This window comes from Pseudescherichia sp., assembly GCF_031998825.1.
Taxonomy (GTDB): domain Bacteria; phylum Pseudomonadota; class Gammaproteobacteria; order Enterobacterales; family Enterobacteriaceae; genus Pseudescherichia.
In genome coordinates this window covers 1-57671 of the sequence record NZ_DAMACX010000019.1, presented here as the reverse complement: position 1 = coordinate 57671, position 57671 = coordinate 1, and the positions used below count along the sequence as shown (strand labels likewise).

General features: G+C 58.7%; 52 protein-coding genes and 1 riboswitch (1 of these 53 running past the window's edge). Of the genes, 33 read left to right on the top strand and 19 right to left on the bottom strand.

Translation table 11 applies throughout. The features are described from left to right. Window positions 1-163 carry the end of a murein hydrolase activator NlpD gene (gene nlpD, locus RTP97_RS10890; protein WP_312413528.1) on the top strand. Its footprint begins 941 nt before the window's first position, so only the last 163 of its 1104 coding nucleotides appear in the window; its start codon lies beyond the left edge, outside the window; the stop codon is at window positions 161-163. Between the two features lie 121 nt (window positions 164-284). Further along, a complete protein-coding gene (gene rpoS, locus RTP97_RS10885) occupies window positions 285-1277 on the top strand; it encodes an RNA polymerase sigma factor RpoS (RefSeq protein ID WP_312213682.1) in 993 nt (330 codons plus the stop codon). 159 nt (window positions 1278-1436) lie between these two features. Here the strand turns inward: rpoS and RTP97_RS10880 are convergent, their stop codons facing one another. Further along, window positions 1437-1865, bottom strand: a complete 429-nt coding sequence (locus RTP97_RS10880; protein WP_312269429.1) for an OsmC family protein — start codon at window positions 1863-1865, stop codon at window positions 1437-1439. Window positions 1866-1927: 62 nt separating this feature from the next. After that, window positions 1928-4489, bottom strand: a complete 2562-nt coding sequence (gene mutS / locus RTP97_RS10875; RefSeq protein ID WP_312413498.1) for a DNA mismatch repair protein MutS — start codon at window positions 4487-4489, stop codon at window positions 1928-1930. Between the two features lie 254 nt (window positions 4490-4743). On the opposite strand from mutS, the gene RTP97_RS10870 reads away from it, so the two are divergent. Continuing rightward, window positions 4744-5484, top strand: coding sequence for an ankyrin repeat domain-containing protein (locus RTP97_RS10870; protein ID WP_312413526.1), 741 nt, complete (start codon window positions 4744-4746; stop codon window positions 5482-5484). Window positions 5485-5612: 128 nt separating this feature from the next. Here the strand turns inward: RTP97_RS10870 and RTP97_RS10865 are convergent, their stop codons facing one another. After that, the gene (locus RTP97_RS10865) at window positions 5613-6695 is read right to left on the bottom strand and encodes an aldo/keto reductase (protein WP_312413496.1); all 1083 of its coding nucleotides are present in this window, start codon (window positions 6693-6695) and stop codon (window positions 5613-5615) included. 159 nt (window positions 6696-6854) lie between these two features. On the opposite strand from RTP97_RS10865, the gene aroD reads away from it, so the two are divergent. Next, complete coding sequence (gene aroD / locus RTP97_RS10860; RefSeq protein ID WP_312413494.1) at window positions 6855-7703, top strand: type I 3-dehydroquinate dehydratase; 849 nt, start codon at window positions 6855-6857, stop codon at window positions 7701-7703. A 42-nt stretch (window positions 7704-7745) separates the two neighbouring features. Here the strand turns inward: aroD and RTP97_RS10855 are convergent, their stop codons facing one another. The 3 genes from RTP97_RS10855 to RTP97_RS10845 form a co-directional block, all read right to left on the bottom strand. Continuing rightward, window positions 7746-9119 (bottom strand): hypothetical protein, encoded by a 1374-nt coding sequence (locus RTP97_RS10855; protein ID WP_312413492.1) that lies wholly within the window; start codon window positions 9117-9119, stop codon window positions 7746-7748. Between the two features lie 159 nt (window positions 9120-9278). Next, window positions 9279-10289 (bottom strand): type I glyceraldehyde-3-phosphate dehydrogenase, encoded by a 1011-nt coding sequence (gene gap, locus RTP97_RS10850; protein ID WP_312413491.1) that lies wholly within the window; start codon window positions 10287-10289, stop codon window positions 9279-9281. A gap of 117 nt (window positions 10290-10406) precedes the next feature. Then, complete coding sequence (locus RTP97_RS10845; protein WP_312413489.1) at window positions 10407-11387, bottom strand: helix-turn-helix domain-containing protein; 981 nt, start codon at window positions 11385-11387, stop codon at window positions 10407-10409. Window positions 11388-11784: 397 nt separating this feature from the next. Here RTP97_RS10845 and pgaA point away from each other — a divergent pair, with 397 nt between their 5' ends. From pgaA to RTP97_RS10820, 5 genes are all read left to right on the top strand, one after another. Further along, window positions 11785-14247: a poly-beta-1,6 N-acetyl-D-glucosamine export porin PgaA gene (gene pgaA / locus RTP97_RS10840; RefSeq protein ID WP_312413486.1), complete on the top strand. Its 2463-nt coding sequence runs from the start codon at window positions 11785-11787 to the stop codon at window positions 14245-14247. Between the two features lie 9 nt (window positions 14248-14256). Continuing rightward, window positions 14257-16272, top strand: a complete 2016-nt coding sequence (gene pgaB / locus RTP97_RS10835; RefSeq protein WP_312413483.1) for a poly-beta-1,6-N-acetyl-D-glucosamine N-deacetylase PgaB — start codon at window positions 14257-14259, stop codon at window positions 16270-16272. Continuing rightward, window positions 16269-17603 carry a poly-beta-1,6-N-acetyl-D-glucosamine synthase gene (gene pgaC, locus RTP97_RS10830; RefSeq protein WP_312413481.1) on the top strand — a complete coding sequence of 445 codons (1335 nt, stop codon included), beginning with the start codon at window positions 16269-16271 and terminating at the stop codon, window positions 17601-17603. Before pgaB ends, pgaC begins: the two co-directional genes overlap by 4 nt. Further along, entirely contained in the window at window positions 17600-18034 is a 435-nt protein-coding gene (pgaD, locus tag RTP97_RS10825) for a poly-beta-1,6-N-acetyl-D-glucosamine biosynthesis protein PgaD (RefSeq protein WP_312213663.1), read from the top strand. Before pgaC ends, pgaD begins: the two co-directional genes overlap by 4 nt. Before the next feature lie 127 nt (window positions 18035-18161). Then, entirely contained in the window at window positions 18162-18332 is a 171-nt protein-coding gene (locus RTP97_RS10820; protein WP_312413479.1) for a hypothetical protein, read from the top strand. Here the strand turns inward: RTP97_RS10820 and RTP97_RS10815 are convergent. Next, a complete protein-coding gene (locus tag RTP97_RS10815) occupies window positions 18329-18943 on the bottom strand; it encodes a Fic/DOC family protein (RefSeq protein ID WP_312413477.1) in 615 nt (204 codons plus the stop codon). The two genes, RTP97_RS10820 and RTP97_RS10815, sit on opposite strands and share 4 nt — an antisense overlap. A 131-nt stretch (window positions 18944-19074) precedes the next feature. Here RTP97_RS10815 and RTP97_RS10810 point away from each other — a divergent pair, with 131 nt between their 5' ends. Continuing rightward, window positions 19075-20034 carry a sensor domain-containing diguanylate cyclase gene (locus tag RTP97_RS10810; RefSeq protein WP_312413475.1) on the top strand — a complete coding sequence of 320 codons (960 nt, stop codon included), beginning with the start codon at window positions 19075-19077 and terminating at the stop codon, window positions 20032-20034. Window positions 20035-20092: 58 nt separating this feature from the next. On the opposite strand, the gene RTP97_RS10805 is transcribed toward RTP97_RS10810, so the two are convergent. Both RTP97_RS10805 and RTP97_RS10800 read right to left on the bottom strand, forming a co-directional pair. Beyond that, window positions 20093-20320: a YgdI/YgdR family lipoprotein gene (locus tag RTP97_RS10805; RefSeq protein WP_222888661.1), complete on the bottom strand. Its 228-nt coding sequence runs from the start codon at window positions 20318-20320 to the stop codon at window positions 20093-20095. 113 nt (window positions 20321-20433) lie between these two features. After that, complete coding sequence (locus RTP97_RS10800; protein ID WP_312413473.1) at window positions 20434-21369, bottom strand: LysR family transcriptional regulator; 936 nt, start codon at window positions 21367-21369, stop codon at window positions 20434-20436. A gap of 100 nt (window positions 21370-21469) precedes the next feature. Between RTP97_RS10800 and RTP97_RS10795 the strand changes: the two genes are divergently transcribed. The 8 genes from RTP97_RS10795 to uca all read left to right on the top strand — a co-directional run bounded on the left by RTP97_RS10795 (window position 21470) and on the right by uca (window position 30485). Then, entirely contained in the window at window positions 21470-21904 is a 435-nt protein-coding gene (locus RTP97_RS10795) for a DMT family transporter (RefSeq protein ID WP_103818244.1), read from the top strand. A gap of 6 nt (window positions 21905-21910) precedes the next feature. After that, window positions 21911-22366 (top strand): DMT family transporter, encoded by a 456-nt coding sequence (locus RTP97_RS10790; protein WP_312413470.1) that lies wholly within the window; start codon window positions 21911-21913, stop codon window positions 22364-22366. A gap of 149 nt (window positions 22367-22515) precedes the next feature. Further along, window positions 22516-22614, top strand: a riboswitch (guanidine-I (ykkC/yxkD leader). A 58-nt stretch (window positions 22615-22672) separates the two neighbouring features. Continuing rightward, on the top strand, window positions 22673-23731 hold the full coding sequence (locus RTP97_RS10785; RefSeq protein WP_312413468.1) for a putative urea ABC transporter substrate-binding protein: 1059 nt from the start codon (window positions 22673-22675) through the stop codon (window positions 23729-23731). Between the two features lie 18 nt (window positions 23732-23749). Further along, on the top strand, window positions 23750-24565 hold the full coding sequence (locus RTP97_RS10780) for an ABC transporter permease (RefSeq protein WP_042387713.1): 816 nt from the start codon (window positions 23750-23752) through the stop codon (window positions 24563-24565). Continuing rightward, on the top strand, window positions 24562-25338 hold the full coding sequence (locus RTP97_RS10775; protein WP_312413466.1) for an ABC transporter ATP-binding protein: 777 nt from the start codon (window positions 24562-24564) through the stop codon (window positions 25336-25338). Before RTP97_RS10780 ends, RTP97_RS10775 begins: the two co-directional genes overlap by 4 nt. Before the next feature lie 4 nt (window positions 25339-25342). Continuing rightward, window positions 25343-26071 carry an urea amidolyase associated protein UAAP1 gene (locus tag RTP97_RS10770; RefSeq protein WP_312413465.1) on the top strand — a complete coding sequence of 243 codons (729 nt, stop codon included), beginning with the start codon at window positions 25343-25345 and terminating at the stop codon, window positions 26069-26071. 10 nt (window positions 26072-26081) lie between these two features. Continuing rightward, on the top strand, window positions 26082-26717 hold the full coding sequence (locus RTP97_RS10765; RefSeq protein ID WP_312413463.1) for an urea amidolyase associated protein UAAP2: 636 nt from the start codon (window positions 26082-26084) through the stop codon (window positions 26715-26717). Window positions 26718-26873: 156 nt separating this feature from the next. Next, window positions 26874-30485, top strand: a complete 3612-nt coding sequence (gene uca / locus RTP97_RS10760) for an urea carboxylase (protein ID WP_312413461.1) — start codon at window positions 26874-26876, stop codon at window positions 30483-30485. Here the strand turns inward: uca and RTP97_RS10755 are convergent. Both RTP97_RS10755 and RTP97_RS10750 read right to left on the bottom strand, forming a co-directional pair. Continuing rightward, window positions 30482-31753 carry an HDOD domain-containing protein gene (locus RTP97_RS10755; RefSeq protein ID WP_312413459.1) on the bottom strand — a complete coding sequence of 424 codons (1272 nt, stop codon included), beginning with the start codon at window positions 31751-31753 and terminating at the stop codon, window positions 30482-30484. The two genes, uca and RTP97_RS10755, sit on opposite strands and share 4 nt — an antisense overlap. A gap of 234 nt (window positions 31754-31987) precedes the next feature. Beyond that, entirely contained in the window at window positions 31988-32224 is a 237-nt protein-coding gene (locus RTP97_RS10750; protein WP_042387703.1) for a DUF2171 domain-containing protein, read from the bottom strand. Between the two features lie 138 nt (window positions 32225-32362). On the opposite strand from RTP97_RS10750, the gene RTP97_RS10745 reads away from it, so the two are divergent. Continuing rightward, window positions 32363-32707, top strand: a complete 345-nt coding sequence (locus RTP97_RS10745) for a nitrous oxide-stimulated promoter family protein (RefSeq protein WP_312413457.1) — start codon at window positions 32363-32365, stop codon at window positions 32705-32707. A 395-nt stretch (window positions 32708-33102) separates the two neighbouring features. Here RTP97_RS10745 and flhA read toward each other — a convergent pair whose 3' ends face one another. From flhA to hypA, 6 genes are all read right to left on the bottom strand, one after another. After that, the gene (gene flhA, locus RTP97_RS10740) at window positions 33103-35169 is read right to left on the bottom strand and encodes a formate hydrogenlyase transcriptional activator FlhA (RefSeq protein ID WP_312413455.1); all 2067 of its coding nucleotides are present in this window, start codon (window positions 35167-35169) and stop codon (window positions 33103-33105) included. A 63-nt stretch (window positions 35170-35232) separates the two neighbouring features. Beyond that, window positions 35233-36243, bottom strand: coding sequence for a hydrogenase expression/formation protein HypE (gene hypE / locus RTP97_RS10735; RefSeq protein WP_312413454.1), 1011 nt, complete (start codon window positions 36241-36243; stop codon window positions 35233-35235). Next, entirely contained in the window at window positions 36240-37361 is a 1122-nt protein-coding gene (gene hypD, locus RTP97_RS10730) for a hydrogenase formation protein HypD (RefSeq protein ID WP_312413453.1), read from the bottom strand. The genes hypE and hypD overlap by 4 nt, the downstream gene beginning before the upstream one ends. Then, window positions 37361-37633, bottom strand: coding sequence for a HypC/HybG/HupF family hydrogenase formation chaperone (locus RTP97_RS10725; protein ID WP_312413451.1), 273 nt, complete (start codon window positions 37631-37633; stop codon window positions 37361-37363). The genes hypD and RTP97_RS10725 overlap by 1 nt, the downstream gene beginning before the upstream one ends. Further along, a complete protein-coding gene (hypB, locus tag RTP97_RS10720; RefSeq protein WP_312413448.1) occupies window positions 37624-38442 on the bottom strand; it encodes a hydrogenase nickel incorporation protein HypB in 819 nt (272 codons plus the stop codon). Before hypB ends, RTP97_RS10725 begins: the two co-directional genes overlap by 10 nt. Before the next feature lie 3 nt (window positions 38443-38445). Then, complete coding sequence (gene hypA / locus RTP97_RS10715; protein WP_312413445.1) at window positions 38446-38796, bottom strand: hydrogenase maturation nickel metallochaperone HypA; 351 nt, start codon at window positions 38794-38796, stop codon at window positions 38446-38448. 188 nt (window positions 38797-38984) lie between these two features. On the opposite strand from hypA, the gene hycA reads away from it, so the two are divergent. The 10 genes from hycA to RTP97_RS10665 all read left to right on the top strand — a co-directional run bounded on the left by hycA (window position 38985) and on the right by RTP97_RS10665 (window position 49977). After that, entirely contained in the window at window positions 38985-39452 is a 468-nt protein-coding gene (gene hycA / locus RTP97_RS10710) for a formate hydrogenlyase regulator HycA (RefSeq protein WP_312413442.1), read from the top strand. An 80-nt stretch (window positions 39453-39532) separates the two neighbouring features. Then, on the top strand, window positions 39533-40138 hold the full coding sequence (locus RTP97_RS10705) for a 4Fe-4S dicluster domain-containing protein (RefSeq protein ID WP_312413439.1): 606 nt from the start codon (window positions 39533-39535) through the stop codon (window positions 40136-40138). After that, window positions 40135-41961 (top strand): formate hydrogenlyase subunit 3, encoded by a 1827-nt coding sequence (gene hycC, locus RTP97_RS10700; protein WP_312413434.1) that lies wholly within the window; start codon window positions 40135-40137, stop codon window positions 41959-41961. Before RTP97_RS10705 ends, hycC begins: the two co-directional genes overlap by 4 nt. A gap of 2 nt (window positions 41962-41963) precedes the next feature. Then, window positions 41964-42887, top strand: coding sequence for a respiratory chain complex I subunit 1 family protein (locus tag RTP97_RS10695; RefSeq protein WP_312413431.1), 924 nt, complete (start codon window positions 41964-41966; stop codon window positions 42885-42887). Between the two features lie 17 nt (window positions 42888-42904). Then, the gene (gene hycE / locus RTP97_RS10690) at window positions 42905-44614 is read left to right on the top strand and encodes a formate hydrogenlyase subunit HycE (RefSeq protein ID WP_312413428.1); all 1710 of its coding nucleotides are present in this window, start codon (window positions 42905-42907) and stop codon (window positions 44612-44614) included. 9 nt (window positions 44615-44623) lie between these two features. Then, window positions 44624-45166, top strand: coding sequence for a formate hydrogenlyase complex iron-sulfur subunit (locus RTP97_RS10685; protein ID WP_312413425.1), 543 nt, complete (start codon window positions 44624-44626; stop codon window positions 45164-45166). Beyond that, the gene (locus RTP97_RS10680) at window positions 45166-45933 is read left to right on the top strand and encodes an NADH-quinone oxidoreductase subunit B family protein (RefSeq protein ID WP_312413422.1); all 768 of its coding nucleotides are present in this window, start codon (window positions 45166-45168) and stop codon (window positions 45931-45933) included. Before RTP97_RS10685 ends, RTP97_RS10680 begins: the two co-directional genes overlap by 1 nt. Continuing rightward, complete coding sequence (locus tag RTP97_RS10675; protein WP_312413420.1) at window positions 45930-46340, top strand: formate hydrogenlyase maturation HycH family protein; 411 nt, start codon at window positions 45930-45932, stop codon at window positions 46338-46340. The genes RTP97_RS10680 and RTP97_RS10675 overlap by 4 nt, the downstream gene beginning before the upstream one ends. Then, entirely contained in the window at window positions 46333-46797 is a 465-nt protein-coding gene (gene hycI, locus RTP97_RS10670) for a hydrogenase maturation peptidase HycI (RefSeq protein WP_312413417.1), read from the top strand. Before RTP97_RS10675 ends, hycI begins: the two co-directional genes overlap by 8 nt. A 180-nt stretch (window positions 46798-46977) precedes the next feature. After that, on the top strand, window positions 46978-49977 hold the full coding sequence (locus RTP97_RS10665) for an RHS repeat-associated core domain-containing protein (protein WP_312413415.1): 3000 nt from the start codon (window positions 46978-46980) through the stop codon (window positions 49975-49977). A gap of 83 nt (window positions 49978-50060) precedes the next feature. Here the strand turns inward: RTP97_RS10665 and RTP97_RS10660 are convergent, their stop codons facing one another. Continuing rightward, a complete protein-coding gene (locus RTP97_RS10660; protein ID WP_312413414.1) occupies window positions 50061-51485 on the bottom strand; it encodes a 6-phospho-beta-glucosidase in 1425 nt (474 codons plus the stop codon). Window positions 51486-51503: 18 nt separating this feature from the next. Further along, on the bottom strand, window positions 51504-52952 hold the full coding sequence (gene ascF / locus RTP97_RS10655; protein WP_312213614.1) for a PTS cellobiose/arbutin/salicin transporter subunit IIBC: 1449 nt from the start codon (window positions 52950-52952) through the stop codon (window positions 51504-51506). A gap of 223 nt (window positions 52953-53175) precedes the next feature. Here ascF and RTP97_RS10650 point away from each other — a divergent pair, with 223 nt between their 5' ends. From RTP97_RS10650 to RTP97_RS10635, 4 genes are all read left to right on the top strand, one after another. Further along, the gene (locus RTP97_RS10650) at window positions 53176-54189 is read left to right on the top strand and encodes a LacI family DNA-binding transcriptional regulator (RefSeq protein ID WP_312413412.1); all 1014 of its coding nucleotides are present in this window, start codon (window positions 53176-53178) and stop codon (window positions 54187-54189) included. Window positions 54190-54322: 133 nt separating this feature from the next. Continuing rightward, the gene (gene hydN, locus RTP97_RS10645) at window positions 54323-54868 is read left to right on the top strand and encodes an electron transport protein HydN (RefSeq protein ID WP_312413410.1); all 546 of its coding nucleotides are present in this window, start codon (window positions 54323-54325) and stop codon (window positions 54866-54868) included. A gap of 37 nt (window positions 54869-54905) precedes the next feature. Then, a complete protein-coding gene (gene fdhF, locus RTP97_RS10640; protein WP_312413407.1) occupies window positions 54906-57053 on the top strand; it encodes a formate dehydrogenase subunit alpha in 2148 nt (715 codons plus the stop codon). A 4-nt stretch (window positions 57054-57057) separates the two neighbouring features. Continuing rightward, on the top strand, window positions 57058-57671 hold a 614-nt coding region (locus RTP97_RS10635; RefSeq protein ID WP_312413404.1), incomplete at its 3' end, for an acylphosphatase.

Sequence of the window (57671 nt, the reverse complement as noted above, 5' to 3'; positions counted from 1 at the left end):
CGCCCATAACGACACAATGCTGGTCCGGGAACAACAAGACATCAAGGCGGGGCAGAAGATAGCTACCATGGGTAGCACCGGCACCAGTTCGACACGTTTGCATTTTGAAATTCGTTACAAGGGGAAATCCGTCAACCCGCTGCGTTATTTGCCGCAGCGATAATTTGGCAAAGTCGTTATACTCACCTTTGCTTTGCCGTGGCAGCATGCGCAAAAGCCGCTGCCACCAATAAGAAAAGGGTGTATGGAGATTTTGTTCAGGGATCACGGGTAGGAGCCACCTTATGAGTCAGAATACGCTGAAAGTTCATGATCTAAATGAAGACGCGGAATTTGATGAGAACGGAGTTGAGGCTTTCGATGAGAAAGTCCTGAATGAAGAGGAACCCAGTGATAACGAGTTAGCTGAAGAGGAGCTGTTATCTCAGGGAGCAACACAGCGTGTGCTGGACGCGACTCAGCTGTACTTAGGAGAGATTGGTTATTCTCCTCTGTTAACGGCTGAAGAAGAAGTTTACTTCGCGCGTCGCGCACTGCGTGGGGATGTTGCATCACGCCGTCGCATGATTGAAAGTAACCTGCGTCTGGTCGTGAAGATTGCCCGTCGTTACAGCAATCGTGGTCTGGCTCTGCTGGATCTGATTGAAGAAGGTAACCTGGGGCTGATCCGCGCCGTTGAGAAGTTTGACCCAGAACGTGGGTTCCGTTTCTCGACTTACGCAACCTGGTGGATTCGTCAGACCATCGAACGGGCAATCATGAACCAGACCCGGACGATCCGTCTGCCAATTCACATCGTTAAAGAGCTGAATGTCTATCTGCGTACCGCACGTGAACTGTCCCATAAACTGGACCACGAGCCAAGTGCAGAAGAGATTGCCGAACAGCTTGATAAACCGGTTGATGACGTAAGCCGTATGCTGCGTCTCAACGAGCGCATTACCTCGGTAGACACCCCGCTGGGTGGCGATTCCGAAAAAGCGCTGCTGGACATCCTGGCCGATGAGAAAGAGAACGGTCCGGAAGACACCACGCAGGACGATGACATGAAACAGAGCATCGTCAAATGGCTGTTCGAACTGAACGCCAAACAACGCGAGGTGCTGGCACGTCGTTTCGGTCTGCTGGGTTATGAAGCTGCAACGCTTGAGGATGTGGGCCGTGAGATTGGCCTGACTCGTGAACGCGTTCGTCAGATTCAGGTTGAAGGTCTGCGTCGTCTGCGTGAAATTCTGCAGACGCAGGGGCTGAATATCGAAGCGCTGTTCCGCGAATAAGCGACACCATTCCAAAAAAGGCCAGTCATCTGACTGGCCTTTTTCTTTTGTGATTTTGAACTGAAAACGCCTGATGGCGCTGCGCTTATCAGGCCTACAAAACCGCACCATGCCTACTGTAGGCCGGGCAAGGCGACGCCGCCGCCCGGCGTGTCCCTGTTAATTCAGGGTATAGTCGAGGGTGATCTCGGCCTTAAGCAGCTGAGAGACCGGGCAGCCTGCTTTGGCTTTGTTGATGATTTTATCGAAAGTCTCTTTTTCGATATTCGGCACTTTCACCGTGCTGGTCAGCGCGACTTTAGTGATCGCGAAGCCACCGTCCACCTTATCCAGCGATACGTCAGCCGTGGTATCAATGCTTTCCGGGGTATAACCCTCTTCACCCAGCATCAATGACAGCGCCATAGAGAAGCAGCCCGCGTGCGCAGCACCGATCAGCTCTTCCGGATTGGTCCCGGCTGCGCCTTCGAAGCGGGTATTAAAACCGTAAGGCTGCTGCTTTAACGCGCCGCTCTCGGTAGAGATGGTGCCTTTGCCGCCTTTAATGTCGCCTTCCCAGTGTGCCTGACCTTTCTTATGGATCGTCATGTATTCGCTCCTTTTTTGGATGAAAACCTAAGTATAGAAGCTCAGGTCAGGCCCGCAGAAAACTACAGCATATTCTTAAGGCGGTAGATCCACTCCAGCGCCTGGCGCGGGGTGAGGGTATCGGGATCGAGATTCTCCAGCGCCTCAACCGCCGGGCTGGCCTCCTCAGGAGGGGCGAGCAGTGACATCTGGGTACCGTCGACCTGGGTCGCCGCCGCGTTTGGCGTAATGCTCTCCAGCTCGCGCAGCTTCTGCCGGGCGCGCTTGATCACCTCTTTCGGCACGCCCGCCAGCGCCGCTACCGCCAGGCCATAGCTTTTGCTGGCTGCGCCATCCTGCACGCTGTGCATAAAGGCGATAGTATCCCCATGCTCCAGCGCATCGAGATGCACGTTGGCAACGCCCTCCATCTTCTCTGGCAGCTGGGTCAGCTCAAAGTAGTGGGTAGCAAACAGGGTCAGCGCCTTAATGCGGTTCGCCAGGTTCTCGGCGCAGGCCCATGCCAGCGACAGGCCGTCGTAGGTCGAGGTGCCGCGGCCGATCTCATCCATCAGCACCAGACTATTTTCCGTAGCGTTATGCAGGATGTTGGCGGTTTCGGTCATCTCTACCATAAAGGTTGAGCGGCCGCTGGCCAGATCGTCCGCTGCGCCAACGCGAGTAAAGATGCGGTCAATAGGGCCGATCTCGACCTTTTGCGCCGGGACATAGCTGCCGATATAGGCCAGCAGCGCTATTAGCGCAGTCTGGCGCATATAGGTACTTTTACCGCCCATGTTTGGCCCGGTGATGATCAGCATCCGCCGCTGAGGAGAGAGGTTCAGCGGATTGGCGATAAACGGCTCGTTCAGCACCTGCTCAACCACCGGATGACGCCCTTCGCTGATGCGAATGCCTGGCTTATCGCTGAAGGTCGGGCAGCAGTAGTTAAGGGTCCAGGCGCGTTCGGCCAGGTTCACCAGCACGTCAAGCTCCGCCAGGGCGCTGGCGCTCTGCTGGAGATCGGCCAGGTGCGGCATCAGCAGGTCAAAGAGCTCATCATAGAGCTGCTTCTCCAGCGCCAGCGCCTTGCCTTTTGAGGTCAGTACCTTGTCTTCGTACTCTTTCAGCTCGGGAATGATATAGCGCTCGGCGTTCTTCAGCGTCTGGCGGCGTACGTAGTGGATGGGCGCGTGATGACTCTGGCCGCGGCTGATCTGAATAAAGTAGCCGTGCACCGCGTTATAGCCGACCTTCAGCGTGTCGAGGCCCAGCTTCTCGCGCTCGCGGATCTCCAGCTTATCGAGATAATCCGTTGCGCCATCTGCCAGCGCACGCCACTCGTCCAGCTCGGCGTTGTAGCCAGGGGCAATCACGCCGCCGTCGCGCACCAACACCGGTGGGGCATCGATGATTGCCCGCTCCAGCAGCTCGCGCAGCTCGCTAAATTCGCCCATCGTCTCCCGCAGCCGCTGTACCGGCGCGCTGTCGACCTCGGCCAGCATCTCCCGCAGCGCTGGCAGCTGCTGGAAGGTGTGACGCATACGGGCCAGATCGCGCGGGCGAGCGGTGCGCAGCGCCAGACGCGCCAGAATACGCTCCAGATCGCCCACCTGGCGCAGCACCGGCTGTAGCTCGGTCGTGGCATCCTGTAGCGCGGCGATGGTCTGCTGGCGCTCGGTCAGGGTTTTGGTATCGCGCACCGGCATATGCAGCCAGCGCTTGAGCATCCGGCTGCCCATCGGCGTGACCGTGCAGTCGAGCACCGAGGCCAGAGTATTTTCAATGCCGCCAGCCAGGTTCTGGGTGATCTCCAGGTTGCGGCGGGTGGCAGCATCCATGATGATGCTGTCCTGCTGGCGCTCCATGGTGATCGCCCGGATGTGGGGCAGGGAGGTACGCTGGGTATCCTTCACGTACTGTAGCAGGCAGCCTGCGGCGCAGAGGCCCCGCGTTGCGTTCTCCACGCCAAAGCCCACCAGATCGCGCGTGCCGAACTGAAGGTTCAGCTGCTGGCGGGCGGTGTCAATCTCAAACTCCCACAGCGGACGACGGCGCAGACCGCGACGCCCTTCAATCAGCGCAGTTTCGGCAAAGTCTTCGGCGTAGAGCAGCTCTGCCGGGTTGGTACGCTGTAGCTCGGCGGCCATGGTTTCGCGATCGGCAGGCTCGCTCAGGCGAAAACGCCCCGAGCTGATGTCCAGCGTGGCATAGCCAAAGCCTTTGCTGTCCTGCCAGAGGGCGGCCAGCAGGTTATCCTGACGCTCGTGCAGCAGCGCTTCGTCGCTGATGGTGCCGGGGGTTACGATGCGTACCACCTTACGCTCAACCGGCCCCTTGCTGGTGGCCGGATCGCCAATCTGCTCGCAGATTGCCACCGACTCGCCGAGGCTAACCAGCTTCGCCAGATAGTTCTCTACTGCATGGTGCGGCACGCCCGCCATCGGAATAGGCTCCCCCGCCGAGGCCCCGCGTTTGGTCAGGGAGATGTCCATCAGCTGCGAGGCACGTTTCGCATCGTCATAGAACAGCTCATAAAAATCGCCCATCCGGTAGAAGAGCAGGATGTCCGGATGCTGGGCTTTCAGCTTCAGGTACTGCTGCATCATGGGCGTGTGGGCGTCGAAATTCTCAAGTGTACTCATGAAGTTATGTCCAGTTCCCTGATTTTAAATGAGGCAAGGGTCGTTTCGTTGACTTAAATATCTGATAGGGAGATATGATAACGGAGATGAGCATTCACTGGAAAGCAACGATAGAGAACTTCACGAGCCCCCTTCAAGTTTTGAAAAAGCGGAGGCGCATCATACGCGCTGGGAATTTAGCAGGAGTAATGGAAAATCAGGAGTCGTGTGTGAAGACGTTTTTTTCATTCAGCCTTGCGCTGTTGTTTACGTTTATGATTCAGGGATGTAAGCAAACCGGGGATTTGGATCCGCAAGATTACTTCAGCGGCCAGCAGCTCGTTATGGCAAAAGCAATCGAGCGCGGCGAAGTTGACGAGGTAAAAAAATTCGCGCCAGAAACCGATCTTAACAAACCCGGACAGCAAGATATGACGCTGCTGTTCTGGGCGCTTAGCAATGCCATAAACGCTAAAAAAACAGCACCCCAGTTAGAAATCATTACTGAACTGGTGAAGGCGGGGGCGGATCCGCTTCAGCCTCGCCCGGCCGGTGGAAGCAGCCCGGCTGAATTTGTTCTGCAAGGTGACAGTGGAGACTGGATTAGCGCGCTGCTTGACGGAGGCTTATCGCCTGATGCAAAAGATAAAGTGCATCACGATCCCATCATACTGGAAACGCTTAAGGCAAAAAATACCGAGACGCTGAAAGTGATGCTAGATCGCGGGGCCAATATTAACGTTACCGACTCGGCAGGAAATACGCTGCTGATCTATGCATTGGATTATGGCAAGCATGACCATGTCCTGTTATTGCTGGATCGCGGAGCCAATCCTGAGATCCGTAGCGACGTCGGCTGGACGATGGGTAACCAACTACAGCGCCTTTTGCATGGTGCGAAAGAAGGCAGTAAACACTATCAAGATTTGATCAAAATAAAAGAGAAGCTGATCCAACATGGTGGAAAGTGGCCACCTTCGCCTCCTGTTCGACCAACCGAGTCACTCTCTCATTAGTTTTATAGATACTGTGATAACAGGAAGCGGTTAATGAGTATGAGTAGAAAAGATAAAGTCCTCTTTTGGTGCGCTATGGATGTGATCTGTATTGCCTCTGCCGATCCATGGCGGGGCTGATATTAAATTTACCTTTCTAAATCCTTTCTCGCATCCAGCGTCTGCTGGTACTCATTAAGGAAAGGCTTTTCCGCCGGGTCGAGGCGGTCCATGCCGCTGGTGAAGCGGTGCCAGTAGGGGTAGCGCGGCGCCGGGCGCGTGGCCTGCTCAATACGCTGGCGCTGCTCGTCGCTAAGCGAAAGCTCCACGGCATCCAGGTTCTCCCGCAGGTGCTCCTCGGTGCGGTTGCCGACGATTAACGACGTGATGCCCGGACGGGATGAGAGCCAGGCCAGGCACACCTGCGCCACGGAAGCATTTAGCTCCTTGCCAACGTCGGCCAGCACATCAATGACGTCATAGGCGTGCTCCATATCGTGCACGTAGGGTTCCGGCCAGCCGTTGCCCTGGCGCGAGGTCTCTGGCGTTTTGACGCCTCTGCGCACCGTGCCGGTGAGCAGCCCCTCACCCATTGGTCCCCAAATCAGGGTGCCGATATCCTGATCCAGCGCCATCGGCAGCAGCTCGAACTCTGCCTCGCGGGACTCTGGCGTGTAGTAGATCTGCTGGCTAATAGGGCGGATAAGCTTGTTTACCTCGGCGGTACCGAGGGTTTTCATCATCTGCCAGGCGGTATAGTTGGAGGTACCGAAGTAGCGGATCTTACCGCTCTTGACCAACTCCTCAAGCGCACGCAGCGTCTCTTCCGGTGGGGTGATACCATCCCAGTTATGGATCTGATAGAGATCGATATGATCCGTTTTCAACCGGCGCAGGCTATCTTCACAGGCTTTGATCAGATGGAACCGGCTGGCCCCGCTGTCGTTTGGGCCGTCACCCATTGGGCTGCGGGCCTTGGTTGCCAGCACCACCCGGTTGCGGTTCTCGCCCAGCGCTTCGCCTACCACCTCTTCAGCCCCACCCGCCGAGTAGAGATCGGCCGTATCGATGATATTCACCCCGCGATCGAGGGCGATATCGATGAACCGGCGCGCCTGTGCGACACCGACGTTGCCCGTTTTTTCAAAGCCAGCCTTGCCGGCAAAGGTGAGCGTGCCCAGCGCGATCTCAGATACCATTAGGCCTGAATGTCCCAGTTTCCTGTACTGCATGATATCTCCTCTTGTTTTCAACGTTACAAGTAACAAAAGGTAGAAGCCGCTGGGTCGATGTGCAAACTGACCAGGATTAATCCGCATCTGCCGTTTGCCTCATACAAAAGTGTGAACTAGATCTTAAAACTCACTTCTGTTCACCGTAGCGAGGGTTTGATGTTGAAAGCACCGATGGCGTTAATCATGGCGATGGCCGTGTCTGTTTGCTCTGGCAGCGTAAATGCGGAGGAGCGCGTTCACTCTTTACAGGTAGGTAAGTTGACCATTGGACAAGGCCAGCCGGCGATTATTGTCTCAACCTCGGGTGAGGATGAAGCGACGGTGCTAAAAGAAGCTGAACAGGTTGCGCAGACGCCTGAAGCCGACATTCTCGAGCTGCGCGTTGATAAGTTAGCTTTCGCCACCGATGCGGCAAAGGTCACGGCGCTGGGTCAGGCCGTGCATAAGGCGCTTAACGGCAAACCGCTGCTGCTGACGTTCCGCACCCAGTCCGAAGGGGGCGAGAAAGCGCCTGATGAGTCTCGCTACAGCGAACTTTATCAGCAGTGGCTAAAGGCCGGTTTTGCCGACCTGATCGACATTGAGATGCGCATTGGCGAGGCAGAAGTACGCAAGCTGATTGACCTGGCGCATCAGCACCGTGTGGCGACCATTGTGTCCTATCACGACTTCCACGGCACCCCGACCAATGAAGCGATGCTGCAACGCCTGGCGCAGCAGGCGCAGTACGGCGCGGACGTGCTCAAGCTGGCGGTGATGCCCAAAACGCCAGAGGATGTTAACCGGCTGACCAGCATCACATGGCAGATGCGCCAGCGCAGCGATAAGCCGCTATTGACGATGGCAATGGGCGGGCAGGGGACGGTAACCCGCCTGTCTGGTGAAATCTATGGCAGCAACCTGACTTTTGGCAGCATGGGCAGTGCCTCCGCGCCGGGTCAGATTGATGTGAAGGTACTGCACCAGACGATGGCGGCGCTGCATAAAGCAAATACTGGCGGCTAAAGAGGGCCAGGGAGCCTGAGCGGGCTCCCTGGTGCTTAACGCTTAAGACGCCGTACCGGTAATGTCTACATACCAGCCATCTTCGCCTCTGGTCACTGACGTAATCTCCCAGCCTGCAGGCGCATCCTCTGCAAGCGATACAATTAAATTATCGGCTGCGCCATACTCAATATTCATCGCTGTCTCGCCGCTCCATGTCACCGTTGCACCATCGGCGCTTAAGGTACCGTAGCGTAGGGTACAGGAGTCAAAATCAGTATAGAAGTTATTCTGGCTGATAATACACATAACGCTTTCCTGCAGAGCGTCAGGATTGTTAGAGCAAAACAAATTATAAGTGGTTGGTGTATGCATATGAATAAGGAGATGCGAGGAATATGAGCTTTCAATTACGAAAGATTTCCAGTCATCCGCTGACTCAGCATTAATTGGGCGAAGAAATACGGGTAATATATCTGTATTGAAGGCACATGTCACTTGAGGAGAACTATCGCCATCAAAAATAGCGGGCAATACCGGTAACGACGTAGTTGAGACATGGCTTCTATACTGGTTGAAATCATAGCCTATACCTTCTTCAGGATACTCCGTCCATAGCATAGCTAAATTGTAATGATAATTGCTTATTATTTCGAGAGATGTGTACTGCCAGTTACCCTCAGCATCTCTGGGAGAGATAGAAATGCCGTTCGCTAACATTATATTTAGATCGCCATAATCTTCTTTTGTATGTAAAAAGACATGGGCGTAATTTTCGGTCACAAGTGTAAAGTGGATGAGGAAATGTTGCTTATCTATTTTTTCAACTGTGTATGTTACTGGGTTTAATAGAGGATTGGAAGTGACAGTCACGTCAAGCGTACTATTTTCCGATGAATATGAAAGAGCGACTTGAGCATTATTAATATACTCTATGGTTGTTTTGTCTACAAAAAGTAGTGCTGTTGACTCAACAATCAAAGGGACCTCAACGTCAGGGTATGCCGGGTCGATAATTGCTAGCGTCGCCCGAATAGAATCTAAAGTATAATTTTCATAGCTTTCACCATAAACGTAACTATCTTTTTCGGTAACGGCACTTGTCGCCAGGGTCATCAAACCACGCATGTAATTATGAACATCCATGCTTACAATAATATCCTCCTTACTTATAGGATGTATCAAGACACGATGTAAATCGTCGCGCAGATGGACGAGTTCTGCCAAGTTAGGGACATCTTCACTGACGTACGTCTCTTCTTTAGCAATAGGTTTGAATTCTGAGAAGTTTGCTCCTACCCTTAACTTATTACCGTTAAGCTTTGCCGAACTAAATAACCACACGGAATCAACATAAACCTCTATAAACGTGTGGAGCGGTACTGTAAGGCTTTCGCCTTGGTAATCTGTTTCAGTGTATAACGTAATATTAGCCATAATAAACCTCACGTTTTGTTGAGTAGATTAAAAAACTAATGCTACGCACAAAAAGTGAAGCGACTCTCTCTTTATTGACTGACAGCAATCAGTAATAAGCACTTCTAATAAGGAGCGGCCCTAATAAAACAGGGCCGCTTTTGCATTTATAAACAACGACTATAAACCGCGCTGCGCCATCAGCTTCGCAAGGTCGACCAGACGGTTGGAGAAGCCCCACTCGTTGTCGTACCAGGCGAGGATCTTGACCAGGTTCCCGCCGATAACCAGCGTAGAGAGGCCGTCGATAATCGAGGAGCGCGGATCGCCCTGGTAGTCGCTGGAGACCAGCGGCTCGTCGCTGTAGCCAAGAATGCCTTTCAGCGGACCCTCGGCGGCGGCCTGACGGAAGGCATCGTTGACCTCATCCACGGTCACGTCACGCTTCAGGGTCACGGTCAGGTCGACAATCGATACCACCGGCACCGGCACACGCAGCGAGTAGCCGGTAAGACGGCCTTCGAGTTCAGGGATCACGCGCCCCAGCGCCTTCGCCGCGCCGCTGGAGTAGGGAACGATGGAGAGGGCCGCAGCACGTGCCCCGCGCAGATCTTTCTCCGGCTGATCGTGCAGCGCCTGGCTGTTGGTGTAGGCGTGGGTAGTATTCATCAGGCCATGCTCAATGCCGAAGCGCTGATGCAGCACCTGGGCGGCGGGGGCCAGCCCGTTGGTGGTGCAGCTGCCGTTGCTCACGACAATGTGTTTCTGCGGATCGTAGCTGTCGTGGTTGACCCCCAGCACGATGGTGAGATCGTCGTTTTTGCCAGGGGCAGAGATGATCACCCGCTTCGCGCCGCCGCTGGTGATATGCACCGACGCCTTTTCGCGATCGGTAAAGAAGCCGGTGGCCTCAATCACAATCTCGACGCCAACGCTGGCCCAGGGAATATTCGCCGGATCGCGCTCGGAAAAGACCCTTACGGATTTACCGTCAACCTTCAGTTCACCTTCCGCCGCCTCGACCGGCACGGAGAGCGTGCCCAGCAGCGAGTCATGCTTTAACAGATGCGCCAGGGTTTTGCTGTCCGTTAGATCGTTAATTGCCACGATCTCAATTTCTGCATTACCTAACGCGGCACGTAACACGTTGCGACCGATCCTGCCGAAGCCATTAATACCGACCTTAACCATGATGTACTCCTGTTATGCTGTAACTGGAATCAGAACCTGGAATCAGAACCTGGAATCAGAACCTGGAATCAGAGTAGGCTGCGTCCGTTATGGCGTAAATGACAAAAAAGGATCACTTTACGCCATCTTACGGCTGTGGAAGCGCTGGCGATACTCGCCTGGGGTGAGCTTGAGCTGCTTTTCAAAAATTCTGCGTAGATTGATGCTGCTACCAAACCCGGTTGCGACCGCCACGCGCTCCAGCGTATCCATGGTCTGCTCAAGACGGTTTCTGGCGGCGGCCAGACGCGCCTCTGCCACATAGCGTGCAGGTGTTGTTCCCGTTTCACGGGTAAAGACGCGAGTAAAGTTGCGGGGACTCATCGCCGCCCGATCCGCCAGCGCCTCTACCGACAGATCGGCGGTCAGGTTCTGCTGGATCCAGCGCTGCACCTCGCCAATGGGACCGGGACCGTCGGCATCAAGCAGCTGGAAACGGCTGAACTGCATCTGTCCGCCGGGACGGCGCAGATACATCACCAGATCCTGAGCAACGTCGCGGGCAAGCGTAAAGCCATAGTCCTCTTCCACCAGCGCCAGCGTGAGGTCAAAGCCGGAGCTAACCCCCGCAGAGGTCCAGACATGGCCATCCTGGATATAGAGCGGCCCACCCTCCACCCTGACCAGCGGATAGCGGGACTGCATCTCCTCCAGCCGCCGCCAGTGGGTTGTCGCCCGGCGACCATCCAGCAGGCCTGCCTGAGCCAGCAGGAGCGCGCCGCCGCAAATAGAGACCACCCGGCGCGCGTGGGGCGCTGCCAGGCGTAGCCAGTCCACTACCGCGCTATTCTCCTGTTCGTTCATGCCTTTGCCAGTGACCATAATGGTATCCCGCGGCTCGGCATAATCGAGATCAACCAGCCTGAAGTCCGCCAGCAGATTTAAGCCCGACTGACCATGTATAACCTGATGAGGCTGGGTAGTCGCGATGTCTATCCGATAGCGGGCAGTGGAAAACCCTTCCAGATGCAGGCGGTTAGCGTGCATCAGAATATCGGCTATACCTGCGGCCTCAAATAACATCCCGCCATCAGGGACAATAATAAGGAATGATTTCATGTCCTGAAAAGTACCCTTTTTATGAAATAAGTCAACTTTTACCTGCACAGATAGAAGTAGCGCACTTTACCTATTTCATGCTTGATGGAAGAATTAAACGCCAAAAGTATTAGAAAAAGCGGTGTTAAAATGTTTTTTTTAACGTGACCTGTTTAACAGTGATGGCAAAAAAAATATTCCGCTGCTAACGTTTGCACACATCGAAATCTTATTATTGAACCGTGCCTTAATACACTCTGGAAATCATTGAAATACGAAGAAAGTATTAACTTAAATTAATTTTATGTGAAAGCTAATAAATTACCGTGATGTGCGGGGATGCCCCTCGCTTATTGCAGCAGCATATTAATGATAATGCTTATTTATTCCGGCATAAGGAAATAAGGACAGCACAGCTATGTTCAGCATTCACCGACGTAACAATTTAGTAAAACGCTTTCGTTCCGGAACGTGCTTATTTACTGCAAGCATTATTCTGCCGACGCTGGCGTACGGAGCCTCTCCTGAATACGATGCCCTGATTGTACAGGCGCGTGATGGAGAGCGAGCGCCGCTGCTGAATTACTTAAAAGCTCAGGAACAGCAGACGCCGCTCACGCCCGATCAGGTGGCTGACTGGCTGCAGGTTACCGCCTGGGCAGATGACAATGCCGAGACAATCCGCATCTGGCAGCGCTATCAGGATCGCCTCCAGGTTCCGGCTCGCGGGCGGATTGCGGTTGCCCGGGCGCTGCGTAACCAGAAAAACTGGAATGCGTCGCTGGCCGTCTGGGAGAACGTCCTCAAGGAAGATCCAAAGAATGCTGACGCGCGCACCGGCTGGATCATGACCCTCGCCGATGCCCGCCGTAACGAGCAGGCGATCACCGAAGCCAATAAATGGGCGGCGGAAGAGCCGGGAGCCGAGCGTGATGCGCTGGTGGCCTACGTCTACCACTCGCAGGGTAAAAACTGGGATGCGCTGCTGGCGACCAGCCGGGCTGAGGCTCTGGATCCGCAGAACAAAAGTGCCCGGGACACCAAGCTGGCGGTGCTGTCTGCTAACCGCATCGCCGGTCCGGCACTGGACCTGACGCCGCCGTCAGCGGCTTCCGGCCCGCTTGAACGACGCCTTGAGCTGGACGCGGTCGCGCAGACCGTGCGCTCGGCGTTTACCCCTACCCGTAACGAAGAGGAGCGCTTCCTCGTCGCGGATAAAGCCATTGCCCGCTACGACGCGCTGCTTGCCGCCTGGAAGGACGATCCTTCGGCGCAGGCCGACGTGCGTCGCGCCCGTATCGACCGGCTGGGGGCACTCGTGATCCGCAAGCGCACTAAAGAGACCGTCCGGGAGTATGAGTCACTCTCCGCCGACGGCCAGCCGATCCCGAACTATGCCAAGCGCTGGGTGGCCTCGGCTTACCTGGCAGAAAAAGATCCGCAGAAAGCCGAAGAGATGCTGATGGCGATCTACTATCCCAACGGCCCAATTCCGGCGACGCCGCTTACCGAAGACGATCAGCAGGACCTCTTCTACGCTCATATCGACAGCGGCAACTACCCGGCGGCGAAACGCCAGGTTGACGATCTGATCAAACAAAGCCCCTACCTGACCCGGGTTTTGGGTTCCCCCGTGCCGCAGCCTAACGATAGCTGGCTGCTGGGCCAGACCCTGCTCACCCAGTATGAGATCGAGACCAATAACCTGCCGGAGGCGCAGAAACGCGCCGAGTGGCTGGCACGTACCGGCTCCGGTAACCAGGCGCTGCGCGTCACCTACGCCTCGGTGCTGCTCGCCCGTGGCCTGCCGCGCCAGGCCGAACACGAGCTGAAGCTGGCGGAGGTTATCGAACCGAGCAACCTGGAGCTGGAGAAACAGCAGGCCTGGAACGCCCTTGAGCTGCAGGAGTGGCGGCAGGCCGACGAGCTGACCAACGATGTGATAAAGCGCAGCCCGGATGACGAATCCTCCCTGCGTCTCGCCCGCGCCCGCGACGTACACAAGAAGACCGAACTGCGGATCAACGGCTCGCAGGGGATCTCCTCTGACAGCCCGGTGAGCGGCCAGCACGATTTCATCTTCAACTCGGCGCTCTACAGCCCGCCGATCGGCGATAACTGGCGGCTCTTCACAGCCTACAACTTCGCCAGCGGTGAATTTGAAGAGGGCAAGGGGATCAACCGCGATCTCGGCGTTGGTGCCGAATGGACGGCGCGTGACTACTGGGCCGAGATGGAAGTATCGACGCGTAACTACGGTGACGGGCAGAAGACGGGCGGACGCCTGTCGGCCTGGCATGACTTCAATGACAACTGGCGGCTGGGCGGTAATGTGGAGCGGCTGTCGCGCAATACGCCGCTGCGCGCCCTGCGTAACAACGTTTACGCCAACGGCGGCGATCTCTTTCTGCGCTGGCACCAGACCGAGCGTCGTGAGTACCAGCTTACCTTCGCCGCCTCACACTTCTCTGATGATAACGATCGCATTGAATACGGTTTGAGCGGTAAAGAGCGGCTGTGGACAACCCCGCGCTTTACCCTCGACTTCACGCCGGGCATTAGCGGCAGCACCAACACCAAGGAGGATGTCTTCTACTACAACCCGAAACGCGATCTCTCTGTCGTACCGGCGCTGACCGGCGAGCACGTGATGTATCAGCACTACGACACGGTATGGAAACAGGAGATTGCTGTTGGGGCCGGTGCTTACTGGCAGAAGGGCCACAGCGTCGGGGCAATAAACCAATTTGGGTATGGACAACGGGTTCAGTGGAACAACGTCGTGGACGGCGGATTGATGCTGACCTGGGATAAACGTCCCTATGACGGTAAGCGTGAGCGGAATATCTCCCTCGCATTTGATTTGAATGTCAGGTTCTGAGGACAGGTCATGTTTAATAAATGGCTGCGAGCCGCAACACTCATCGCCGGATGGATGCTCATCACCGCCTGTAGCAGTGCTGAGAAGCCGGGCTATCTTCCACCTTCTGCCAGACCGCCGCTGAACGCGGATCAGGCCTGGCCAAAAAACAGTTTCCTGGTACTGGGCTATCACGACGTTGAGGATGGCGCTGCGGACCAGCGCTATCTCTCCGTCCGGACCAGCGCGTTAAACGATCAGATCGCCTGGCTGCGTGACAATGGGTATCAACCTGTTACCGCGCAGCAGGTGCTGGACGCCCACGACGGCAAAATTACCCTGCCACAAAAAGCGGTAATGCTGACCTTTGACGATGGCTACAGCAGCTTCTACACCCGCGTCTGGCCGATCCTCAAAGCCTACAACTGGCCTGCGGTATGGGCCCCGGTAGGCAGCTGGGTTGATGCCCCAGCCAATCAGCCCATCGACTTCGGCGGCTTGAAAACGGCGCGTGACAAGTTCGCCACCTGGCAGATGGTGAAGGAGATGGGCGAGTCGCCGCTGGTAGAGGTGGGGGCGCACACCTGGGCCTCGCACTACGGCATTCAGGCGAACCCGCAGGGCAGCAAGGAGCCGGCGATTGCCAACCGGGCCTATATCAAGGCCACCGGCAAGTATGAAACCGACGAGGAGTATGAGGCACGCATCAACAAGGATCTCGACCTGGTGACTAAAAAAATCACCGAGGTGACCGGCAAAGCGCCTCGTGCCTGGGTCTGGCCCTACGGTGCCGCCAACGGGACCTCGTTGAAGCTGATCCATCAGCACGGCTACCGGATGGCCTTTACCCTCAACGAGGGGCTGGCCAACGCCGCTAACCTGGAGGATATCCCGCGCATCCTGATCACCAACAACCCTTCGCTGAAAACCTTTGCCAGCCAGGTTGCCCAGGTGCGTGAGAAGCAGAACATGCGCGTGATGCATATCGATCTGGACTATGTCTATGACAAGGATCCGGCGCAGCAGCGACGTAACATCGACATGCTGATCCAGCGCGTCTACGACATGAAGATCTCCCATGTCTTCCTGCAGGCGTATGCCGATCCCAAGGGCGACGGCAACATTCACGAGCTCTACTTCCCGAACCGCTGGCTGCCGATGCGTTCCGATCTGTTCAACTTTATCTCCTGGCAGCTGCAGAGCCGCGGTGGGGTGAAAGTGTACGCCTGGATGCCGGTGCTGGCATTCCAGATGGACGATCCGCTACCGCTTGTCACGGCCTGGAACCCGGAAACCAACCGCAGCGCGGTAGAGCGTAAGCAGTACGTGCGTCTCTCGCCGTGGAACCCGGAGGCCCGCAGGCGTATCACTGAAATCTACGAAGATCTGGCGAAAGGTGCCGCATTCAACGGCGTGCTGTTCCACGATGACGCTTTCCTGAGCGATTTCGAGGACGCCTCGCCGGATGCCCTGCGCGCCTACAAGGCCGCTGGCTTCCCAGGCAGCATCGAGGAGATCCGCAGCAATCCAGAGACCTTCAAACGCTGGACGCGCTTTAAGAGCAAGACGCTGATCGACTTTACCCGCGATCTCACCGAGTCGGTTCGCGCCATTCGTGGGCCACAGGTGAAAACCGCCCGCAACATCTACGCTCCGCCCATCATGGAGCCGGAGAGCGAAGCCTGGTTTGCGCAGAACCTCGACGACTTCCTGACTACCTACGACTGGACGGCACCGATGGCGATGCCGTGGATGGAAGGGGTACCGGAGGGCGAGGACAACGCCTGGCTGGACAGAATGGTGAAAATTGTCGGCCAACGCCCTGGCGCGCTGGAGAAGACCGTCTTCGAACTGCAGGCGCAGGACTGGCGTGCTGACGCGAAAGAGAAAGATATCAGTGGCAAACAAATGACCGAGTGGATGCGCCAGCTCAAGCTGAGCGGTGCGGATAGCTACGGTTACTACCCTGACGATTTCCTTAACGATCAACCCGAGATGTCTGAGATCCGCTCTGCCTTCTCATCATACTGGTATCCACAAAAATGACCGATCGCATTGTAGCGTTTCTCATACTGTGCCTGATGTTCAGCTTCCCGCTGGGGGTGGCCGCTATTTTCACCGGCGACATGATCCTGAACTTCGTCTTCTTCTGGCCGCTGTTTATGTCAGCGTTATGGATGAGCGGCGGGCTCTACTTCTGGTTCCATCGGGAGCGTCACTGGCCCTGGGGGCCAAATACGCCAGCGCCAGAGCTGGAGGGGAACCCGCTCATCTCCATCCTCGTGCCTTGCTACAACGAGGGACTGAACGCGCGGGAGACCATCGAAGCGGCGCTGGCCCAGCGCTATGAAAACATTGAAGTTATCGCCATCAACGACGGCTCAAAGGATAACACCGGCGAGGTACTGGATCAGCTGGCCATTGAGTATCCGCGCCTGCGGGTGATCCATCTGGCGGAGAACCAGGGCAAAGCGGTGGCGTTGCAGACCGGTGCGGCTTCAGCGCGGAGTGATTTTCTGGTCTGTATCGATGGCGATGCGCTGTTGGATCGCGACGCCGCGGCCTACCTGGTGGCACCGCTGCTGCAATACCCTCGTGTTGGCGCGGTAACCGGCAACCCGCGCATCCGCACCCGCTCTACGCTGGTGGGCCGCGTGCAGGTTGGCGAGTTCTCCTCGATCATCGGCCTGATCAAGCGCACCCAGCGCGTCTACGGCCAGGTGTTCACCGTCTCCGGCGTGATTGCCGCCTTCCGCCGCCGCGCGCTGTCGGAGGTAGGCTACTGGAGTCCGGATATGATCACGGAAGACATTGATATCAGCTGGAAACTGCAGCTGCGTCACTGGACAGTGTTCTATGAGCCGCGTGCGCTCTGCTGGATCCTGATGCCGGAGACGATGAAAGGGTTATGGAAACAGCGCCTGCGCTGGGCCCAGGGTGGGGCAGAAGTCTTTATTGTTAATATGCGCCGCCTCTGGGCCTGGGAGTATCGCCGCATGTGGCCGCTATTCCTTGAGTTTTGCCTGTCGACGGCCTGGGCCTTTGCCTATGCGGTAACGATCCTGCTGTTCCTTGTTGGGCTGGTTGTCCCCATGCCTGACTCTCTCCATGTACAACATCTGTTCCCACCGGCTTTCACCGGGCTAATGCTCGGCGTGGTTTGTCTGCTGCAATTTTTGGTCAGTTTGCTTATTGAACGGCGCTATGAAAAAGGTATCGGCGCGTCGCTCTTCTGGATCATCTGGTTCCCGGTGGTTTATTGGATGTTGAGTTTGTTCACAACGCTGGTCGCCTTCCCCAAAGTGATGCTGATGCGTAAGCGCAGCAGAGCACGCTGGGTAAGTCCTGACCGTGGTATAGGAAGAAATGACCAATGAAACAACCGCTGATTTTTACTGAACTCCGTCTCATGCCGCGTATTTTTGACGTGGCCCTGACCCTGATTGCCTGGCTGGGGTTCTCCTACCTGGTCTATGCTGGGTTGATGACCGCGCTGGCCAACGCGCCGTTTATTGGCTTTGGCCCGCTGTTCTCCACCGTGAATACGGTGACGTTCTACCTGATGGTGGCGCTGATCAACGCGGCGGTGCTGATTGGCTGGGCCAAATATAACCAGATCCGTTTCCGCGTTGAGCGCCGCAAGCGCCGTCCGGGACTGGGACGTGACGAGCTGGCCGCCAGCTTCCGCATCGCCCCGGCGCTGGTGCAGGATCTGAGCAACGGCCGTGTCCTGACCGTGTTTCATTATGATACCGGGGCTATCAGCCGCGCAGAGGTGGATAAAGGCCTTATCGCCAGCGTTGCCTGACGCCGTTCAGCGCCTTGCCCAGAACGCGGGAGAGCGACCTGGGCAAGGTACTTCATCTATAAGTTCGCAGACATCGTGACGGGATTTGCTTATAATAGTTTTTATTGCGCTGCCTAAGAGATACCGTATGGATAGTGTTAAAAACGTCACTGCGCCTTACAAGAAACCTTCGCGTGAACAGCTCACTCGAACCGTTGTGACCTCAACGGCCATTGAAACAGGGCAATCATCACAATCTGTTGAGGCTTCCTTAAAAATCCAGCGTAAGAAATTTGCTCATTTACGTTTAGCGATTTAATCCTCTAGCGCTTTCATCACCCAATGCGTCATTGGGCTGTAATTCATCACCATTCCGGCATGAATAGCAGAAATATAGTGCGCTTTATTATGCCCCCAACTTTTATAATTCAATGGCTTACGACTTGCCTGTACAGCCATTACATCTGCAAGCAGCCTTGCCAGACGGCCATTGCCTTCACGAAATGGATGGATAAGGATTAACTCCACATGTACAACGGCGATCGCTTCTGCAAGATGGGCGACGTCCATTCCATCGCATGGGGTATATTTTTTCAGGTAGTTTTTTTCGAAGCTGCTTACCAATTTAGGTAGCTGAGCTGCGGGGGCAAACATAAATCCTCCCTTGCTGATGTTTACCGCTCTTATCTGTCCAGCCCATTCATATATATTTCCTAACCAAATGCGATGCCAGTTCTTTATCATGGAGAAGGATAGTTTACCGGTTGGAAATCTTTCTTCAAAAACAGCGCGATAGAGCTGTTCTAATAGCACTAACTCTGCGCCATCCATCTCTTCAGCAATAGTAATACCTAACTTATTATGTAATACCAGATCGTCGGACCCAAGGGCATACCTTCCTTCGCTATGTGAAACGCTGTATCGGCTCATCGCAACCTCTATTTACTATGCTTGCTGGGCCGTACATCATTTCACTCTCTACTGCCTGGCGGCATGATCGGCATCAACCCTACCAAAATCGTACTTCTCGGTTATATTGTTAAAAACCAGAGAGGGCGTCTATGAAATTTCCCGGTGTACCTGTGAATGAAAGAGAGCGCTTAAAATCGCTCTATATGATGGATCTGCTTGATAAAAATGATGATGAGCGGCTGCTGCGCCTGACGCGGCTGGCGAAGGCGACCTTCAATGTGCCTATTGCGTTAATCACCCTGCTGGACCGGGATCGGCAGTGGATGATCTCCTGCGATGGCTCGAATATGCGGCAATCGTCGCGCAACGTCTCCTTCTGCGCCCATGCGATCCTGCTGCAGGGCATTATGATTGTGAAGGACACGCTGAAAGATGAGCGCTTCGAAAATAACCCTCTGGTACTCGATGAGCCCTTTGTACGCTTCTACGCAGGCTGTCCGGTGCGTCTGCCCGACGGCTCGATCGCGGGAACCATCTGCCTGATTGACAATAAGCCACGGGATTTCACCTCCGAAGAGATTAATCTGCTGCTCGATCTGGGCGCGATTGTCGAAGATGAGTTCGTTATTATCAATATGGCAATGACTGATAAACTCACTGAGTTGCCCAACCGACGTGGTTTTTTCCAGATAGGCGATAAACGCTTTGGCGAGATGACCCGGAACAATATACCCTTTAGCCTGCTCTATTTTGCGGTCGAGGATCTGCAATCGCTTAACGATATTTGGGGTCATGCCGAGGGGGATAACGCTCTGCGCGCTTTCGCCAAATGTCTTAATAGCTGCATGAAAGGTGGTGACGTCTGCGGGCGTGTAGAGAGCAGCGGTTTTGCCGTGCTGCTGGCAAATAATGGCCAGAATGATGCCGATGCTTTCTTATTTAATCTGCAAAGCAAAATAGATGACTGGTATCTCAACGTGGGTAAAAAATACCCGCTTAATTACGCCTATGGGATGCTTAACAGCGATGCGGATAAATATGCCGATCTCGTTGAGATGCTAAAAGACGCCGACACGGTAATGTATTCCGAGAAGCGCAAGGGACGTTGATTAGAATAAGGTTAGGGGGCCAGAGAAAGCCCCCGCAGGGGCTACACTCTTTACGCTATTAATGAGGGACTTCAGAGACCTTCTGAACTTCGGACTGGTTTATCTGCTGCTTCACACCGTTAGCATCTTTATAGCCTAACAGGCCTGCATCGGTCTGCTCAGGTTTGCCATCAGTGATGATGGTCCGGCCATCGGTGGTATGGATTGCATAGCTAGTACGCGTACAACCGGAAAGGGCCGCTGCGCCAAGTAATATTGCAACAGGTAACACGATCGCTTTTTTCATTAGACTCTCCTGATTGTCGGTGAATAGTAAAGACCTCATCAACACGTGATTAAAATCGAAGCCTTGAAATAAGTGTAGAAGATTTTTTTAACTCTACAACTTTCGTATTAACCTCAGGTGACCTGCCAATAAAGGGGGGTGCCGTAGACCTCGACAAAATAATCAATCACTGCTCTCACCGTTAAAGGCGGATGACGGGTATTAGGGTAAATCACAGCAATATGCTGCGGCCCGGCGTTTATTGTTGGATCATACTCCGACAGGAGCTGAACTAATGTTCCCTGTCGCAAACAGTTGCCTATCATCCAGTCCGGGAATAAGACGATCCCCATCCCTCCCAGCGCGGCGGTAAGCAGCGTCTCGGCATTATTTGAACTGAGATGGGCTACTACCGGGTAGTGCACCCACTCCCCGGCTGGCTCCTTAAATAGCCAGCGATTAGGTCCGGACGATCCGCTATAGACCAGGCAACGATGCTGACTCAGCTCTGCGGGCGTTTGCGGCGTCCCGTGCTTTGCGACGTACGCTGGCGACGCGGCCAGGTAATAGCGCTGGGTTCCCAGAATGCGCGCGTGGAAAGAGGAGTCGGTTAAGGTGCCAATACGAAAGATCAGATCGGCGGCATCACGATGGGGATCGATATAGTCATCGGTCTGATTCAGCTCAATCTGTAGCTGCGGGTAGCGCTCCACCAGGCCGCTCAGCCAGGGGGCAATATGGTGGTGACCAAAAAACACCGGGGCATTGATACGCACCAGTCCGGCGGGCACGGCGGCACGGCTCTGCAGCTCCGTCTGGGCGTTATGCATGTTTTCCAGCATGGCGCGGGCGTGCGCCATAAAGAGATGCCCCGCTTCGGTAGGGATCACCGCCCGGGTATTACGGTAGAAAAGCTGCTGACCCAGCGTATTTTCCAGTTGGATCACGGTACGAGAGATCATCGAGGCGGAGACCCCCTCCCGGCGGGCCACCGCTGAAAAACTCTGCCTATCGTAGACGGCAATAAAAAAGCGCAGCGCGCGCAAGGTAATCGAGCCTGTATCGTTCATTAATGCAAAACCTGCAAAGGTGTTTCCCGCATTATAGCGTTTTTTAATATTTCAGGTTGCTATAGGCTGCTGCGCTTCTGTTCTTAAGGGATACGTAGTCATGCAATTCTTACTGATTTTACTGGTTATCATCGGCGGCATGGGACTGTCGGTAGAAGCCGGCATTCTTGGCCCGCTGGGGGGCGAGGTAGGGCATTTATGGGCCACCTTCAGCATCTTTGGCGTCGGGGCCGCGCTCACCTTCCTGCTGATGCTCTTCTTTAGCCCGCGCAACAGCCCTTCATTTTTCAGCCAGCCCGGCTGGCAGCTGCTCGGCGGCGTGCTGGGTCCGGCTTACGTGGTGATCCTGACCCTGGCCGCGCCGATTGTCGGCGTGGCGATGTGCATGATCGGCATTCTCGCCGGGCAGGTGTTTAAGAGCCTGGTGATCGATCACTTTGGACTCTTTGGTACCGGGCGCAGACAAATTGATGCAAAGCGCCTGTGGGCTCTGGTTTTCATCATCGCCGCGCTGGCGCTGGTGGCAAAAGGATAACGAAAAATGATTCTACTGATGATTATTCTCTCCGTGGTGGGCGGCGCGCTGCTGAGCGTGCAGGCGGCGATCAACGGCCAGCTAGGCAGCAAGGTGGGCGTGTTTCGCAGTGCGTTTCTGACCTTCTCCGTTGGCGCGCTGATTACCGCCCTGCTGATCTTCTTCTTTGAGACAAAGCATGCGGTGACCCTGCTGGAGGTGCCAAAGTGGCAGCTGCTGGGGGCGCTGCTGGGCGTGCCCTATATCGTGATTATGGTGCTGGCGGTGCAGCGTATCGGCACGGCAGTGGCGACCGTTGCGGTGATCTTCGGCCAGCTGGCGATGAGCATGCTAATCGACAACTTTGGCTGGCTGCATAATGAGGCGATCCCTTTCTCCGCTACCCGCCTGGGCGCGGTGGTTTGCCTCGGTATCGCCCTCTGGTTTATCTACTCCGGCAGCAAAAGCCGCACGGCAGAGTAGGGTATTGCACCATCACATAGCACTGCCCAATTTTGGGGCGCACTTTTCGCCTGCTGCGTTCGCAGCAGGCACCGTTTGCGGGCGTTAACGCCTGGCATAGCTTTTGCAACCTCCTGTGTAGAAGGCAGCGCAACACAACTTATCTGTAAAAAATAGCTGGCTAGGGTTCCGGTTCATCGCTGATGAATGCTGGTCCGAGAGCTGGCGACCTCTCTGAGGTTACACGGCGGGACAAAAGCCCGGGAGACAGCAGCACCAGAGGGTGTCGCGCTGCTCCCTGTTTTTGTGCCAACCCGAGGTCAGATAATGAAAAAACGTTCCTTTCTCCGCACGCTTGCTCTGTCGCTGGCCCTGCTAACCAGCGTTCCCTCCTTCGCGGCGGCTAAAAAAGAGTTCAACGTCTGCTGGACCATCTACGCGGGCTGGATGCCGTGGGGCACCATCAGCAGCGAGAAGATCATCGACAAATGGGCGGATAAGTACGGCATCAAAATCAACGTCGTCCAGCTCAATGACTATATCGAATCTATTAACCAGTACACCGCAGGCCAGTTCGACGGCTGCACCATGACCAACATGGATGCGCTGACTATTCCGGCCGCGGGCGGCGTCGATACCACGGCGCTGATCCTCGGCAGCTACTCCGAAGGCAACGATGGCGTAGTGCTCAAAGGCGAAGGCAAAAAGCTCGCCGACCTGAAAGGGATGAAAATCTACCTGCCGGAGCTCTCTGTCTCCCACTATCTGCTGGTGCGCGGCCTGGAGAAGGCCGGGTTGCAGGAGCGTGACGTAACGGTGGTCAACACCTCCGACGCTGACATCGTCTCCGCCTTCACCACCGATGACGTCCAGGCGACGGTAGCGTGGAACCCGCAGCTCTCCACCATCAAGGCGACGCCGAAAACCACCGAGGTCTTTAGCTCTACCGCCGTGCCGGGCGAGCTGATTGACATGATGGTGGTTAATACCGAAACGCTGAAGGATAACCCGGCGCTGGGCAAGGCGTTGACCGGAGCATGGTACGAAATGATGGGCCTGATGAAAGCCCAGGACGCGAAGGCGCTCAATTCAATGGCGGCAGCCTCCGGTACCGATCTGGCGGGTTACCAGGCGCAGTTGAAAACCACGCATCTCTTCTATACCCCAGCGGATAATCTCGCTTTTACCACCTCAGGCGATCTGGCGAAAACCATGCAGCGCGTGGCGCAGTTCTCTTTTGATAAGGGGTTGCTGGGGGACGGGGCGCAGAGCGCGGACTTTATCGGCATGGCCTTCCCGGGCAACGTGACCCAGGGCGACGCGGGTAACGTCAAGCTGCGCTTTGACGACAGCTTCGTGAAGCTGGCCGCCGACGGCAAACTTTAAGACTAACGGAGCCTGTGCATGCGACAAATTAACCGCCACCCACAGCCTGGTATGCGCCTTATGCTGGTGCTGCTGCCGTTTGTCCTGTTGCTGGCGGCCTACTTTCTTGGCTCCGCAGTGCGTCTTGAGGCCAACCCGCATGACAAGCTGCTGCCGGGACTCGACGGCATGCTGGCCGCCATTGACCGGATGGCCTTCACGCCGGACAGGCGCAGCGGCGACTACCTCTTCTGGCTGGATACCCTGGTGAGCCTGGCGCGCCTGCTCACCGGGCTGGTTATCGCCTCGCTGATTGGCCTGTGCATCGGCATCACCGCGGGCGTCTTCCCAATGTGGCGAGCCTCGCTGTCGCCGCTGATGACCGTGCTGTCGATGATCCCACCCCTGGCGATCCTGCCGGTGCTGTTTATCGTTTTCGGCCTCGACGAGCTATCAAAGATCATGCTGATCGTTATTGGCATCACGCCGATGCTGGCTCGGGATCTTGAACACCGGGCGCGGGAGATCCCGCAGGAGATCCTGATCAAGGCCCAGACGCTGGGGGCCAGCAGCTGGACCCTGGTACTGCGCGTCGTGCTGCCGCAGCTGCTCTCGCGCCTGCTCACCTCCCTGCGGCTGCTGCTCGGATCTGCGTGGCTGTTCCTGATCTCCGCCGAGGCGATCTCCTCCACCGCCGGGCTGGGCTACCGCATCTTTCTGGTCCGCCGCTATATGGCGATGGACGTCATCATTCCGTACGTCGTCTGGATCACCCTGCTGGCCTGGCTGATGGATCTGGCGCTGCGGGCGCTGCACAGAACCTGTTTTCCCTGGGCGGAAGGAGGGAAGGCATGAGCTTTATCGATATCAACAACATTTGGCAAGAGTATGGCAACCACGTGGTGCTGGAGCGGGTCAACCTGCAAATTCAGCAGGGGGAGTTTTGCTCAATGGTTGGGGCATCTGGCTGCGGTAAGTCAACCTTCCTGCGCCTGCTGCTGGGCCAGGAGCGGCCCACCCGGGGCAGCATCACCCTCGACGGCCAGCCGCTGGCGGCGGAGCCGGATCGCAGCCGCGGCGTGGTGTTTCAGCGCTACTCGGTGTTTCCGCACCTTAACGTGCTGGATAACGTCGCCATCGGCCTCGAACTGCCCGCTAGTCCGCTGCTCGGTCGCCTGTTTGGCAGCCGTAAAAAAGCCGCCCGCGAGCAGGCGGCGCAGATGCTGGAGAAGGTCGGCCTCGGCCACGCCCTGAACAAGTATCCGGCCCAGCTCTCGGGCGGGATGCAGCAGCGGTTAGCCATCGCCCAGGCCTTCATCATGCAGCCGCGGGTGCTGCTGCTGGATGAGCCGTTTGGCGCGCTCGATCCGGGCATCCGCAAGGATATGCACGCTCTGCTGCTCCAGCTGTGGAGCGAAACCCGAATGACCGTCTTTATGGTCACCCACGATCTCTCCGAGGGGTTCAACCTCGGCACGCGCCTGCTGGTGTTCGACAAGGTGCGCATTGACCCCCACGAGCCAAACGCTTACGGGGCGCGCATTACCTACGACATTCCGCTGAACGAGGCGCGTATGGCGGAGGTCATGACTCCGCCGCCCGCTAACGTCATTTCTTTAAGGAGCTAATTCGATGACGCACTCTCTGCATACCTCCACCGCCATTCGTGAGGAGACCGTCCCCGGCGGCGGCCACGCCTCTTTTATTCTCAAGCGCGGGCAGATCCTGCGCCTGACCGACAGCGAGGGCGGGGCGAACGTCAGCATGATGATGCTCAACGCCCACGAGAAGAGCGAGCGCCTGAACCTGCCGGATACCCTCAAGGGCCAGCACACCGCCAGGCTCACCGCCGGACACTGCTTCTACTCTGATATGGGGCGTGTGCTGGCGGGCATCGTGGCGGATACCTGCGGCTGGCACGATCCCTTTGGCGGGGTGCTGAACGCCGAGGAGACCGCCGAGAAGTATGGCCAGGGGCGCTATCAGGAGCTGCGCAACGGCTTCTACCGCAACGGCATGGATAACCTGCTGGTGGAGATGGGCAAATGGGACCTCAATCTTGAGGATCTGCTGATGGTGGTGAACTTTTTCAGCAAGGTCAGCGTTGACGAGCAGGGCGCGTTTACCTTCCACAGCGGCTTCTCAAAACCGGGCAGCTATGTCGAGCTGTATGCCCCGATGGACACCCTGGTGGTATTGACCGCGCTGCCGCACCCGATGGATCCGCAGCCTGAATATTTCCCGCGCCCGGTACAGCTGAGCTGGTTCGAGGCCACCGACAACGAGGCCGCCGTTAATGCTCTGCTGACCCGCCCCGAAAACGGGCGCGCGTTTACTAACACCCAGCTGTTTGCCCTGTAAGGAGCCGAAAATGTCTCTTATTGAAAGCCAAAAACATCCGGCAGAGGCGGTGTTCCGCCATACCATTCCGGCGGGTGAGCACTACCTGTTTGAAGTAAAGAAGGGGCAGACCCTGCGCCTGCACGATCTCGAAGGCAACCAGGCCATCGATACCCTGTTCTATAACGCCGACAACCCGCGCGAGCGCTACGATCCCCAGCGCACCCTGCGCCGCCAGAATAACGCTTACCTCACCACCGGGAGCGTGCTCTGGTCGGGGCTGGGCAATCCGCTGCTGACTATCGTGGCCGATACCTGTGGCCGCCACGACACCCTCGGCGGAGCCTGCGCCCAGGAGAGCAACACCGTGCGCTACTCGCTCGATAAGCGCTATATGCACAGCTGCCGGGATAACTTCCTCTGCGCCTGCCTGCATGATGGCCGCCTGCACAAGCGCGACATTGGGGCGAACATCAACTTCTTTATGAACGTGCCGGTAACGCCGGAGGGCGGGCTGACCTTTGAGGACGGCATCTCCGCTGCGGGCAAGTACGTTGAGCTGCGCGCGGAGTGCAACGTCATCGTGCTGATCTCCAACTGCCCGCAGCTCAACAACCCCTGCAACGGCTGGAACCCGACTCCTGCGGAGGTGCTGGTATGGAACTGAGCCGCCTGCGCCTCGCCATCTACCGCCTGTTTGCGGTGCGGGCCAACCGCCTGACGCTGGACAATAAGCCGCAGCAGTAACAGCCTTTTCCCCCTGGACGACCAGGCGGCGAGATTATTCCCGGCGGGACGACCCGCCACGGTTCGGGTCTGGATCATGTTTACAAAATTACTTATCGCTAACCGGGGTGCCATCGCCTGCCGTATTCTGCGCACCCTGCGGGACATGAACGTCAAAGGGGTTGCTGTCTGGTCAGAATCCGACGCCAGCAGCCTGCATATTCGTGAAGCCGACGAGGCGATTAGCCTGGGCGAAGGTCCGGCGGCGCAAACCTATTTACAGGTGGATAAGATCCTCGCCGCCGCCCGGGAGAGCGGGGCGCAGGCCATCCATCCCGGCTACGGCTTCCTCTCTGAAAACGCCGCTTTCGCCGAAGCGTGCGAAGCCGCCGGGATCGCCTTCGTGGGCCCCACCCCTGAGCAGCTGCGTATTTTTGGCCTGAAACACACCGCCCGTGCGCTGGCGAAAAGCCACGGCGTGCCGCTGCTGGAGGGTACAGAGCTGCTGGCCGACGTCGATGAAGCGCTGGCCGCAGCAGATAGCGTCGGCTATCCGGTGATGCTCAAGAGCACGGCGGGCGGCGGCGGGATCGGGATGCGCGTCTGCTACAGCCCGGCGGAGCTGGCGGAGGCCTTCGACGCGGTGCAGCGGCTGGGGAAAAACAACTTCAGCGATGCGGGCGTCTTTATCGAGAAGTACATCGAGCGCGCTCGTCACCTTGAAGTGCAGATTTTTGGCGACGGTAAAGGAGAGGTGATCGCCCTCGGCGTGCGCGACTGTTCGGTGCAGCGGCGTAACCAGAAGGTGCTGGAGGAGACCCCCGCTACGGCGCTGCCTGAGGGGATGGCCGAGGCGCTCTGCCTGGCGGCTATCGAACTGGGCAAGGCGGTGAACTACCGCAGCGCCGGCACGGTGGAGTTTGTTTACGACAGCAGCGCGCAGCAGTTCTACTTCCTGGAGGTGAACACCCGGTTACAGGTCGAGCATGGCGTCACCGAGCAGGTATGGGGCGTGGATCTGGTCCAGATGATGATCGCTCTGGCCGCCGGCGATCTGCCGCCGCTGGCGGGGATCGCCGCAGACTTGAGCCCGCGCGGCCATGCGATCCAGGCCCGCGTCTACGCCGAGGATCCGGGCCGCCAGTTTCAGCCCTCGCCGGGCCTGCTGACCAACGTTAGCTTCCCGGAGCAGGATCGTACCACGCTGCGGATCGATAGCTGGGTAGAGTCCGGCTGTGAGGTGCCGCCGTTCTTCGATCCTCTGCTGGCAAAGATCATTACCTATGCTGACACCCGCGACGAGGCGATTGATCGGCTGGATCACGCCCTGGACGAAACCCGCCTTTATGGCGTAGAGACCAACCGCCAGTACCTGCGGCAGATTTTGCGCGACGCCCCCTTTGCCAGCGGCCAGCCGTGGACCCGCTGTCTGGAAAATCTGAGCTACCAGGCGGCAACGCTGGAGGTCATCAGCGCCGGGACGCAGACCACGGTTCAGGACTATCCGGGACGGCAGGGCTACTGGGCGGTAGGCGTGCCGCCATCCGGGCCGATGGACGATCGCGCCCTGCGCCTTGGCAACCGTCTGCTGGGCAACGCCGACGATGCGGCAGGGCTGGAGATCACCGTCAGCGGCCCGACCCTGAAATTTAATACCGATGCGGTGGCGGTCATCACCGGCGCGGCGATAAGCGTCGAACTGGACGGCCAGCCGCAGGCAATGAACTGTACTTTCTTCATTCGTGCTGGCACGACGCTAACCCTGGGAGATACCCTGGAGGCGGGCGTGCGTAGCTACCTCTGCCTGCGTGGCGGCCTCGACGTGCCGGGCTATCTGGGCAGCAAGAGCACTTTTACCCTCGGCCAGTTTGGCGGCCACGCCGGGCGCGCCCTGCGTACCGGGGACGTGCTGCACCTTACACCGTTAACCGATGCCAGCTGCGGCGCGGCTCTGCCTGCGGCGCTGCACACTACTCTCGGGGCGGTGCGCGAGCTGCGGGTGATCTACGGCCCGCACGGTGCGCCGGAGTACTTTACGCCGGAGTGGATCCCGACCTTTTTTGCCACCGAGTGGGAGGTGCACTTTAACTCCAGCCGCACCGGCGTACGCCTGATTGGCCCGAAACCGGAGTGGGCGCGGGACAGCGGCGGCGAGGCGGGGCTGCATCCCTCGAATATTCATGACAATCCCTACGCCGTCGGCGCGGTGGACTTTACCGGCGATATGCCGGTGATCCTCGGTCCGGACGGCCCGAGCCTCGGCGGCTTTGTCTGCCCGGTGACGGTGATCGAGGCGGATCTCTGGCAGCTCGGCCAGCTTAACGCCGGGGATCGGGTGCGCTTTGTGCCGGTAGATATCGACACCGCCCGCCTGCTGGCGCAGGGGCGCAGCCAGGAGCTGGCGAGCCTGCAACCGGTGGCGATCAACTGGCATACGCAGCCGCTCACCACCCCGGTGGTGATGGAGACCGGGACGGCGGACAAGCGGCTGGTGGCACGCCTCTCTGGCGATACCCATCTGCTGCTGGAGATTGGCGACGCCGAGCTGGATCTGGTTCTGCGCTTTCGCGGTCACGCCCTGATGCAGGCCCTGGAGGCGTTGGCCCTCGACGGGGTGATTGACCTGACGCCGGGCATCCGCTCGCTACAGGTTCACTATCAGCCGGAGGCGCTGAACCTGACGCGCCTGCTGGAGATCGTGCGCGGCGTGTGGCACTCGGTATGCCAGCAGGAGGATCTGCAGGTGCCGTCGCGTGTGGTCTGGCTGCCGCTGTCGTGGGACGATCCGGCCTGCCAGAAAGCCATCGACAAGTACATGACCACCGTGCGCCGGGATGCGCCCTGGTGTCCAAGCAATCTGGAGTTTATCCGCCGCATCAACGATCTCGACAACATTGACGAGGTCTACCGCACGGTGTTTGACGCCAGCTATCTGGTGATGGGCCTGGGGGATGTCTATCTCGGTGCGCCGGTGGCGACGCCGCTCGATCCGCGTCACCGGCTGGTGACCACCAAATATAACCCGGCGCGCACCTGGACGGCGGAGAACTCGGTCGGGATCGGCGGGGCGTATCTCTGCGTCTACGGCATGGAGGGGCCGGGCGGGTATCAGTTCGTCGGACGCACGCTGCAGATGTGGAATCGCTATCATGAGGTCGAGGATTTTGGCGGCAAGCCGTGGCTGCTGCGCTTCTTCGATCAGATCCGTTTCTATCCGGTTTCTGCCGAGGAGCTGCTAACCATTCGCCGCGACTTCCCGCTCGGGCGCTATCCGCTGCGCATTGAGCAGAGCACGCTGCGGCTGGCGGAGTACCAGCAGTTTCTGGCCGAGGAGGCGACCAGCATTGAGGCCTTCCGTAGCCATCAGCAGGCGGCGTTTAATGCTGAAAGAGAGCGCTGGGTAGCCTCCGGCCAGGCGCACTTTGACAGCAATGACGCTATGCCGGAGGTGGGTGACGATGCCCCATTGCAGGCTGGGCAGCGCGGAATCGATAGCCCCATCGCCGGTAACCTCTGGCAGGTGCTGGTCAAGCCGGGCGACAGGGTAAAAGAGGGGGATGTGATGGTGATCCTCGAGTCGATGAAGATGGAGATCCCGCTGCGGGCTACCTGCGATGGTGTAGTAGATCAGGTTCGTGTGCAGCCGGGTTCATCGGTGCGGGCCGGGCAGTGCGTGGCGGTGGTTAACGCCGAGCGCGCCATCGCTTAGCGGACGCGAACGCGCTTCGGCGGGCTGGCCTTCAGTGGGGCGTTGACCGGCATCTCGTCGGCCCACTGGGTGGCTGAGGACATCATCTCAGCCACCATCCCGCGGGTCAGCCCCAGCCGATAGGCCTGCTGGCTGGCCTCCTCCCACTTCCGCTGCTCGTACAGCTCCACCAGACAAACAAACTGGTGCAGCAGACCCCGGTGCTGTTGCAGGGCCATACGGACATCCTGGGAGATCACCACCTGGCCGATAAGCTCCTCCAGCGGGACCTCAAACACGGCACCCAGCAGTGAGAACAGCCCCACCATAAAAGCATCGTTGGCCGAGACTCTGCCGCGCAGGCGGGAGGCGGCCAGTTCACAAAACTTGGCGCGGATCAGGCTTTGATAGTAGGTTTCATTGGTTTTAACGTTATTAATCGAGCTTAAGCAGGTGACCAGCACAAAGCGGCGTAGCTCTTTCGCTCCCAGGTAAACCACAATATCCTTCAGGGAATGGCTGCGCGTTCCCTCAATTCCCCGGGTGTTATAGAGAATATTCTGCGCGTAGCGCATTACCTTATAGGAGAGGGCAACATCGTGCTTGAGCAGATCCTCAATACGCTGCAAATTGGGCGCGTCGGAATTCACCTCCTGAATCAGGTTCAGGGAGACAATGTGGTTCTGCACCAGCTTATTGCTTTTATAGACCACCGGCTTGCTAAAGAAATAGCCCTGAAAGAGGGTAAAGCCAGCGTTTTTAAATAGCTCGTACTCGTCGAAGGTTTCGATTTTTTCCGCCAGCAGCAGGGTGTTTTTCAGCAGCTCCTCACGGCACAGCAGGTAGTCCTGGATTTGCGGCCAGCTGTTTTCTCGAATATCGAATTTGATAATGCTGATGTAGGGAATAAAGGTATCCCAGTCGCTGCTAAGGGAAAAATCATCCAGCGCGACGCGAAACCCCTGCTGGTGCAGCCGCTTGATGGCGGCCAGCAGGGCGCCGGTCGGCTCGGCGGTTTCAAGGATCTCAATGACCACCCGGTCTTTAGGCAGGGTTTCAGCCAGCCCCTGGAGCAGCAGTTCATAGGGAAAGTTAACAAAGACCGTACCTGCATCCTTTTGGCTGCCGGTGGGTGCGCCAAAAAACTGCTCTTCAATGAGCTGGGCGGTGGCATGTTCAGGAGAAACGTTGGGGAAACGGTTAGCCATACTGTCCCGGAATAGGAGCTCGTAGCCAAACGTCTGCAAATTTTCATCAAAAATCGCCTGTCTGGCGACAAAAGAAAACATTCTCTATCCTCACCCCGGCGCTTTTGCTCATTACTATGCCGCGTAATGCGCGGGCTGACTAATACTTTTCTCAAATTATCCTTTATTTGTAAAGTTTCGTCACAAAAAAAAGGGGTTCTGTTTATCTTTTAAAAACAGGTGGTTGATAAGAGAGGGTGTTTTGGGCGAGTAAAAAAGAGAGAGGAGTAGAGCGCGCCGCTCAGGCCAGAGACCCGAACGGCGCGGAAACTGCAGTTACGCGGTCTGCCAGGAAGATTTTACCTCTTCCGAGTTCTTGTTGAGAACCACGTTGTTACCGTCAACTTTTTCAACCCAGCTTAGAGGGATATAGTGGTGCACACCGCCGGAAGCCGAATCACTTTTTGCCAGTTTGATTTTGTCTTCGCCTTCGAGGTGGTCAACGGTGCCAACGTGGGTACCACAGCTGGCAATAACCTGAGCGTGTTCACGGATTTCACTTTTATTAACCATACATCCTCCTTTGTTGTGATGAAGTTTGAGTATAGTCGACGTTTTTAACTCTGCAGGGCAGAACAATCTGAACTCTTTGAGCGGCTATTAAAGAAGATGTAATATGAATACCTCTTTTCCCATCCAGGAGCGTCTCCTATGGCTGGCCCTCGCATCGCCCGTGAAAAACTCACTATCCGCAGAATGATTGCCCTCTATCAGCGCGGTGCGCCTAAGGCATCTACGGAAGAGGGACACTATGAGGCGCTCTTTGTCTATGCGGAAAAACGGCTGGATAAGTGCGTATTCGGCGAAGAGAAACCGGCCTGCAAGCAGTGTCCGGTGCACTGCTACCAGCCGGCGAAGCGGGAAGAGATGAAGCAGATTATGCGTTGGGCCGGATCGCGTATGCTGTGGCACCACCCGATCCTCACCGTGCGCCATCTGATTGACGACAGGCGCCCGGTGCCGCCGTTACCGGAGAAGTATCAGCGTAAAAAATAATATTGCCGGTGCACGCGCCTGTAAGGCCGGTAAGCGCCGCGCCGCCGGGCGTTATGTTGGCATCGTCATGTCGGGTGGCGGCTTCGCCTTACTCGACCTACAGTAAGCACGGTTAATTTGTAGGCCCGGCAAGCGCCGCGCCGCCTGGCGTTATGTCGGCATCGTTATGCCGGGTGGCGGCTTCGCCTTACCCGACCTACAGTAAGCACGGCGTAATTTGTAGGCCCGGCAAGCGCGCGCCGCCGGGCGTTATGTTGGCATCGTCATGTCGGGTGGCGGCTTCGCCTTACTCGACCTACAGTAAGCACGGTGTAATTTGTAGGCCCGGCAAGCGCCGCGCCGCCGGGCGTTATGTCGGCATCGTTACGCCGGGTGGCGGCTTCGCCTTACCCGACCTACACGATCGTACTCTTATCAATTCCCAATCTTTTCATGCGTGAGAGCAGGGTGGTGCGCTTCAGGCCCAGCCGCTGGGCGGCCCCTTTCGGCCCGGCGATAACGCCGTTGGTCTCCCGCAGCACCCGCAGGATCAGCTGAGACTCCTCCTCACCGTCAGCAGCCATCGCCACCGGCGTGGTGGGAGCAACAGCAATCTCCGGCAGCGAGAGCTGTAGCACGCTGCCACGCGTCAGCAATACCGCCCGTTCTATCACGTTCTCCAGCTCGCGCACGTTGCCAGGCCACTCCATGCTGGAGAGGGTACGCAGCGTCTCGGCGGGAATGCTGTCGATATTGCGTCCCAGCCGCCGGGCAATTTTAAAGGTGAAGGCTTTCACCAGCAGCGGAATGTCTTCCGGGCGCTCGCGCAGGGGCGGGATGTGGATCGGGAAGACGTTGAGCCGGTAGTAGAGATCGCTGCGGAACTCGCGATCCTGCACCATCTGTTTGAGATCCCGGTTGGTCGCGGCGATCAGCCTGACGTCGGTCTGGATCAGCTTGTTGCTGCCGAGGCGCTCGAACTCCTGCTCCTGCAACACGCGCAGCAGCTTGGGCTGCAGCTCCAGCGGCATGTCGCCTACCTCATCCAGGAAGAGCGAGCTTTTATCTGCCAGCTCAAAGCGCCCGATGCGCTGGGCGCTGGCGCCGGTAAAAGCCCCGCGCTCGTGACCGAAGAGATCGCTCTCCAGCAGGCCCGCAGGCATTGCCGCGCAGTTCATCTTGACCATTCGTCGGGCGTTGCGTCCGCTGAGATTGTGGATCGCCCGGGCAATCAGCTCTTTGCCGGTGCCGGTCTCGCCGAGGATCAGCACCGTGCTGTTGCTCTGGGCCACCATCTCCACCTGCTTAAGCACGCTGAACATCGCCTCGCTGCGGCCGATGATCTCCCCGAACTCGCTCTCGACATTGTTAAGCTGCTCGGTCAGGGCGAGGTTCTCATCCACCAGCCGCTCCTTCAGACGCTGGATCTCCTGATAGGCGAGGGCGTTATCGACGGCAATCGCCACCCGCTCGGCAATCTGGCGCAGCAGCTGCAGGTTCGCGGTGGTAAAGACCTTCTCCTCACACTGGGCCAGTTTCAAAACGCCCAGCAGATTGTCGCCGGACATCAGCGGCAGCAGGCACAGGGTCTGGATCTGGTTGCCCCAGGTCTCAAAGAGCCGCCGCTCATACGGAGCCAGCCGGTCGCGCTCGTGCAGGTTGAGCAGCAGCATCTCTTTGCTCTTAAATACCCGCTCGGAGAGGGTGCCGGTCTCATCGACCTCGCTCTGCTCATGCAGAGGCGCACGCTCGTTAAGGTAGTGCGTGGAGTAGATATTCAGCTTGCCCTTGCGGCCGCTGCGCAGCACGATGCTGATGGCGTCAATGTCAAAATAGCGGTGGATCTCTTTGGCAATCTCGCCCACCAGCTCGTCCATATCGAGGCGGGAGAGCACCGCATTGGTTATGGCAACCAGAATGCGAAAGTTGTCGCGCTCGCGGCAGAGCAGATCGTAGTCCGGGCCGCTGTCGACCCGGCTCTGGATCTGCTCCACCACCACGCCGACGATCTGGGTGAAGGTGTGCAGGCGCTCCATCTCCTGCGGGCTCCAGGGCCTGTCATCGTGGCGGATAAACTCGCAGCCGCCGAAGATCTGCCCCTCTGCCGCCAGCGGCAGTAGCCCGTAGTAGCCAAAGGCGGGGTAGAGATCGCTTTCCGCTAGCTGCGGCCAGGCCTCGCTAAATTCCTGGTAGCGACAGTGCAGGGCCTGCGGGCGAGAGAGAATACGCCGCACCGGGCCGTGGGCCAGGGCGGTTTCATCCTCATACTCGACGGGCTTGCCGTCGGGGCCAGAGGCGTAGTAGCAGGCCCGGCGATCTCCGGCCCGCCAGAGAACAATTCCGGCACGATCCGCCAGCGCCGCCTCCCTGACCAGCCCGCTCAGGGCTTGTGCCAGCGCGGTGAGATCCGGCTGCTGTAATAGCGTGCGGGTGACGTCAAACAGCCCTTGCTGTCCGAGATCGCCCATCGGTGTATTCGACATTGTGCTAATCCAGAAAGGCACCGAAATAGGTGCCAAAAGTTTTTATTTTGCTATAAAAATACGTTAACAGATCCGCGGCAGGGGTTCGGCATGAGGCAGATCCAGGGTGCGCTTCACGCCGTAAAGCCCCCTCAGCCGTACCCCTTTACGGGCCACGACCTCGCCAATAATCGCCGCATCGCGGCCCAGCGGATGCAGGCGCAGCCGTTCAAGCGCGGCCTCGGCGGCCTGACGCTCGGCGACAATCACCAGTTTGCCCTCGTTGGCAAAGTTAAGGGCATCGAGGCCCAGCAGCTCACACACGCCGCGCACGGCGGGCTTCACCGGCAGGCTGGTCTCGTTAAGCTCAATGCCACAGCCGCTGCTGGCGACAAACTCATGCACCACCGCATTGACGCCGCCGCGCGTGGCGTCGCGCAGGGCCTTAATGCCGTTAATGGCGCGTAGGGACTGGATCAGCGGCGTGAGCACCGCACAGTCGCTCACCAGCTCGCCGTCCAGCCCGAGCTGCTCGCGCAGGTTGAGGATGGTCGCGCCGTGGCAGCCCAGCGTGCCGCTCACCAGCACGACGTCTCCCGCTTGCAGCGACTGCGCCCGCCAGTTCAGACCGGTGGGAATAGCGCCAATCCCTGCGGTATTAATAAACAGCTTATCCGCCGCCCCGCGCTGCACCACCTTGGTGTCGCCGGTGACAATGGCGATATCTGCCGCCTTCGCCGTGGCCGCCATGCTGTTGACCACCGACTGCAGGGTGGTCATCGGCAGCCCCTCCTCAAGGATAAAGCCGCAGGAGAGGTAGCGTGGGATCGCGCCGCTGACCGCAACATCGTTAGCGGTGCCGCATACCGCCAGCTTGCCGATATCGCCCCCCGGAAAGAAGAGGGGGTCGATCACGTAGCTGTCGGTAGAGAAGGCCAGCCGATCGCCGCCCGCCGCCAGCTGAGTGAGATCGAGGCGGGCCTGATCCTCCTGCTCCGCCAGCCACGGATTATCAAAGGCCTGCATGAACAGGGCGTTAATCAGCTGCTGCATCGCCTGGCCACCGCTGCCGTGGGCCATTTGCACCGTACTCATACTTCACACTCCTGGGCGCGATAGTGATACCAGGCGGCGCAGGCTCCTTCTGAAGAGACCATCAGCGCGCCGAAGGCAGTTTGTGGGTTGCAGGTTTGACCAAACAGCGGGCACTGATGCGGCTTACAGCGGCCCGTCAACACCTCGCCGCAGCGAGCGCGGGGATCGTCGTAGGTCTGCTGCGGACGGAGCTGAAAATGCGTTTCGGCATCAAAGCGCCGATACGCGTCGCTGAGACGCACCCCGGAGTGGGCAATCACGCCCAGCCCGCGCCATTCGCTCTCGCCCTCAACGGTGAACACCCTGGCGATAGCCTGCTGCGCCAGCGGATTGCCGCTGTCGGGTACCACCCGCCGGTATTGGTTCTCTACCCGGCTACAGGCTGCTATTTTCTGCTCAACCAGCATCATCACGCCTTGCAGTAGATCAAGTGGTTCGAATCCAGCCACCACTAATGGGCGCTGAAACTCATCGGCGATAAAGCCGTAGGCCGCCGTGCCGGTCACCATGCTGACGTGGCCGGGGGCCAAAAAGGCGTCGATGCTGTTATCCGGCTGGTCCAGCAGGCTGCGCAGCGTGGGGCCGAGGGTAATATGCTGGCAAAAGAAGAAGAAGTTGCTGAGGTTGCGGGCGCGGGCCTGCTCCAGGGTCACGGCGGTAGCGGGCATGGTGGTCTCAAACCCCAGCCCAAAAAAGACCACCTTGCGATCGGGATGGGCCTCGGCAAGCTTCAGCGCATCCATCGGCGAATAGACCATGCGCACGTCGGCCCCGCGTGATTTTGCCGCCAGCAGCGAGCCGCTTTTTCCCGGCACGCGGATGGCGTCGCCAAAGGTGCAGAAGATCACCTCCGGACGGCTGGCAATCTCCACGCAGGCGTCGATGCGCCCCATCGGCAGGACGCAGACCGGACAGCCGGGACCGTGGATAAACTCGATATTCTCCGGTAGCAGCTGGTCGAGGCCGAACTTAAAGATAGCGTGGGTATGGCCTCCGCACACCTCCATAATGCGCAGCGGGCGCGCCGGGGTGTAGTCGAGACGGCGGGCGCGGTCGCGCAGGCGCGCAAGCAGCTGCATCACCGCTTCCGGGGCGCGATACTCATCAACGAAGCGCATCAGGAACGCTCCCCATACAGCAGCGCGCCGACGTCCGGCTCCACGTCAAACATGTTTTGCAGCGCCGCCAGGGTATCGCGGGCCTCGGCTTCGTCGATCACGCTCATGGCGAAGCCGACGTGAACCAGTACCCATTGGCCGAGGCGGGAGGCACCGGACTCATCCACGCTGCCGACCAGGGTTAAATCGACGTCGCGCTGGATGCCGCACACCTCTACCTTCGCCTGTAGTCCGTCGATGGCGCTAATCTGTCCAGGTACGCCTATGCACATGGCTGCGCCTCCAGCCAGGCCAGCCACTGGTCCATGCCTTCCCCGCTGGTGGCGGAGAGCTGGATAATCTCAATGTCCGGATTTACCGCCCGGGCGCTGGCGAGGCATTTTTCCACGTCAAAGTGGAGATAAGGCAGCAGATCGATTTTATTGAGCAGCATCAGCGAGGCGGCGGCAAACATATGCGGGTACTTGAGCGGCTTGTCTTCACCTTCGGTCACCGACAGCACCGCCACCTTATGGCGCTCGCCAAGGTCGAAGCTGGCCGGGCAGACCAGGTTGCCGACGTTCTCGATAAACAGGATCCCGCCGTTGGCCAGCGGCAGACGAGGGGCGGCGTCGGCGATCATCTGTGCGTCGAGATGGCAGCCTTTGCCGGTATTGACCTGAATGGCCGGGGTGCCGGTGGCACGAATGCGCGCCGCGTCGTTGACGGTCTGCTGATCGCCCTCAATCACCGCGCAGTCTGCTTTGCCCTTCAGGCGCAGCAGGGTTTCGCTCAGCAGGGTGGTTTTACCCGCGCCGGGGCTGGAGACCAGATTGAGCACCAGCTGCTGCTTCGCGGCAAAGCGGGCGCGGTTGCGGGCCGCAAGATGGTTGTTTTTGGCTAAGACGTCGATCTCGATCTCCAGCATCCGCCGCTGGCTGATACCCGGCGCGTGGGTTCCGGCAACGCCGTGGCCGTAGTGGAGATCGCCACCCGGCGTTCGGAATGGGGCAAAGGGGGCGCTGCGAAATGGTGAGTGGGGGCGGTGCTCGTCGCCCTCTATATAGAGATTGCCGTCGCCGCAGCCGCAGGTACTACACATAATTTACTCCTGTTCAATTTCCAGTCGCTGGATCTGCAGGCCGTCGTCGGCCACGATCTGCAACATATCGCTCTGGCACCGGGGACAGCGCCGCACCCGCTGGCTCAGCAGGGTCACGTACTGCTGGCAGGTTTCGCACCAGCACTCCGCCTGCTGCTCATCGAGATGCAGCGTGCAGCTTTCCGCCAGCGTGCCCCGGCATACCAGCTCAAAGCAGAAGGTGAGGGCGCTGCTCTCCACGCAGGAGAACGCGCCTATCTTCAGCCATACGCCGGTCACCCGCCGTGCTCCGTGGGCCGCCGCCTGCTGTTCAATAAGCTCCAGCGCCCGCTGGCAAAGGGTAATTTCGTGCATAGGGCCTCCCGTTATTCACTGCGCCGATAATGCAATAACGGTGCCAGCCAATGAAAACGACGTTACTGACGATGTCGACGCTGACGAAATGACACTGATTTTCAATCAATACTATTAAAAATCAATAAGTTAAAAAATGGCATGGAAAGTGCTATATGGGCTGGTCACAATTAACCGGGTAACCTGAAATGACCATTTGGGAAATTAGCGAAAAAGCTGACTTTATCGCCGAACGGCACCATCGCCTGCAAGAGGAGTGGCAGGCTTACTGCAACTCGCTGGTTCAGGGCATTACGCTCTCCAAAGCCCACCTGCATCACGGCATGTATTGCGCGCCGGAGCGGGATCTCTGCTTTGTTCTGTTTGAACACTTCCTTATTACCGTCACCCTGGCGGACGGCTTTAACAGCCATACCATCCACTATCTGGTAGAGAGCAAGAGCGGCGGCGAGCAGCTGCTGTTTGCCGAGGCCCAGCTGGCACAGGATGGCCGCATCGACGGTCGGATTAACAACCGCGACCGCGCTCAGGTGCTGGAGCATTACTTAGAGAAGATCGGTCCGGTTTACAACGGCCTGTATGCGGCAATTCAGAAAGACGCACCGTTAGATCTCCGCCAGCTTGTCGATCAATCCGCCCAGGCCTCGGTGGCCTGAATGCCTGCCGTGTCGAGGAGTGTCGAAATGACAGGCCGTCGGCACGATTTCGTCAAAAATGACCACCTGAGGAGTATCCGGTGAATCGTTTTGTTATCGCTGACGCCACGCTCTGTATTGGCTGCCACACCTGTGAAGCCGCCTGCTCAGAGACGCACCGCCAGCATGGGCTGCAATCGATGCCCCGCCTGAGCGTGATGCGCAGCGCGAAAGAGTCCGCCCCGCAGCTTTGTCACCACTGTGAGGATGCACCCTGCGCCGGGGTCTGCCCGGTGAACGCCATCAATCGTGTGGACGGCGCGGTACAGCTCAATGAGAGCCTGTGCGTGAGCTGCAAGCTGTGCGCCATTGCCTGTCCCTTCGGGGCGATTGAGATGAGCGGCAGCCGCCCGCTGCATATTCCGGCTAACGCCAACTCACCGAAAGCGCCCCCTGCGCCGCCTGCCCCTGCTCGCGTCAGCTCCCTGCTCGACTGGGTGTCCGGCGTACGCGCCGTGGCGGTGAAGTGCGATCTCTGCGATTTCGATGAGGGCGGCCCGGCCTGCATCCGCACCTGCCCAACCGGCGCGCTGCGGATGGTCAATTCGCTGGATATCGCCCGGGCCAGCAAACGCAAGCGCGAGCTGACCCTCAACGGCGACTATGGCGACCTCTCGCTGCTCAACCTGCAAGGAGGCGCGAAATGAGCGCATTTATGCTGATCGACCTGGCCGTGCTGCTGTTTGTTGCGGCGGCGGTGCTGGCGTTGCTTTTTTCGTTTCATCGCGGCTTAAGCGGCCTGCTGGCCGGTGTTGGCGGGGCAGTAGCCTGTGGGATGGTGATCGTCGTTGCTGCCGGACTGTTAACCGGGAAAACGGCAAGCGGGGAGAGTGCGGTGCTTTATCTGCCTCAGCTAGTACGCCTGACGCCGCTCAACGCCGTCTGGCTGCTGGCTATCGCCCTGCCGGGATTTTTTATCAGCCTATATAACGTAGCGTGGCTCCGCCATGCGCAGGTGAAAGTTAACGGCCTGCTGGTCAATCTGCTGATGGCGGCGGCGGTCTGCACTATCGTTGCCAGCGATCTGCTAACCCTGGTGGTGATGGCAGAGATCATGGCGCTGTGCGGGGCGTTTCTCACCGGCTGCGCGCAGTCCGGCAAGCTGTGGTTTACCCTGGGCCGCATCGGGACGCTGCTGCTGGTTGCCGCCTGCTGGTTGGTGTGGCAGCGCTACGGCACGCTGGAGATAACTGGCCTCGCGGCACGCTTCGCTGAAGATGCGCCGGGGACGGCGGTGTGGCTGCTCTGGCTGGTGGGATTCGGCATGCTGGCGGGCATTATCCCGCTGCACGGCTGGGTCCCTCAGGCGCACGCCGGAGCCGACGCCCCTGCGGCCGCGCTCTTCTCCGGCGTGGTGATGAAGGTCGGACTGTTTGGCCTCTTCGTTCTGCCGCTGCTGGCCGGCCAGGCTATGCCGCTGTGGTGGTGCCTCGGCCTGCTGCTGCTTGGGGCGGTGACCGCGTTTGTTGGCGGCCTCTATGCCTTAATGGAGCACAACATCCAGCGCCTGCTGGCGTACCACACCCTGGAGAATATCGGCATTATCCTGCTGGGCCTCGGCGCAGGACTGACCGGCGTGGCGCTCGGTCAGCCCGCACTGATTGCGTTGGGTCTTGTCGGCGGCCTCTATCACCTTATCAACCACAGCCTGTTTAAAACCCTGCTGCTGCTGGGCGCGGGCAGCGTCTGGTTCACTACCGGCCATCGCGATATCGAGAAGCTCGGCGGCATCGGTAAACGGATGCCGGTTATCTCCCTGATGATGCTGGTGGGGCTGATGGCGATGGCCGGGCTGCCGCCGCTGAACGGCTTTGCCGGTGAGTGGGTGATCTACCAGGGCTTCTTCTCCCTGAGCGGCAGCGACCTCTTTATCGCCCGCCTGCTCGGCCCGCTGCTGGCGGTAGGACTGGCGATCACCGGTGCGCTGGCGGTGATGTGTATGGCCAAGGTCTACGGCGTCACCTTCCTTGGCGCACCGCGTACTCCGGAAGCCGCTAAGGCTGGCCGTGCACCGTGGCTAATGACTGCCTCGGTCGTCGGGCTGGCTGTGTGCTGTCTCATCGGCGGCGTCGCCTCGCCGTGGCTGCTGCCGCTGCTCTCTGCCGCGGTGCCGTTACCGCTCGTTACTTCAAGCGTGGTCTCGCAGCCAATGATTGCCCTGCTGCTAATCGCCTGCCCGCTGCTGCCGTTCATCATCATGATGCTGTTCAAAGGTCGCCGCCTGCCGTCGCGCTCGCGCGGTGCAGCCTGGGCGTGCGGCTACGAGCATGAGCCGTCGATGGTGATCACCGCTCACGGCTTCGCGATGCCGGTGAAGGAGGCATTTGCCCCGGTGCTCGGCCTGCGTAAGCGGCTTAACCCGGTGGCGCTGATGCCGGTCTGGCAGCGCGCTGCTCCGGCGCTGGTTCGTCGTCTGGCGCTGGTCGAGCTGGCGGTGCTGGTGGTCATTGTTATCTCACGAGGAGCCTGAACATGAGCGTTCTCTATCCGTTACTTCAGGCGCTGGTGCTCTTTGCCTTTGCGCCGCTGCTGTCCGGGATAAGCCGCGTAGCCCGCGCCCGTCTGCACAATCGCCGTGGGCCTGGGGTACTGCAAGAGTACCGGGATCTGATCAAGCTGCTGGGCCGTCAGAGCGTCGCCCCGGCGGATGCCAGCTGGGTCTTCCGCCTGATGCCGTTTGTGATGATCGGCGTGATGCTGACCATCGCCACCGCGCTGCCGGTGGTGACCGTGGCCTCTCCGCTGCTGGCGCTGGGGGATCTCATCACCCTGATCTACCTCTTCGCCATTGCCCGTTTCTTCTTTGCTATCGCCGGGCTCGATACCGGTAGCCCCTTTACCGGCCTGGGAGCCAGCCGCGAGGCGATGCTCGGCGTGCTGGTGGAGCCGATCCTGCTTCTCGGCCTGTGGGTTGTGGCGCTGGTGGCGGGGTCGACCCACATCAGCGCTATGACCGCCACGCTCTGGTCCTGGCCCGCCGCACGCAGCATTCCGCTGCTGCTGGCGCTCTGCGCCTGCGCCTTCGCCACCTTTATCGAGATGGGCAAGCTGCCGTTCGATCTCGCCGAAGCCGAGCAGGAGCTGCAGGAAGGCCCGTTAACCGAGTACAGCGGCTATGGCTTTGCCCTGCTGAAGTGGGGTATCAGCCTCAAGCAGCTGGTGGTATTGCAGCTGTTTGTCGGCCTCTTCCTGCCGTGGGGGCAGATGGTGACCTTTAGCGCGGGCGGCCTGCTGCTGGCGCTGGCGGTGGCCGTCGTCAAGCTGGTGCTGGGCGTGCTGGTTATCGCCCTGTTTGAGAACAGCATGGCGCGGCTGCGCTTCTGCGCGGCCTCCCGCGTAACCTGGGCCGGGTTTGGCTTGGCATTTTTAGCCTTCGTCTCCTTGCTGGCGGCGTGATGAAAGAGAGTTTGAACATGTCTGAAGAAAAATTGGGTCAGCACTACCTGGCGGCGCTGCACCAGGCGATTCCCGGCGCGGTGCTGGATGAGGCCTGGCAGACCCGCGATCAGCTGACCATTACCGTGAAGGTGAACGCCCTGCCGGAGGTGGTGGAGTATCTCTACTACCAGCAGGGGGGCTGGCTGTCGGTGCTGTTTGGTAATGACGAGCGCCAGCTCTGCGGCCGCTATGCCGTCTACTACGTGCTGTCGATGGAGCAGGGCACTAAGTGCTGGATCACCGTGCGCGTAGAGGTCGATGCCAACACGCTGGAGTTCCCGTCGGTCACGCCGCGCGTGCCTGCCGCCGTCTGGGGCGAGCGCGAGGTACGCGATATGTACGGCCTGATCCCGGTTGGCCTGCCGGACGAGCGTCGGCTGGTGCTGCCGGACGACTGGCCGGATGAACTCTATCCGCTGCGTAAAGACAGCATGGACTACCGTCAGCGTCCCGCGCCGACCACCGACAGCGAGACCTACGAGTTCATCAACGAGCTGGGCAGCAAAAAGAACAACGTGGTGCCTATCGGCCCGCTGCACGTCACCTCTGACGAGCCGGGACACTTCCGCCTCTTCGTCGATGGAGAAAACATTATCGACGCCGACTACCGCCTCTTCTACGTCCATCGCGGCATGGAGAAGCTGGCGGAGACCCGCATGGGCTACAACGAGGTGACCTTCCTGTCGGATCGCGTCTGCGGCATCTGCGGCTTCGCCCACAGCACCGCCTATACCACCTCGGTAGAGAACGCGATGGGCATCGCGGTGCCGGAGCGCGCCCAGATGATCCGCGCCATTCTGCTGGAGGTGGAGCGCCTGCACAGCCACCTGCTGAACCTCGGCCTGGCCTGCCACTTCGTTGGCTTCGACTCCGGTTTTATGCAGTTTTTCCGCGTGCGTGAGACCTCCATGAAGATGGCGGAGATCCTCACTGGGGCACGTAAAACCTACGGCCTGAACCTGATCGGCGGCATTCGTCGCGACATGCTGAAGGATGACATGATCCAGACCCGGCAGCTTGCCCGCCAGATGCGCCGCGACGTGCAGGAGCTGGTGGACGTGCTGATGAGCACGCCGAATATCGAGCAGCGCACGGTGGGCATTGGCCGTCTCGATCCGCAGATCGCCCGCGACTTCAGCAACGTCGGCCCGATGGTGCGCGCCAGCGGCCACGCCCGGGATACCCGCGCCGATCACCCCTTTGTCGGCTACGGCTTGCTGCCGGTAGAGGTGCACAGCGAGCAGGGCTGCGACGTTATCTCCCGCCTCAAGGTGCGCATTAACGAGGTGCTCACTGCCCTGAATATGATCGAGTTTGGGCTGGATAACCTGCCCGGCGGCCCGCTGATGGTGGAGGGCTTCACCTATATCCCTAACCGCTTCGCCCTTGGCTTTGCCGAAGCGCCGCGCGGGGATGATATCCACTGGAGCATGACCGGGGATAACCAGAAGCTCTACCGCTGGCGCTGTCGGGCGGCGACCTACGCTAACTGGCCGACCCTGCGCTACATGCTGCGGGGCAACACCGTCTCTGACGCACCGCTGATCATCGGCAGCCTCGACCCCTGCTACTCCTGCACCGACCGTATGACGGTGGTGGACGTGCGCAAGAAGAAGAGCAAGGTCGTGCCTTACAAAGAGCTTGAGCGCTACGGCATCGAGCGTAAAAACTCGCCGCTGAAATAAGGAGTCGCCATGTTTACCTTTATCAAAAAAGCGATCAAAACCGGCACGCCGACCGCGTCCTATCCGCTGGCTCCCATCGAGGTGGATAAGCACTTTCGCGGCAAGCCGCAGCACGATCCCCGCCAGTGCATTGGCTGCGCGGCCTGCGTCAACGCCTGCCCCTCTAATGCCCTGTCGGTAGAGACCCTGCTGGCGAGCAGCGAGCAGGCCTGGCAGTTTAACCTCGGGCGCTGCATCTTCTGCGGGCGCTGCGAGGAGGTCTGCCCTACGGCGGCGATTACCCTCTCTCAGGAGTATGAGCTGGCGGTGTGGAGGAAAGAGGATTTTTTACAGCAGTCGCGCTTTGACCTGTGCCACTGCCGCGTCTGCGAGCGGCCTTTTGCGGTACAGAAAGAGATCGACTATGCCATTGCGCTGCTGGCGCATAACGGCGATAGCCGGGCGGAACATCACCGCGAAGGCTTCGAAACCTGTCCGGCGTGCAAGCGGCAGAAGTGCCTAGTGTCGTCCGATCGCATTGAACTTACTCGCCATATGCAGGAGGCCAGCTGATGAACAATTTACTCGGGCCGCGCGATGCCAACGGCATTCCCGTGCCGATGACGGTGGAGGAGTCCATCGCCAGCATGAAGGCCTCGCTGCTGAAAAAGATCAGGCGCTCGGCTTACGTCTACCGCGTCGACTGCGGGGGCTGCAACGGCTGCGAAATCGAAATCTTCGCCACCCTGTCACCGCTGTTTGACGCCGAACGCTTCGGCATCAAAGTTGTGCCCTCTCCGCGCCATGCCGACATTCTGCTGTTCACCGGAGCGGTGACCCGGGCGATGCACTCCCCGGCGCTGCGGGCCTGGCAGTCGGCTCCCGATCCGAAAATCTGCATCTCCTACGGGGCGTGCGGCAACAGCGGCGGCATCTTCCACGATCTCTACTGCGTCTGGGGCGGCACCGACAAAATCGTGCCGGTGGATGTCTACATTCCCGGCTGCCCGCCGACGCCCGCCGCAACGCTCTACGGCTTTGCCATGGCGCTGGGTCTGCTGGAGCAGAAAATTCACGCTCGCCTGCCGGGAGAAGAGGACAACCAGCCGGCGGCGCTGCTGCATGAGGATATCGTCCAGCCCCTGCGGGTGCGTGTCGATCGCGAGGCGCGGCGGCTGGCGGGCTACCGCTACGGTCGCGAGATCGCTGACGACTACCTGCGCCTGCGGGCGCTGGGGGAGAACCAGGTGGCGCGCTGGCTGGCGGCAGAGGACGATCCGCGTCTGAACGAGATTGTGGCGCACCTTAACGCCGTCGTCGATGAGGCGCGGATCTCATGAGTGAATCCGTGGTTTTCAGCCAGCTGAGCCGAAAGTTTATCGATGAGAACGATGCGACCCCCGCCGAGGCGCAGCAGGTGGTCTACTACAGCCTCGCCATTGGTCACCACCTGGGGGTAATCGACTGTCTGGAGGCGGCGCTGACCTGCCCGTGGGACGACTACCTGGCGTGGATCGCCACCCTGGAGGAGGGGAGCACTGCCCGGCGCAAGATGGCGGGCGTACCGAAGTATGGCGAGATTGTCATCGACCATTCGCATATTTCGCTGCTGGCAAGCGCCTTTGACCGGGCGCTGGCGATTCAAAATTCAGAGCAGCAGACGTGGAGCCGCGTGCTGCTCAGCATGCTGCATGATATTCATCAGGAGAGCGCCATCTATCTGATGGTGAGGAGAGTTCGTGATTGACGTTTTACTCTGCGTAGGCAACAGCATGATGGGGGACGATGGCGCAGGCCCGCTGCTGGCGGAGATGTGCGCCGCCCGGCAGCCGGGCACGTGGCAGGTGATTGATGGCGGCAGCGCGCCGGAGAATGACGTGGTGGCGATCCGCGAGCTGCGCCCGGATCGCTTGCTGATCGTCGACGCTACCGACATGGGACTCAACCCCGGTGAGATCCGTATTGTCGATCCCGACGACATCGCCGATCTGTTTATGATGACCACCCACAATATGCCCCTGAACTACCTGGTGGATCAGCTCAAAGAGGATGTGGGTGAGACGATCTTTCTTGGCATCCAGCCGGATATCGTCGGCTTCTACTATCCAATGACGCCGCCGGTTAAAGAGGCAGTGGAAACGGTGTATCAGCGGCTTGACGGCTGGCAGGGGCAGGGAGGATTTGCGGCGCTGGACTGCGATTAATTCGCAGCCCGAGAATAACTTTTCTGTGCAGAAGTGAATTTTAAAAGCACATTTAAGCGCTGGTAAAAATATTAGGATAAGGAAAGTACTACTAATTATTGGTCTTTAATAAGCGCCTTCACTGCTTCACGACGGCATACAAAAGATCGCTGCACGTAATTAATGATTAGGAATGTCCTTATGCCAGAAAATATTTTTACCGGCACCCCTGTGATTACCGTTAGCGATAATCGCAGCGTCACCGTGCGCACCCTGAACTGGAACCGTACGGAGGAGGGGCCAGATGCTTGCCTGCAGGTTACCCATAGCCAGATCCCTGACAGCATGCTTACACTTGCTGTCAGGGATCCGCGGCTATTTCAAACCTGGCAAAACAATAGCGGAGCAGGAGCGAACCTGACCACCTTTAGTTCGTTAGTAGGACAGTCTCTGCGTCGGGATAGTACGGATAGCGGCCAGGACATTATCGTATTTGATGCTGGAGGACGCTCAGTCTGGTCCTGGGATCCGCTGGAGAACGAAATGGGCTGGTCTTACGATGAACTAGGCCGGATGCTGTCTGCGAAAAAGCAGCTTAGCGGAACGGAGGAGACGATCACCTCCGCCACGTTCGTTTACGGCGATGACGATCCGCAGACAGTAGCCCCGCAGGATAATAATCTGCGGGGCGTCTGCGTGCGGCAGTACGACGAAGGGGGATTGTTGACCACAAACAGCATGGCCCTCAGCGGTGCGCTTCTCTCTTCCTCACAAACTTTTCTTGCGGACGCGGAGACGCTGCCTGACTGGCCGGAAGATGAGACGGGAAAAAGCGCGCTGCTTGAGACAACCGCCTACACCACTATTGTGCAGGCCGATGCGCTGGCCCGCACGATATGCCAGACGGATGCCTCGGGACATGCGATTAAAATAACCTACGATATCAGTGGCGCACCGGTGACGCAGAGCCTGAAGCTGAACGGCCAGCAGGCTGTTCCGCTGTTAACCTCCCTCACCTTTAGCGCTGCGGGCCAGGTACTGACGGAAGCCGCTGGGAATGGCGTGACGACATCTTACAGCTACGAAGCGACGACCCAGCGCTTGCAGGGAATATCGGCACTACGCAACAGCGATAGTACGCTACTCCAGTCGCTGTCATACCAATACGATCCCGTGGGTAACCTCTCTCTGGTGAGCGATGCAACAGTACCGACGGCCTGGTTTCGCAATCAGGCGACTAACGGAACTCGACACTTTAGCTATGATGCCCTGTACCAGCTCATTAGCGCTAGCGGGCGGGAAAACGCGTCCCAGGGCGCGCAAAATAATGCGCTTCCTGCTCCCGATGACCAGTACGTCGCCTACACCCGGACATACTACTACGATGACAGCGGCAACCTGGATACCCTGACGCACAGCGGCGCAGTAGCCAGTACGCTGGGTATGGTAATAGACAGTACATCTAACCGCAGCATCCGTCAGGACAGCAAAAAAAGCCTAACGCCGGCCGATGTAAACAGCTGGTTTACCTCGGCGGGACAGCTGAGAACGTTGCAAACTGGCACCCCCGACAGTGATACCACTGACAGCTTGCAGTGGGATTATAATCACCAGCTACATTCGGTCACGCTGGTGAACCGTAATGATGACCTCCGCCAGAGCGATCGTGAAGTGTACCAATACCGGGGCGGAACGCGAGTACGCAAACAGACGCGAATATTAACCAATGCAAGCAGCAATTTGTGGACGGTGAATGATGTGCGCTATCTCGCGGGGCTTGAATTGCGCAATACATGGCAGGAAACGGTAACTGATGGCAATGCCAGCGTCCCGGCATTCAGTGAACAGCTGGAAGTCGTGACGACGCAGGCGGGCCGCAGTCAAATTCGAGTGTTGCACTGGGTAACGGGGCTGCCATCGGGTATCGATAATGACCAACCGCGCTATAGCGTAGATGACAATATCGGTTCTTTACAGCTGGAGCTGGACGGCAGCGGTCAGCTCATCAGTCGGGAAGAGTATTACCCCTATGGTGGAACGGCGGTATGGACAACCGAGCGTGAAACAGAGGCGGGTTATAAGTTCATTCGCTATTCAGGTCATGAGCGGGACGCTACCGGACTCTATTATTATGGCTATCGGTACTATGCGCCCTGGCTCTGCCGCTGGACGGCATCCGATCCGGCTGGTGAAGTCAACGGTTTGAATCTCTTCAGGTTTGTATTCAATAACCCGACGACGTTATCCGATGCCTATGGGCTGGCAGGTATAAAGCCAAACGGTTTTCAATGGGTACAAAACCCAGGCGCAGGATATTTTAATTTTGCGGGTATGGCTCTGTTTTCTGAAAACCCAAACCTTGACGAAAGCGCAAGATATTTAAAAGATCAAGGCATTACAACTGTTATTTCAATAGAATTAGAAGATTACAAATCATCAAAAGCAGCGCTGCATAGGCAGGGTATAAGACATATTATACTACCGCTTCAAGATTGGCATGCCCCCTCAGTGGAGCAGTTGAAGGAGTATAACAGACTGATTGATCTCCACAGCATGGAGGGAGGTGTAGCCACCCATTGCTGGGGTGGAACGGGGCGAACGGGTATTTTCCTGGCGTCACGCCTTTTACATTTGGGAGTAGCGACCAGCGCGGAAGATGCATTTTTCTTAGTGCGCATGCTTTACAACGAGCACTCTATTGAATTAAAAGCGCAATATAATGCGCTGGCTCGATATGCAGACAGTTTAGGCTACGAACCCTCTATGCCGGTAGAGCAGTTATCAGCATTAGACGACCCATTAGATCCCACAAAGAAAGTCGGAGATCACTGGCATAGTGGGCAAGGAGAAGTTGGTATGGATAAAGATCCGGGCCATTTTGGAGATATGAATTATAAAGCTAGTGAAACAGTAAATAATATAGGCGCAGGTATAGTATCTGCCGCTGGATGGCAAGAAATAGTCCCTCCATACTCTAAAACATATGAGCCACCTTCCGCTGTTAATAATGCTCTTCCAGCAGCAATACCTGTGGCTGCTCCAGTGGCAGCACCTGTCATGGCGCCTGCGGCGGCTCCGGCATCAGCCAGGAAGCACACCAGTTTCTTGCAATCTTTGAAAAAAGCGGTGACTCGGCCTTTCATCTCTTTATTCAACAGAATAAGTAATTGGCTTCATCCTAAAACCCCTGCGGCAATATAAGTGCCATAACGCCCGGTGGCGCTACGCTTACCGGGCCTACAGGATCGTAGGCCGGTGCAAGCGCAGCGCCGCCCGGCGAAAACCTACTCTAAATCCGCCCCGTTGCTGGCGATCACCTTCTTATACCACCAGAACGACTTCTTGCGGACGCGGTCCAGCGTGCCGTTGCCATGGTCGTCGCGGTCAACGTAGACAAAGCCGTAGCGCTTGCTCATCTCCCCCGTTGAGGCCGCCACCAGATCGATGCAGCCCCAGGAGGTGTAGCCGAGCAGGGGAATGCCGTCCGCCACCGCCTCGCCCATGGCACGAATATGCTCCCGCAGGTAGCTGATGCGGTAGTCGTCGTTAATCTCGCCGTTAGCATCGAACGCGTCCCGCGCCCCCAGCCCGTTTTCCACCAGGAACAGCGGCTTCTGGTAGCGGTCGTACATCATGTTCATGGTGATGCGCAGGCCGAGAGGATCGATACCCCAGCCCCACTCGCTGGCCTCGATGTACGGGTTTTTCAGCGATTTGACGACGTTGGCCGCGCTGGTGTTGCCCGCGTTCATCTCCGCCGAGGCGCAGCGGGAGGCGTAGTAGCTGAACGACACAAAATCGACGGTGTGCTTGAGGATCTCCTCGTCACCGGGCAGGATCTCAATGGCAATCCCCTTCTCGCGGAACATGCGTCCCGTCCACGCCGGGTAGGCTCCGCGCGCCTGAACGTCAATAAAGAACAGGTTTTCGCGATCCTTCTCCAGCGCCGCCCAGACGTCCTCTGGCTTGCAGGAGTAGGGGTAGAAGTTACCGCCCGCCAGCATACAGCCGACCTGGTTGTCTGAATTCACCTCGTGAGCAATTTGGGTGGCCAGCGCGCTGGCGATCAGCTCGTGGTGCGCCGCCTGGTACTTGACCCACTCCGGGTTTTCACCCTCTTCAAACACCAGCCCCGCGCCTGAATAGGGGCTGTGCAGCATGATGTTAATTTCATTGAATGTGAGCCAGTACTTCACCAGCCCGTCGAACGCCTCAAAGCAGGTGCGGGCGTAGCGGGTGAAGAACTCCACCATCTTACGGTTACGCCATGAACCGTACTCGCGAACCAGATGCATCGGCACGTCGAAGTGACACAGGGTCACCAGCGGCTCGATGTTGTACTTCCGGCACTCCTCAAATACTGCCCTGTAGAAGGCGATCCCTTCAGGGTTAGGCGTCAGCTCGTCGCCGTTGGGATAGAGGCGCGCCCAGGCGATAGAGGTGCGAAACACGGTGAATCCCATCTCCGCCATCAGGGCGATATCTTCCCGGTAGCGATGATAGAAATCGATCGCCTCGTGGCTGGGGTAGAACTCATCGTCGCGCAGGGTAAAGCGCTTCTCCAGGCCCAGCTTGACCGGCAGACGGTTTGCGCCGTGCGGAATGGTATCAACGGTGGTCAGCCCTTTGCCGCCTTCGCGATACGCCCCCTCCGACTGGTTGGCGGCCAGTGCGCCGCCCCATAAAAATCCCTCTGGAAATACAGACATAATTTACCTCTTGTTAAATCAGGCTCTGGCCGCTGCCGCTGGTTTTGCTGCCTGCAACGCACGCGCTTTGGCTGCCTCATCCTCGACGGGCAGATCCTCAAAGCCCAGCAGCAGGGTGAGCACAAACGACAGCACCACCGCCAGCGCCATCACGGCAAAGACCCAGACAATGCTCATTGGATTAGCGGGGTCGAAGAATTGGACGCTGGTAAAAAGTCCCGGTGCAGCCATCGAGTGGCTGGCAAGCCCGGCGATCCCGGCCACCGCGCCGCAGATAAAGCCGCTGATCAGGCTGGCGACCAGGGGGCGCTTCAGGCGCACCGCCACCCCGTAGAGCGCAGGCTCGGAGATCCCCGCCAGAATGGCCGAGGCCGCCGCCGCCAGCGCCGTCTGGCGCAGCTCCGGGTTTTTGGTTTTCCACGCCACCGCCAGCGACGAGCCGCCCAGCGACAGGTTCGCGCCAATCTCGGACGGCATCACCATGCCCTCTTTGCCGGTCTCGGCGATGGTCTGGATGATGGTCGGGGTAAAGACGCGGTGCATGCCGGTCATTACCAGCAGCGGCCAGAGCGCGCCCATGATCGCCACCGACAGCCAGCCCAGGTAGCTGTGAATGGTGTAGACCAGCGCGGAGATGGCGCTGCCGATCCAGATCCCGATCGGCCCGATCAGCAGGATGGCGAGCGGGGCGGCGATCAGCACGATCAGCATCGGCTTAAGGAAGTTTTTCGTTACCGCCGGGGTGATGCGATCCACCCAGCGTTCGATCCAGGAGAGGCACCAGGTCATCACCAGCGCCGGGATCACCGTGTAGGTATACTTCACCGCTGTCACCGGAACCAGGGCGAACTCCACCTGCTGGCCCTGGGCCGCTTTCGCCATCAGCTCGATAAAGCTCGGATGCACCAGCACCCCGGCGATGGCAATGGCCAGCGACATGTTGGTTTTAAACTTCACCGCCGCCGAGGCCGCTACCATCAGCGGCAGGAAGAAGAAGGCGCCGTCGCCAATCACGGTGAGGATCGTCAGCGTGGAGGAGCCTTTCTCCAGCACGCCGGTCATCTCAAGGATCATCGCCAGCAGCTTGACCATCGAGCCGCCGATGATCGCCGGGATCAGCGGTGACATGGTGCCGATCAGCGCGTCGAGAATGCCCGCGCCAATGCGCCGCAGGGTCAGCTTTTGCGGCCCGGTGTCTGCCACCGGCTGCATATCGGCCGGCAGCAGGCGCACCACTTCGGCATAGGCCTGCGACACCGTATTACCGATGATCACCTGGCACTGGCTGTCGCTGCGCACCACGCCCATCACGCCGGGAGTGCTTTTCAGCGTGGCGCTGTCGATTTGCGTCTCATCTTTCACCACAAAACGCAGGCGCGTCATGCAGTGGGTGACGGCGGCGATATTATCCGCCCCGCCCAGCGCGGTGACCACGGTCGTCGCCAGCGCGGCATAGTTTTTGGCCATCGGATTTTTATCCTGTTTTAGTAGGGGGTTACGACTGCACCGCGAGCAGTGAGACGTGATGTAGGAAACCGGTTCCACAAAATCATGCTGAGTTTCATTTTTATATTCAATGGCGGATGTTTAGAACCGTGAGGGCGATCACCATGATCGCCGCCAGGCAAAGCGCTGCAAATCCACGTCGGGTGCAGTAAACTGCGGATATGCAAATGAAAGGAAAGCACATATGACCACGATGCTGGAGGTAGCGAAGCGGGCAGGGGTATCGAAGGCGACGGTATCCCGCGTGCTGTCAGGCAACGGCTACGTTGGCCAGGAGACCAAGGAGCGCGTATTCAAGGCGATCGAGGAGAGCGGCTACCGGCCTAACCTGCTGGCGCGTAACCTGGCGGCGAAAACCACCCAGACCCTCGGGCTGGTGGTGACCAACACCCTCTACCACGGGGTCTACTTCAGCGAGCTGCTGTTTCACGCGGCGCGGATGACGGAGGATCGCGGTCGTCAACTGATCCTCGCCGACGGCAAGCACAGCGCCGAGGAGGAGCGACAGGCGATCCAGTATCTGCTCGATCTACGCTGCGATGCGATCGTGATCTACCCGCGCTTTCTCAGCGTCGACGAGATCGACACGATCATCGACGGCCACACCCAACCCATTATGGTGCTCAACCGGCGGCTGCGTAAAAACAGCAGCCACTGCGTCTACTGCGACCAGAAAAGCACCAGCCTGGCGGCGGTAGAGACGCTGCTGGCCCAGGGGCATCGGGATATCGCCTTTATCACCGGCTCTCTCGACTCGCCTACCGGCAACGAGCGTCTCTCCGGCTATAGAGAGGCGCTGGAGCGCCATGGCGTGGCGGTGCGTAACGAGCTGATTGTCGAGGGGAAGTGGACGCCTGCCAGCGGCTCGGCAGGTGTGGCGACGCTGCTGGAGCGCGGGGTGCGCTTCAGCGCGCTGGTAGCCAGCAATGACGACATGGCGATTGGCGCCATTAGCCAGCTGCACAGCAGCGGCATTCCCGTCCCGGAGCAGGTCTCGGTGATTGGCTTCGATGATATTGCCATCGCCCCCTATACCGTCCCGCCGCTGGCCAGCGTCAAAATCCCGGTAACGGAGATGATCAAAGAGACCATCAACCGCCTTATTTTTATGCTTGATGGCGGGGAGTTCACGACCCAGCCACCCTTTACCGGCGAGCTGATCCTGCGCGGCTCCGTTAGCCACGGTCCGCACGTCTGACGTCGACAGCTGTCATCGTCACAAGTGTCGATGACAGTTTTCTCTTGTTTTAAAAGCGTTATAAATCAAGACAATAAACTCTGGCACGATTCGTGAATACTCCGGCACACTACCGTTAATGCTGGAGAATTTGATGAACCGTTTCATCATGGCCGACGCCAGTAAATGTATTGGCTGCCGTACCTGTGAAGTTGCTTGCGTGGTCTCCCACCAGGCGCAACAGGATTGTGCCTCTTTAACCCCCGACAGCTTCCTGCCGCGTATTCACGTTATTAAAGGCGTGAACGTCTCTACCGCAACCCTGTGCCGTCAGTGCGAGGACGCGCCCTGTGCCAACGTCTGCCCCAATGGCGCCATCAGCCGGGACAAAGGTTTTGTTAACGTCATGCAGGAGCGCTGCATCGGGTGCAAAACCTGCGTGGTCGCCTGCCCCTATGGCGCGATGGAGGTCGTTGTGCGCCCGGTGGTCCGCAACAGCGGCGCGGGCCTGAACGTGCGGGCGGAGAAAGCCGAGGCCAACAAGTGCGACCTCTGCCACACCCGCGAGGCGGGCCCCGCCTGCATGGAGGTCTGTCCTACCGAGGCGCTGGTCTGCGTCGACAGGGCACGTCTGGAGCAGCTCAGCGCCGAGAGACGCCGCCGTGCGGCCCTCGATACCGCGGCCTCACTTCTCTTTTAACTGAACAGTATTTCAACTTTTAACAGGTCTGTTACTGATGAAAAAAATTACGAGCGTTTGTCCCTACTGCGGCGCAGGCTGCAAGCTGAAGCTGGTGGTCGATAACAACAAAATTATTCGTGCCGAAGCGGCGGAAGGCGTCACCAACCAGAATCAGCTCTGCCTGAAGGGTTACTACGGCTGGGATTTCCTTAACGATACGAAACTCCTGACGCCGCGCCTGACCCAGCCGATGATCCGCTACCAAAAAGGCGGCAAATTAACGCCCGTAAGCTGGGATGAAGCCATTCGCTACACCGCAAAGCGGCTGGGGGAGATCAAGGCCCAGCACGGCGGCCGGGCGATCATGACCACCGGCTCCTCGCGCGGGACCGGCAACGAAACCAACTATGTGATGCAGAAGTTTGCTCGCGGCGTGCTGCACACCAACAATGTCGACTGCTGCGCCAGGGTCTGTCACGGCCCATCGGTAGCGGGCCTGCAGGAGGCGCTGGGCAACGGGGCGATGAGCAACTCCATCGGCGACATTGAACACTCCCGCTGCCTGCTGGTGTTCGGCTACAACTGCGCCGACTCGCACCCGATCGTTGCCCGCCGGGTGATCAAAGCTAAACAGAACGGGGCGAAGATCATCGTCTGCGATCCGCGCCGGATCGAAACCGCGCGCATTGCCGATCAGCATCTGCAGATCAACAACGGCTGCAATATGGCGCTGGTCAACGCCTTTGGCTACGTGCTGCTGGAGGAGGAGCTGTACGACAGAGAGTATGTAGCCAGCTTTACCAGCGGCCTCGATGCCTATCGTGAGGTGGTTAAAGACTATGCGCCCGAGGCGGTTGAGCACCTGACCGGGGTCAGCGCCCAGCAGATCCGTCAGGCGATGCGCACCTACGCCGCAGCACCGTCGGCCACCATCATGTGGGGCATGGGCGTTACCCAGTTCGGCCAGGCGGTGGACGTGGTGAAAGGCCTGGCGAGCCTGGCGCTGCTCACCGGCAACCTCGGCCGGGAGCACGTCGGCGTCGGGCCGGTGCGCGGGCAGAACAACGTCCAGGGGGCGTGCGATATGGGGGTGATCCCCAACCAGTTCCCTGGCTACCAGGACGTGGTGGATCCGGCGGTGCGGGAGAAATTCGCCAGGGCCTGGGGGATTAACGCTGCGGATATGGACGACCAGGTCGGGGTGCGCATTACAGAAGTGCCGCACCTGGCGCTGGAGGGCAAGGTCAAAGCCTACTACATCATGGGTGAGGATCCGCTCCAGACCGAAGCCGACCTGGGTCTGGTGCGCAAGGGCTTTGAGGCCCTCGACTTCGTGGTGGTGCAGGATATCTTTATGACCAAAACCGCCGAGCAGGCGGATGTTCTGCTGCCCGCGACCTCCTGGGGTGAACACGGCGGCGTCTTTACCTGCGCCGATCGCGGCTTCCAGCGTTTCGAGAAGGCGGTAGAGGCGCAGTACAACGTCAAGCGCGACTGGGAGATCATCAGCCTGATCGCCACCGAGATGGGCTACCCGATGCATTACGACAGCAACCAGCAGATCTGGGATGAGCTGCGCGAGCTGTGCCCGCTCTTCTACGGCGTCACCTACGAGAAGATGGGCGATATGGGGCACGTGCAGTGGCCCTGTCCAACCCTGGATCATCCGGGAACGCCCTATCTATACCAGGGCAACAGGTTCGATACCCCTGACGGCAAAGGGCACCTGTTTGCGGCACAGTGGCGCGCGCCTGCCGAAGTGCCGGACGCCGACTTCCCGCTGGTGCTCTGCACCGTGCGCGAGGTGGGCCACTACTCCTGCCGTTCGATGACCGGCAACTGCGCGGCGCTGCAAACCCTCGCCGACGAGCCGGGCTTTGTGCAGATCAGCCCGGACGATGCCCAGGCGCTCGGTATTCATGACCGGCAGCTGGTGTGGGTTGAGTCCCGACGCGGGAAAGTGATCAGCCGTGCCGACGTGAACGAGCGCATTAATCGCGGCAGCGTCTACATGACCTACCAGTGGTGGATTGGGGCCTGCAACGAGCTCACCCAGGACAACCTTGACCCCATCTCCAAAACGCCGGAGACCAAGTATTGCGCGGTGAAGGTCAGCGCGATAGCCGATCAGCCCTGGGCGGAAAGCTATACCCAGACCACCTATCAGGCGATGAAAACCCGCCTGCGTGACGCGGCGGTGTAGGGGCATGAGCGGGAGCGGCGTCCTTATCCGCGTGCGCGGCAAAGTGCAGGGGGTGGGCTTCCGCCCCTTTGTCTGGCAGCTGGCGCAGCGGCTCCAGCGTACCGGCGACGTCTGCAACGACGGGCAGGGCGTGGTGGTGCGGCTCTGGGGAGAGGAGGCCGGGTTTATGGCGCAGATGCGGCAGGCCTGCCCGCCGCTGGCGCGCATCGACCAGACCGACGCCGTGCCGTTTCACTGGCCGCAGCGTCCTGTGACGTTCACTATTCTGCCCAGCGCGGGGGGCGGAATGGATACCCAGATCGTGCCGGATGCGGCTACCTGTCCGGCCTGCCTGGCGGAGATGAACGATCCCACGGATCGCCGCTATCGCTACCCCTTCGTCAACTGCACCCACTGCGGGCCGCGGGTGACCATTATCCGCGCTATGCCCTATGACCGCCCGCAGACCGCGATGGCAGCCTTTCCGCTCTGTCCGGCCTGCGAGGCAGAGTATCGCAATCCGGCGGATCGCCGCTTTCACGCCCAGCCGGTGGCCTGCCCGGATTGCGGTCCGCAGCTGACGTGGCATGCGGCGGGCGAGACGCTGGCAGGAGAGGCGGCCTTGAGGGCGGCGGTGGC

Bases quoted from the DNA above. Each gene is read 5' to 3' on its own strand.
- rpoS (WP_312213682.1), top strand. From the start codon at position 285: ATGAGTCAGAATACGCTGAAAGTTCATGATCTAAATGAAGACGCGGAA.
- RTP97_RS10880 (WP_312269429.1), bottom strand. From the start codon at position 1,865: ATGACGATCCATAAGAAAGGTCAGGCACACTGGGAAGGCGACATTAAA.
- mutS (WP_312413498.1), bottom strand. From the start codon at position 4,489: ATGAGTACACTTGAGAATTTCGACGCCCACACGCCCATGATGCAGCAG.
- RTP97_RS10870 (WP_312413526.1), top strand. From the start codon at position 4,744: ATGATTCAGGGATGTAAGCAAACCGGGGATTTGGATCCGCAAGATTAC.
- RTP97_RS10865 (WP_312413496.1), bottom strand. From the start codon at position 6,695: ATGCAGTACAGGAAACTGGGACATTCAGGCCTAATGGTATCTGAGATC.
- aroD (WP_312413494.1), top strand. From the start codon at position 6,855: ATGTTGAAAGCACCGATGGCGTTAATCATGGCGATGGCCGTGTCTGTT.
- RTP97_RS10855 (WP_312413492.1), bottom strand. From the start codon at position 9,119: ATGGCTAATATTACGTTATACACTGAAACAGATTACCAAGGCGAAAGC.
- gap (WP_312413491.1), bottom strand. From the start codon at position 10,289: ATGGTTAAGGTCGGTATTAATGGCTTCGGCAGGATCGGTCGCAACGTG.
- RTP97_RS10845 (WP_312413489.1), bottom strand. From the start codon at position 11,387: ATGAAATCATTCCTTATTATTGTCCCTGATGGCGGGATGTTATTTGAG.
- pgaA (WP_312413486.1), top strand. From the start codon at position 11,785: ATGTTCAGCATTCACCGACGTAACAATTTAGTAAAACGCTTTCGTTCC.
- pgaB (WP_312413483.1), top strand. From the start codon at position 14,257: ATGTTTAATAAATGGCTGCGAGCCGCAACACTCATCGCCGGATGGATG.
- pgaC (WP_312413481.1), top strand. From the start codon at position 16,269: ATGACCGATCGCATTGTAGCGTTTCTCATACTGTGCCTGATGTTCAGC.
- pgaD (WP_312213663.1), top strand. From the start codon at position 17,600: ATGAAACAACCGCTGATTTTTACTGAACTCCGTCTCATGCCGCGTATT.
- RTP97_RS10820 (WP_312413479.1), top strand. From the start codon at position 18,162: ATGGATAGTGTTAAAAACGTCACTGCGCCTTACAAGAAACCTTCGCGT.
- RTP97_RS10815 (WP_312413477.1), bottom strand. From the start codon at position 18,943: ATGAGCCGATACAGCGTTTCACATAGCGAAGGAAGGTATGCCCTTGGG.
- RTP97_RS10810 (WP_312413475.1), top strand. From the start codon at position 19,075: ATGAAATTTCCCGGTGTACCTGTGAATGAAAGAGAGCGCTTAAAATCG.
- RTP97_RS10805 (WP_222888661.1), bottom strand. From the start codon at position 20,320: ATGAAAAAAGCGATCGTGTTACCTGTTGCAATATTACTTGGCGCAGCG.
- RTP97_RS10800 (WP_312413473.1), bottom strand. From the start codon at position 21,369: ATGAACGATACAGGCTCGATTACCTTGCGCGCGCTGCGCTTTTTTATT.
- RTP97_RS10795 (WP_103818244.1), top strand. From the start codon at position 21,470: ATGCAATTCTTACTGATTTTACTGGTTATCATCGGCGGCATGGGACTG.
- RTP97_RS10790 (WP_312413470.1), top strand. From the start codon at position 21,911: ATGATTCTACTGATGATTATTCTCTCCGTGGTGGGCGGCGCGCTGCTG.
- RTP97_RS10785 (WP_312413468.1), top strand. From the start codon at position 22,673: ATGAAAAAACGTTCCTTTCTCCGCACGCTTGCTCTGTCGCTGGCCCTG.
- RTP97_RS10780 (WP_042387713.1), top strand. From the start codon at position 23,750: ATGCGACAAATTAACCGCCACCCACAGCCTGGTATGCGCCTTATGCTG.
- RTP97_RS10775 (WP_312413466.1), top strand. From the start codon at position 24,562: ATGAGCTTTATCGATATCAACAACATTTGGCAAGAGTATGGCAACCAC.
- RTP97_RS10770 (WP_312413465.1), top strand. From the start codon at position 25,343: ATGACGCACTCTCTGCATACCTCCACCGCCATTCGTGAGGAGACCGTC.
- RTP97_RS10765 (WP_312413463.1), top strand. From the start codon at position 26,082: ATGTCTCTTATTGAAAGCCAAAAACATCCGGCAGAGGCGGTGTTCCGC.
- uca (WP_312413461.1), top strand. From the start codon at position 26,874: ATGTTTACAAAATTACTTATCGCTAACCGGGGTGCCATCGCCTGCCGT.
- RTP97_RS10755 (WP_312413459.1), bottom strand. From the start codon at position 31,753: ATGTTTTCTTTTGTCGCCAGACAGGCGATTTTTGATGAAAATTTGCAG.
- RTP97_RS10750 (WP_042387703.1), bottom strand. From the start codon at position 32,224: ATGGTTAATAAAAGTGAAATCCGTGAACACGCTCAGGTTATTGCCAGC.
- RTP97_RS10745 (WP_312413457.1), top strand. From the start codon at position 32,363: ATGGCTGGCCCTCGCATCGCCCGTGAAAAACTCACTATCCGCAGAATG.
- flhA (WP_312413455.1), bottom strand. From the start codon at position 35,169: ATGTCGAATACACCGATGGGCGATCTCGGACAGCAAGGGCTGTTTGAC.
- hypE (WP_312413454.1), bottom strand. From the start codon at position 36,243: ATGAGTACGGTGCAAATGGCCCACGGCAGCGGTGGCCAGGCGATGCAG.
- hypD (WP_312413453.1), bottom strand. From the start codon at position 37,361: ATGCGCTTCGTTGATGAGTATCGCGCCCCGGAAGCGGTGATGCAGCTG.
- RTP97_RS10725 (WP_312413451.1), bottom strand. From the start codon at position 37,633: ATGTGCATAGGCGTACCTGGACAGATTAGCGCCATCGACGGACTACAG.
- hypB (WP_312413448.1), bottom strand. From the start codon at position 38,442: ATGTGTAGTACCTGCGGCTGCGGCGACGGCAATCTCTATATAGAGGGC.
- hypA (WP_312413445.1), bottom strand. From the start codon at position 38,796: ATGCACGAAATTACCCTTTGCCAGCGGGCGCTGGAGCTTATTGAACAG.
- hycA (WP_312413442.1), top strand. From the start codon at position 38,985: ATGACCATTTGGGAAATTAGCGAAAAAGCTGACTTTATCGCCGAACGG.
- hycC (WP_312413434.1), top strand. From the start codon at position 40,135: ATGAGCGCATTTATGCTGATCGACCTGGCCGTGCTGCTGTTTGTTGCG.
- RTP97_RS10695 (WP_312413431.1), top strand. From the start codon at position 41,964: ATGAGCGTTCTCTATCCGTTACTTCAGGCGCTGGTGCTCTTTGCCTTT.
- hycE (WP_312413428.1), top strand. From the start codon at position 42,905: ATGTCTGAAGAAAAATTGGGTCAGCACTACCTGGCGGCGCTGCACCAG.
- RTP97_RS10685 (WP_312413425.1), top strand. From the start codon at position 44,624: ATGTTTACCTTTATCAAAAAAGCGATCAAAACCGGCACGCCGACCGCG.
- RTP97_RS10680 (WP_312413422.1), top strand. From the start codon at position 45,166: ATGAACAATTTACTCGGGCCGCGCGATGCCAACGGCATTCCCGTGCCG.
- RTP97_RS10675 (WP_312413420.1), top strand. From the start codon at position 45,930: ATGAGTGAATCCGTGGTTTTCAGCCAGCTGAGCCGAAAGTTTATCGAT.
- RTP97_RS10665 (WP_312413415.1), top strand. From the start codon at position 46,978: ATGCCAGAAAATATTTTTACCGGCACCCCTGTGATTACCGTTAGCGAT.
- RTP97_RS10660 (WP_312413414.1), bottom strand. From the start codon at position 51,485: ATGTCTGTATTTCCAGAGGGATTTTTATGGGGCGGCGCACTGGCCGCC.
- ascF (WP_312213614.1), bottom strand. From the start codon at position 52,952: ATGGCCAAAAACTATGCCGCGCTGGCGACGACCGTGGTCACCGCGCTG.
- RTP97_RS10650 (WP_312413412.1), top strand. From the start codon at position 53,176: ATGACCACGATGCTGGAGGTAGCGAAGCGGGCAGGGGTATCGAAGGCG.
- hydN (WP_312413410.1), top strand. From the start codon at position 54,323: ATGAACCGTTTCATCATGGCCGACGCCAGTAAATGTATTGGCTGCCGT.
- fdhF (WP_312413407.1), top strand. From the start codon at position 54,906: ATGAAAAAAATTACGAGCGTTTGTCCCTACTGCGGCGCAGGCTGCAAG.